The sequence below is a fragment of the Bacillus sp. B1(2022) genome, assembly GCF_040259625.1.
Taxonomy (GTDB): Bacteria; Bacillota; Bacilli; order Bacillales; family Bacillaceae; genus Bacillus; species Bacillus velezensis.
This window is the reverse complement of sequence record NZ_JANIFO010000003.1, coordinates 460480-507406: the sequence shown is the minus strand read 5'-3', so window position 1 is coordinate 507406 and position 46927 is coordinate 460480. Positions and strand designations below refer to the sequence as shown.

Here is a 46927-nt window from a genome sequence, read left to right as displayed (position 1 = left end):
AGCTTTCCTGAGATTAATAAATTGTTCTCTAATCTGATCGTATTCTTTTGCTCGCTTTTCAGCTGCTGAGATTAACGAGTCTGCTTCAAATACTTTCATATCCGTCTCCTTCCCACTCAATCTTATCTAAATTTTACCACATTAAATTACATGTAAGTAGAGCTTCTTCCTTTTGTTGAAGGTCTCTTTCTTAGGAGATTTGAACTTTAACAAAATCTTAAAATAGGCTTAATTAAGTTGATAAAAAATGGAAAAGGTGATACTATCCTCACGAAAGGAGGTATTAATTGTAAAATATATTATTTATTTACATCCCAGATACTCATAACAGGTTTAAACAGAAGAAAAAGGAGTGTAAAACCATTATGAAGTATGTGTCAAAGAGCATTTGGCTAGTTGTAGTAGCTCTCTCTTTATTATTCTCTTGCTATCCCCTCCACGATGCAAAGGCAACGACAAACAAAGAAATCACTGATAATAATGCAACTGGCATTGACCTTAACAAACGTATCTCAACAGTAAATGAAAAACCGCAAAACACCGATTCATCTAAAAGAGAATTAGCCGGATCAGAAAGTAAGCTGCAAAAAATCGCCAAGGAACAAGGAATGGATGTTGAAAGTTCATACCAAACTTATATAGCTTATGACAAAGATGGTAATCAGACATCATCTGGACAAGTCACCTCTGAAAACCAACGGAAAACTGTTGAGAAAAAAGCAAAAAGTATTATCTATTTCAGTCACACTTTTTTAGGTGGAAAAGTTAATAAAGTGATGCACGGAGTTGAAATTTCAAAAATAGTAGGAATTCCTCCTGCGTCAGCAGAAGTACATCAGGGTTTATGCAAGAGTGGCTATTATAACAAACAGTTTACTTGCCCCCATACTATTAGAAAGACCTTTGTAGGGACTCAAGTGAAAAAGGGATCGGAAGTTCATCAATTTATTAATGTAAACAAAACAACATTTTGGAAGTATACTGGCGGCGCAATTGCTACTTGGGCAGGGAAAAAACCAACTGTTAGAACGATATCCTGGACTGAAGGATTATACCTAACGAATATGAAGGGAATGTTTTTCCCCTCCAATTACACAGATAAGCAATCAGGATTAAATATATTAGCTCCATCTAATGCATTTATTAAATGGGTGCCTAGCGATAAAAGAGTAAAATGGGGAACTACAGAACGCAAAGCATATAGGAACTGGTATGATAAAAAATACGGCAAAAAAACTTGGGTAAAATTTGAGATTCATCATCAACTACCTAGAGAGTACGGTGGAGGAAATCAGACAAGCAATTTAATTCCTATCGATGTGAATTTTCACAGGAAAGAAGTAAATCCATGGTGGGCTTCTTATACAAAAAAGAAGTAAAATTGTAGATGAATGTAGATGAAGACTCCTATGCGGAGTCTTTTTATTCTGAAACCAGTTTATAATACTCTCGGATATTCGGATTCACTTCCCAATATTTCGTTCCATTAGAAGACACTAACATATCAAACCATATTTCAAAATTCGAATCTAAGTTAATCGCATCTTCAATATCATCAATTGAGTCTAGATATAGCATATAACCTAATCCATTTTTTGATTTGTTTGTGTCTATGACATATCTTCCATCAAAATGATATCCAATTAAAACGTATCCCTCTGGGAAATCTTGAACCTCATTATATTCAATGATCCCCTCTAAGCTAAGTATTTCAATCCCATCAAACATTTCCATCCCATTGTGCTGTAACAAAAACTCTTTATAGTCATTAGGGAAGGTAACACCTAGCTTCTGTTCTATATCGCTAATTTCTTGAGGACTAGCAGGATCTTTGAAATGAAAAGTAGCATCTTCCATGACATACCCTCCATGATGAAACATAGGGAATGTTCCGTATTTAGAAACAGCTTCCTTTATTCCATTAAGAGTCATTTGAATTAACTTCCCTTCTTCCATATAACTTTCCCTCCTCTAAGGTTTAGACCACTAAATTTTACCACACAACTTTATTTGAGTGTTTTAAAATGACAAAATCAAATTTACAATCTTTGGTTTTATATTTATAATTAGGAAGGTTTGTCCGATATAGAGACAGAACAAACAAATTTGGGGGAATTACAATGAAGAAATGGTTGTTAGGTATTGCCACTTTATCTCTAAGCTTTTCTTTGGCTGCGTGTGGGTCTGATTCTGCTTCTACAGATAAAACAGATTCAGATAAAGCTAAAACAACGCAGCAAGAAGAAAAGAATGCAAAAGAGACAAAGGCAGACACCCAAGCAAACTACAAAAGCAATAATGACAAGAATGAAAAAGCCGAAAATGCTTCAAAGAAGGATTCGTCGGATAAAAAGACATCTGAAAATAAGAAAAAGCTGGTCGATGTAACGCTTAACAGAACAGTTGACGGAGACACAATTAAAGTTAACTATAAAGGCGAAATCAAAACAGTTCGTTATTTGCTGGTTGACACTCCTGAAACTAAAAAGCCAAACTCTTGCGTACAACCATATGGTGAGGATGCTTCAGCAAGAAACAAACAGCTAGTCAACAACGGCAAGCTTCAACTGGAGTTTGATAAAGGAGATCGTACAGACAAGTATGGCAGAATGCTGGCTTACGTTTATGTGGATGGCAAATCAGTACAAGAAACACTGCTTAAAGAAGGATTAGCTCGAGTAGCTTATGTATATGAGCCAAACACGAAGTATTTAGACACGTATAAGAAAGATGAACAGGTTGCTAAAGATAAAGACTTGAAGATTTGGAGTAAGAATGGCTATGCAACTGATAAAGGATTTAATGGTTGCGCAACGAAACCGAAGAAATCAGTAAGTGTATCTAAGCCGGCTCAAAAGTCCGTTACAACACACCAATCCGAGACACATAAATCGAGCTCAAACAGTTCACATTCAAGTAGTTCAGCATCAAGCAGCTCTTCTAACTCTGTACAAGCCTCCCCTTCTGCTGGAGGAACAGAACACTTTGCAAACTGCACAGAGCTGAGAAAGAAATATCCGCATGGAGTACCAAGCACTCACCCTGCTTATACATCTAAGATGGATCGGGATAATGACAACTTTGCATGTGAGAAGAATTAATCCATTTTGAAGCCCTCTGAGGCTTCTTTTTTATTTGGGTATATTCTGTCTAAATAAAAAACCACAGAGCTCTGTGAGGGACTCTGTGGTCTATAGTGGCTGTTAAACCCCTATGATACATCAATTAGAATACTTTAAATTAGACTAATAAGCAAGTTGGTCTAAAATGTTTCGTTAAAATGAGCATTTTATTTAATGTTTGGATTGAGGGGCTAATAATTTTATTCTTGTATTGTTGTTAATATTCCATTATCGAAATATAGGTATCTGCTAATACCGTAAACCCATTGTTCATTTATTCCTGATGCTGTCGTTGTCTTATGAATAGACTTAGGCCTGCCCCAATCTTTAAGTTGGATAACTTCCTGCTTGGTCATGCCAATAGCAATTGTCTTCTCCTGATAATCTTCATCTAGAGTGTCTACGCCTTCTTCCCCGTTTTCCTGGTACTTCACTTCCCTTGTTTCAAGCATATGAGAATCAGGGTCATCATTTTGGTATTCTCTTACGATTAAAACGTTCTCTTCTGGATGATTTAATGGACTATATTTAACTTCATAACTGGACGTCTTATCGTCTTCATCACTCGGCAAAATAAAAATCTCATTAATAGAACATGTTTTATTCCTTCCACATTTAATTTCGTTTAAATGGGAATTCTCTTGCGCAACTTCCATCACCTTTCCAGCTAAAAGCAATTTTTCTTTGTCAGATAAAGCAGTAAATGCCGGTTTAGCTTTTAAAGATAAGTCAAATTGATTTTTAGTATCCTGTACTTTACGCAACCATACTGAATCAAAATGTTTATTTAATTTTTTGTTTTCTTTTACTTTAGTAGCAATAGCATCTAAATTAGTTGTATCTAGCCTGTTTATGTACATTGGGATTGTTATAGACAATGCTATTATTGCTATAGCCACAATCCCGAAAAAAATAATCATTTTCTTCTTTTTCATATGTTACAGCCCCTTATGACTACACTATACTTTATACGAGAATGTTTAAATCCATTTTGACCATGAAATTTTAAATTCGCCCTCACTCCATAATTCACCACAATTTCAATTATCTTATACTAAGAGCAGAAAATAAACACAAACTTATAGTATTTTTTGATGACGTTAACTTTCAATTGTCTGAAATTTTTGATTGTCCCCCGAAAAACTAAGTGCTAAAATGGGACATGTTAATTTAAGTAAGAAAGGTGGAGTAAAGATGGCCAGTTTCAGAAAAAGAGGAAGTACCTGGCAATACAGAATAAAGCATAAAGACCCCTTGACTCATGAACAAATTGAGGTTTCTAAAGGCGGATTTAAAACAAAAAAAGAAGCACAACTAGCAGCAAGACAGGAAGAACTGCGATTGAATAGCGATTTAGAAATCAATGGAGGTGACATTCTTTTAAAGCACTATCTTAAAGATTGGCTCGCTGAATATAAACAAGGGACTGTTAGGAAAAACACATATATCCTTCATGAACGCAATGTTAATACAAAGATATTGCCCTATTTTAAGGATATTAAGCTTAAAGATATCAAGCCTTTGAGATACCAAAAATTCATCAATCATTTAGCAGAACAAGGATATAGCAAGAGAACGATCGAGATCATTCACGGGACAATGTTTAATGCTTTATCCACTGCTGTAAAACCTTTAAAGAAACTCGAGGAGAACCCTTGTGAAGGAGTAACTATTCCAAAGATACCTAAGAAAAAAGAAAAACTGGCGTACATTAACTCAGACGACATCTCCTTCTTCCTCAAAATTGCAAGACAGGATAACTATCTTTACTACATTTTCTTTAAAACTCTACTTGAAACTGGAATGCGTAAGGGAGAAGCTGCTGCATTACAAAGAAAGGATATTGATTTAAAAAATAATTACATCCATATTAACAAATCTTTAGACTTTCAAGTTAAAGAAGGCGAGGAAAGATTTGGAGAAACGAAAACTTATGAATCCGAGAGAAGTATCAAAATAAGCAATTCTTTGGCGAGAGAATTAACAGCTCATATGAAATACTTAAATGATAATAGAATAGTTTTTAATGAAGTATATGAACATGAATTAGACCTTGTTTTTTGCAGAGAGGACGGCAAACCATTACCGAAGTCCACCCTCTTCAATGCGCTTAATCGGATTCTTAAAAAGGCTGGGCTTAATAAAATGCCTATACATGGTTTAAGACATACACACGCTGTTCTTCTTCTTGAATCTGGTGCAACAATGAAGTTTGTACAAGAAAGACTGGGGCATAAAAATATAACCATCACATCTGACGTGTATTCTCATATCTCAGAGAAACTTGAAAATTCGTCAGTTGATGGTTATGAAGAATATATGAACTCTCTCATGTCTTAAATTTTTTTAGTGTTTTCGGTGGTCAAATAGTGGTCAAGTTGGCCACCAATTCTTCAATTCTATCACATGACCAAAACCAAAAAATCCCCTGACACCAATAGTGCCAAGGGATTGAGAGATTAATACTGAGACATGTATTGTTCGCGCTCCCACGGATGAACCTGTGTGCGGAACATATCCCATTCGATTTCTTTTGCTTCGATGAAGTGTTCGAACAGGTGCTCACCGAGCGCCGCAACCATGACTTCGTTTGATTTGAATTCGTCGAGAGCTTCCGCCAGTGTCGCCGGAAGATCTACGATGCCGTTTTCCATGCGCTCTTCTTTGCTCATGACGTAGATGTTGCGGTCAATCGGAGCCGGTGCTTCAAGTTTGTTTTTGATTCCGTCAAGGCCTGCTGCAAGCAATACGCTTAACGCCAGGTACGGGTTTGCCGCCGGGTCTACGCTGCGGACTTCAACACGCGTGCTGATGCCGCGGGAAGCCGGGATACGGATCAGCGGGCTTCTGTTTTGCGCGCTCCATGCCACGTAGCAAGGTGCTTCATAGCCCGGAACAAGGCGTTTGTAAGAGTTCACTGTCGGGTTTGTGACAGCCGTAAAGCTTGTCGCGTGTTTTACGATACCGGCAATGAAATGTTTTGCTGTTTCACTCAGCTGAAGATCAGCGTCTTTATCAAAGAACGCGTTAACGCTATCTTTAAAGAGTGATAGGTTGCAGTGCATACCGGAACCGTTTACGCCGAACAGCGGTTTTGGCATGAATGTCGCATGCAGACCGTGTTTGCGGGCGATCGTTTTGACAACCAGTTTGAAAGTTTGGATGTCGTCACAAGAACGGATGGCACCGGCATATTTAAAATCGATTTCGTGCTGACCCGGAGCAACTTCATGGTGAGATGCTTCGATTTCAAAGCCCATTTCTTCAAGCTCAAGCACGATATCGCGGCGGCAGTTTTCTCCCAAGTCAGTCGGAGCCAGGTCGAAGTATCCGCCTTTATCGTTCAATTCAAGCGTCGGTTCGCCTTTTTCATCTAATTTAAACAGGAAGAATTCAGGCTCAGGTCCAAGATTGAAATCGCTGAAACCGAGTTCTTTCATTTCTTTCAGAATCCGTTTGAGGTTGTTACGCGGGTCACCTTCGAACGGCGTGCCGTCCGGATTGTAAATGTCACAGATGAAGCGTGCTACTTTACCTTTTTCAGCCGTCCATGGGAAGATTACAAATGTGTTCAGATCAGGATATAAGTACATATCAGACTCTTCGATACGGACGAAACCTTCGATGGAAGAACCGTCGAACATGCATTTATTATCAAGTGCTTTTTCAAGCTGGCTCACAGGAATTTCCACGTTTTTAATCGTTCCGAGAATGTCTGTGAATTGAAGGCGGATATACTTTACGTTTTCCTCATTTACTAATTTTACGATGTCTTCTCTTGTGTACTTTGCCATTTCGTAAAACTCCTCCTCTAAAAGGTAAATGTATATAGCAAAACAGTTGCTAACGGATTAATGAAAGAATCGGGACATGTCACCTTGGCGGAAAGTATTTCCCCGCTGGAAACGGCCTGCCTGCATCAGTTCGTTTTTCAGAAGCTTTCTGAGTTCGTCATCAGACAGATTGTGCTTCATCGGTTTGGCGGTTTTTTCGGATTTTTCTTCCGGTTCGGCAGATGCCTTATCCAGAATTTTTTTGATCCCCGCCATATTGACGCCTTGTTCAATCAGATTTTTGATTTCTAACAGTTTATCTACATCATGGAATGAAAATAATCGTCTATTTCCTTCGCTTCTCGCTGGAAATATCAATCCATTTTCCTCATAATATCGAATTTGCCGGGCAGAAAGTTCTGTTAACTGCATGACAATCCCAATTGGAAATAAAGGCATTGAGCGGCGAATGTTATCACTCATCTCAATTTCCTCCTTTTCTTATCTTAGTCTCATTATAGGTGATGTTATATTTTGTGTCAATACAATGTAAGGAATCTTAACATCAAATTCTTTGAAAATTGCAAACGGCCTAGATCAGCTCTTTTTCCATTAAAGCATTTACGGCGCTGCAAATCGCATTTTTCACGTGCGCGTAGGTTAATCCTCCTTGGACATACGCGACATAAGGCGGTCTGATAGGTCCATCTGCTGATAATTCAATGCTTGCCCCCTGTACGAAAGTGCCCGCTGCCATAATGACATCGTCTTCATAGCCCGGCATATAGCTCGGATAAGGCGTTACATGCGCATTAATCGGTGAAGCATATTGTATCGCCTGGCAAAAAGCGATCATCTTATCAGGGTCCTGAAACTCAACTGATTGAATCAGATCCGTTCTCGGCGCATTCCATGCAGGGTTTGACGTAAAGCCGAGCTTTTCAAGAAAACGGGCGGTAAATACCGCTCCCTTCAAGCTTTGCGCCACTACATGCGGAGCGAGAAAGAAACCTTGATACATTTCCTGCAGTGAATAGAGCGAAGCCCCGGCTTCACTTCCGATTCCCGGTGAGGTCATCCGGTAAGAGCAGGCCTCAATCCACTTGGCTTTCCCTACAAGATAGCCGCCCGTTTTAGCAAGGCCGCCGCCCGGGTTTTTGATCAGGGAGCCGGCCATAAGATCCGCTCCGACGTGGCAGGGTTCCCGCTCTTCTGCAAATTCTCCGTAGCAATTGTCCACAAAAACAATGACATCTTCTTTGATTTCCTTTACGAAACGAATCATCTCTTCAATTTCATTTATTCTGAAAGACGGACGATTCGCATATCCTTTTGAACGCTGGATGCCGATCACTTTTGTATTCGGCTGGATTGCAGCCCGGACCGCTTCAAAGTCCACTCTGCCTTCTGATGTTAAATCGACTGCATTGTATCCGATTTGAAATTCCTTAAGCGAGCCTGAATACTCCCCGCCTCTTACTCCGACGATTTCCTCGAGTGTATCGTAAGGCTTGCCTGTGATATAAAGCAATTCGTCCCCGGGTCTCAGCACACCGAAGAGCGCGATTGAAATCGCATGCGTTCCGGAAATGATTTGCGGCCGCACGAGTCCCGCCTCTCCTCCGAACACATCAGCATAGATCTTCTCCAGTGTATCTCGTCCGATATCATCATAACCGTATCCGGTTGAAGGCGTAAAATGCGTATCGCTTACTTTATGTTTTCTGTAGCTTTGCAGGACTCTCCATTCATTCCGTTCACTGATTTCTTCTATTCTTTTATGAACGGCGGAGATTTCCGCTTCTGTTTCTTCGGCGGTTTTTTGTAAAAGAGCGCCGTGGGTCAGTGTGTCAAACATGTTGTGTATACCTTCCTTACATGAATTTCTTCAGTTCTCCGAGTATGCTTTGTTCTTCCTGTACATAACCTGAGACTTCGTAGCGTTCATTTTCTTCATTAAAATAAAGGCTGTCGATCATGGTCTCTGATTTGATGCGTGACATCAATTTGCCTTCGGCGGCAGGCACATGAACTTCATACGGCGTCATCAGCTCCCGGCGCAAATAAGCTTCGATTTCCGCTTTTAGTTTTGCTTCATCCCCGGCGATTCTGGCGCTGATCATGATGTGGCCTTCTCCCGCTGTCGGGATGAAGTCAGGAAGTGTATCATCACGTTTGTTATAAGCGGTCAGCACCGGAATATCATCTGCCTCAAGCTCTTTTAACAGACCGAGGACCGTCTGTTCATGCCCGGCATAATCTTCATTAGATGAATCAATGACATGAATGATCAAGTCTGCTTCCTTCACTTCCTCAAGCGTTGAGCGGAAAGCGGCAATCAGCGTCGTCGGCAGATCCTGAATGAAGCCGACCGTATCAGACAAAAGGACACTGTAGCCGCTTGGGAGCGCCATCTTTCTCGTCATCGGATCAAGTGTTGCAAACAGCAGATCTTCTTCATAGCTGTCTGAGCTTGTTAATTGATTGAACCATGTTGATTTTCCGGCATTGGTATACCCGACGAGCGCAGCCTGAAGCACGCCGTTCTTTTTACGTCTCTCCCGATAACGGCTTCTGTGGCGGATAACCGTTGACAGCTGCACGTTAATTTCGTGTATGCGGTTTCTAATGTGGCGCCGGTCTGTTTCAAGCTTTGTCTCACCGGGCCCTCTCGTCCCGATTCCGCCGCCTTGTCTTGAGAGATTGATTCCTTGTCCGCTCAGACGCGGCAGCGCGTATTGAAGCTGGGCCAATTCGATCTGAAGCTTTCCTTCTCTCGTCTTCGCCCTTTTTGCGAAAATATCCAAAATAAGCTGCGTGCGGTCGATGATCTTCGCTTCAATTGCAGTGGCGAGTGATTTAAGCTGGCTCGGTGACAGTTCATCATTAAAAATGACCAGATCCGCTTCAAGCTCTTCACACAGCGCCTTCAGCTCGTCTACTTTCCCCTTGCCTATATATGTAGCGGCATCCGCTCTGTTCCGTTTTTGCGTAATCCGGGTCAGCACCGTTCCGTCAGCCGTTTTTGTCAATGAAGCAAGCTCTTCCATGGAATGTTCAAAGTGCTCATCTGTCATGTGCGGAAGCTGGCAGCCGACCAAAATGACCGTTTCTTTTTTTCCTTCCTGTTCGTTCAAATGGATGTTCCTTTCTGTGTCGTATTGGGCAGTAGTACTATCATACCAAACCCGCAGGGCGTATACCACACATCCGGCGGGTTTTAAAGAGAGAAATAAAAAAGAGACCCCTCAAACCGGCTGAGAGGTCTATTCGTGAGCTGCCGCCTCATCTTTTATAAGTAAATCCTGGCTCTTGATCGTCATTAAATCGTTTTTTAAGTATTGGTCTCCCATTAAAAGTCTCATGGCCTGAGCGCGGATTGATTTTTCAATCACGTTTCTGACAAAGCGCCCGTTGCTGAATTTAATGGGGCTTGTCGTGCTTTTCACTGTCATTAAGTAATCTTTTAACTTCCACTCGGCTTCCTGGCTTAATTGATACTCCCGCTCTGCTATCATGCGCTTTGCGATGTCCATCAGCTGAGTGACAGAGTAATCCGGAAAATCGATGCTGATAGGGAAACGCGATTGCAGGCCGGGATTTAATGACAGGAAATGTGTCATTTCTCTCGAGTACCCTGCCAGGATCAGAATAAATTCATGCTGTTTGTCTTCCATATGCTTGACAAGCGTATCAATCGCCTCTTTACCGAAATCCTTTTCTCCGCCTCTTGCAAGTGAGTATGCTTCATCAATGAATAAAATGCCCCCGAGCGATTTTTTAATCAGATCTCTCGTTTTTTGCGCCGTGTGTCCGATGTATTCACCGACCAGATCGGCACGTTCCGCTTCGATCAGATGTCCTTTGGAAAGCACGTTCATTTCGAAGAAAAGCTTGCCAATCAGTCTCGCGACGGTGGTTTTCCCGGTGCCGGGGTTCCCTTTGAACATCATATGAAGAGCTTGTTTTCCGACTTTAAGCCCTTGTTCGGCCCGTTTTTGGTTGACGAATATCCACGCGTAAATTTCTTTAATGTTGCGTTTCATTTCTTCCATACCCACTAATGTGTTCATTTCTTTTTCAATTTCTTTCAGAATGCTGTGCTTGGCTTCATTTTTTTGCAGGGCGGCCTGATATTCCGCCTCAGCTTCCGCATTTGTCAGCACTTGCTTTTGGCCATTAAGAATGATGTTAATTTGTCCGTTATTTTTATAGGTTACAGCGCGCTCCAACATGCTCACCTCTCTGTTCTCTCTTTATCTTACTCATGATGAAGCGGTTCCGTGACATCCGCCTATCATCATGAGACCCGTTTTCCTCTTTATCTGTCACTTTTTCCGTTCTCTTCGGGAATGATGTTGAATCCTGCGCTTTCCCGAGAAATATTTTTCATTTCTTATTGTATTCAGCAGAAACGGGAGGACAAACCATTTATTTTTATTTTCCGGGAAATGTTGGGTATATTTCTCATTTTTTTTATGAATGACAGCCGTACAAGCACTATTTGAATATCATCATATGCTGTAATGAGGTGATGGAGAATGGTTAAAATTTTTATAGACCCCGGTCATGGCGGAACTGATTCAGGTGCAACCGGAAACGGACTTCAGGAAAAAGCGGTCACGCTGGAGATCGCGCTGGCTTTGCGCACGATTCTGACGAATGAGTATGAAGGAGTTTCTGTCACGATGAGCAGGACAAGCGATAAGACGGTCAGCCTGACGGAAAGAACGGATGCCGCCAACAGCTGGGGCGCAGATTATTTTTTATCCATTCATATTAACTCAGGAGGCGGAACCGGATTCGAAAGCTATATTTACCCCGGTGTCGGAGCGCCGACCTCGACTTACCAATCAGCCGTCCACACGCAAGTGATTCAAGCATCAGGTTTTAATGACCGAGGAAAAAAAACAGCCAACTTCCATGTGCTGCGGGAGACAAGTATGCCGGCGATTTTGACGGAGAATGGTTTTGTTGATACGTCAGCTGATGCAAACAAACTGAAAACAGCCAGTTTTATTGAAAGCCTTGCAAGAGGACATGCCAAGGGCTTGGAGCAAGCTTTCGGTCTAAAAAAAAAGGCTGACTTATATAAAGTGCAAATCGGTGCATTCAAAGTGAAAGCAAATGCTGATGCGCTTGCCGCCGATGCGGTGTCTAAAGGTTTTGACGCGATTGTGCTTCCAAAAGGCGGCTTATTTAAAGTGCAGATCGGCGCATTCTCTTCCAGAGATTATGCTGATGCGTTGGCAGCGCGGGCCGAAAAAGCCGGATTTGATGCCTTCATTGTGCAAGACTAAATGAAAAAACCCCTGCTCTCCCTTTTTTGGGACGAACGGGGTTTTTTGTTATTGAAGTATATCGGCGACAAACTGAGACCAAGCTTCAAGACGCTGATACACATTTTCCTCTTTCAGTTCGCTCAGTTTCATCCAGCGCCCGGCGATTTGATCTTTTTCTTTCACTTCGACTTGTGCCGCAGACGCTAACTGGAGCGCAGAAAGGATGCCGATATGCACCTTCCCTACATCGTTTTCATCATCATTGATCAGGCCGAGTGTGACAATGTTTTGTTTGTCCTCCTCGCGAATGTACAGTTCTTCCGCCAGCTCCCGGTCGGTATTCTGTTTCAGCACTTCCGAAAATGAAGCCGCCCCTTCCATAGGGTTCATGTGTCCGCCGAAGCCGAGAGAAAGCTTATTATGGAGGCGCGATTCCCCTCCGCCCGCGAGCCGTTCATACACAAACACCTCATCATCGCGGCGGATGACGACATACGGAATCGGCTGTTTAAATCGCGGGTCCTCTTCCGCGTCGCCTCTTCTGATTTCAAAAAAATGCGCCTCAATTTGAGCCATAATGTTTACGATACGTTCATCCTCGCTGTTGACTCCCTGAAATGTCAGCATTTCGTTTTGAAAGACGTCACTCCGCGGTGCAGCCAAGATGATTTCATCCATTTTATTCATGCCCGTTCCTCCTGTCTTACCTCTCCATTCAAGCCAAAAGAGCAGATATTATATCTGCTCTTCATCTTGGCCAAAATAAAAATCTTCGTCCTTAATCGGTTCTACCGTCGCCTTTTTGTAGCCGTTCCCTTTCATGGAGAAGAAATCATGTGATTTTGTTTTGGTGTTTAATCCGTTTAATACGATCGGATTAATATCCTCTTCTTCAAAGTAAGGATCGAACCCTAAGTTCATCAAAGCTTTATTGGCGTTATAGCGGATGAATTTCTTTACATCGTGTGAGAGTCCGACTTGATCGTACAAGTCCTCTGTATATTCAAGCTCATTTTCATATAACTGATTCAGAAGGTCAATCGCAAATTCACGAAGCTCTGCTTTTTTCTCTTCTGTCTGTTTATTATAAATTTCCTGAGCAAGGAGACCGACATACACGCCGTGAATCGCTTCGTCACGAAGGATCAGGTTAATGATCTCACCGCTTTGCATCAGTTTTCCTTGTCCGTAGAAATATAACGGATAATAGAAACCGCTGTAGAAAAGGAAGCTTTCCAGATAGACGGAAGCAACCATCGCTTTGAACAGTGAAATTTCATCATCTTTTTGAATGGCTTTGTAAAGCCCGACAATCATTTGCGCTTTTTTCTGCAAATATTTATTCTGCTTTACCCATTCAAATACTTCGTTGATCGTTTCAGTCGGAGCAAGCGTCATAAAAATATTTGAATATGATTTTGCGTGCACCGCGTTTTCCATCATCGCCATGAAATTAAGAACCGCTTTTCGCTGATGGCCTTCGACGTGCTCGGCCACAATCGGCATGCCCGTGTTCCCCTGCTCTGTATCAAGCAGTGTCAGGCCGGCGAGCACCTTCATGTACGTATCCTGCTCATTTTTACCCAAATACTTCCAAGTGAGAAGATCGCCGTTTAATGCGATCTCTTCCGGAAGCCAAAACTGCTTTACGTTTTGGTTGTAAAACATTTGGGTGAAATCATCTTCATGCTTTGACCAGTTTGCTGCGTCATAAATTTTTGTCACTGTAAACTCTCCTTTAATCAAACGACACAAGAAAGACAGCTGTCCTGCCCGGTATCTTTCGTTCTTGCATAGTAAATGGTTTTGATGCCTCTATGGTGGGCATACAGATCAATACGGTTCAGATCACGAGTTGTCATCGTATCTTTCAAAAACAGGGTAAAGCTGATTCCCTGATCGATATGCTGCTGGATTGTCGCGATCATATCCACCACTTTGAACATGTCCATATCATAAGCTTCTTTGTAGAAGAACCAGTTATTAGACGCTAACCCCGGCATCGGGTAATACGTTTTTGAATTTCCGTATGTTCTTTCTTCGATCCGTTCCATGATCGGCATAACCGACGCCGTGCTGGATTGGACGTAGGAAATGGAACCTGTCGGTGCGATGCACAGTCTGTAGCTGTGGTACATGCCGTTTTCAGCGACAAACGCCTTCAGCTCTTTCCAGTCTTCGATTGTCGGAATGTGCATGCCTTCAAAGAGCGCAGCGATTTTTTCATATGCCGGTGAGAACTCTTTTTCGATATATTTATTGAAATATTCTCCCGTTGCATAAGTGGAGCCTTCATAATGCTCAAACGTTTCGCCTTTTTCTTTCGCAAGCTCAGCTGAACGCTGGATGGAATAAAAGTTCACCATCATAAAGAACGTATTCGCGAAATCTCGTGCTTCCGGGCTTTCATACGCGATGCCGTTTTGGGCCAGGTAGCCGTGAAGGTTCATGGCGCCTAAACCGATCGACTTCATCGCTTTGTTCGCGCGTCTGACTGCCGGCGCGTTGCGGATATCCGTCGTCTCAGATACATGAGTCAGGGAATCCGTCGCGAGTTTTACCGTGCGCTCAATCGATTTATGTTTCATGACATTCAAAATATTTAATGAACCAAGGTTGCAGGAAATGTCCAAGCCGATTTCGTCTTCTTCATCATAATCTGTGTAAGCCGAAACCTGTGACGCCTGAAGCACTTCAGAGCAAAGGTTCGAGAATTTCACTTTTGATACGTGGTTATTCGCGTGCTCTTTGTTTACGTTGTCCTGGAACATAATGTACGGATAACCTGACTCAGAACGGAGAACGGCAAGCTTTTCAAGCAATTTGCGCGCATTCACTTTTTCTTTTTTGACACGCGGGTTGTCAACAAGCTCCTCATACATCGCCGTCATGTCCATTTCGTCCATATGCTGGCCGTATTCTTTATAAATCGTATGCGGATAGAATACATAAGCCGCTTTATCCTCACGTGCAAGCTCAACGAACTTATCCGGAATGACGACACCGATAGAAAGCGTTTTGACGCGCACATCTTCATCCGCAGAAATCTTTTTCGTATCAAGAAAATCATTAATATCGCGGTGGAAAATATTTAAATACGCCGCGCCTGAGCCTTGTCTTTGGCCCATTTGGTCAGCGTAACGGAACGCATTATCAAGAAGCTTCATGACGCCTACAACGCCTTTTGTGGCGTTTTCAACATCTTTAATCGCTTCGCCTTTCGCGCGAAGCTTGGACAGATTAAGAGAAACCCCGCCGCCTAATTTAGACAGCTGCATGGAAATATCGATCGCCCGTGAAATATCGTTTAAGGAATCATTGACTTCGAGCAAGAAGCAGCTCACCAGTTCTCCGCGGCGTTTTCTGCCGGCATTCAAAAATGTCGGTGTACTCGGCTGATATTCCTGGTTGATCATCAGGTTTACATATTCTTTTGCTTTCTCAGTGTCGCCGTTTGCGAAGAACAGCGCGACGATTGAGATTCGGTCCTCATAACGCTCGAGGATTCTTTTCTTGTCATTCGTTTTCAAAGCATAGTCATTATAAAATTTAAACGCACTCATGAAGGAAGGAAAACGAAACTTCTTTGCGTAAGCTGTCTTAAACACTTCTTTAATGTCTTCAAAAGAGTAAAGGCTTAAGAATTCCTCTTCGTAGTATTGGTTTTCAATCAAATAATCCAGCTTCTCTTTTAAATCGTGAAAGTAAACTGTGTTTTGATTGATATAGTCAACAAAATAGCTATGTACAGCCTCTTTATCTTTATCAAACTGGAATTTTCCATCCTGTTGGATCATGATTTCGTTATTTAACTGGATCCATTTTGGCACTTGATTTTGTGACAACTCTTTCTACCTCCTGAGTAAACAATTCAACGTCTTTAGATGTGCCGCTGAGTTCAAATTTGTGCAAGATCGGCACCTGATATTGTCTTGAAATGGTATCGGCGCTTTTTGCAAAGTTATCGCCCCATACTTTGTTGCCGCTCGCAGCGACTCCTAATAAGAGATGGGCGTATTTTTCGAGAAATGATTGTGTTGATGCCGGTACCTGACCGAAGTTTGTCGTGTAGGTGACCAAAACAAACGGAGTGTCCACGTGGTCCGTTTCGTCCACCTTGCGGATCAGCTGAAAGTCTGTTTTATTCACAAAACGCTGAACATTCCCTGTCTTTGAATCAAATATGATTTGAACCATCCTTATCACGACCTATCAAAAATAATGAATCTCTTAACACTATATATAGTATACTAACCTCTCAGAAAAACACAACATATTGAGATCGATTTATAAAAAATTCATATTTTTGAAAGAGCGGACTTTGGCTCTGGCCCGTTTAACGCCCAAAAAAGAGAGCAGAACGAGAATCATCTCTCATCCTACTCAAGGTGTCATGTGTAAGCCGATGTCTATCATAACATGAAAAAAAACTGCTTAGTAGTCTAGACTTTTATTCTTATTTTTTGTAAGAATCACATTTTTTTTCGCTTTCAACGGTTTCTTCAATCTCCACATCAGCACCGATTTCTTTCAGTACGGCTTTCAGAGCGCTTGTGATGGAAGCCTCTCTGATCAGTTCTTTGCCGTCAACGATGATGCTGGTTCCATATTCATAGCAGGAATCATCTTCACAAGTTTCTTCCCAATGGTTGATTATCACCTTGTGTTTCAATCGTCTCACCCTCTGCATGATCAATGTCAGTACTTAGTGTAGCTTGTGCGGCCCGCTTTGTAAATTCGAACGCTTGTGAAATTTATTCAAGCTCATCCAGCGCCGCTTCTTTTTTCAGTTCGATTTTATTCGTTTTTTCATCATAGCGGTATATTTTTAAGTAACCGTCCTCGACGATGCCGAAACGATTATGTTCCAGCTGCACCATGCCTTCTGTCTGCGGTTCGGCATCCGATGAGCCGCCGTCATCATCCGTCACCACCGTCTCATGATTGCTGCAAGCTCCAAACAGCAAAAAAACAGCGATCCAAACGAGCGTAATCCTGATTCTTCTCAGTTCATTTTCACTTTCGAACACGATTTTCCGAACCCCCTTTTATGTTTCCGATATACAGCCTGCAATATACAGATGCGCATAGAAAAAGACCATTGTTCATGGTCTTTTTTCAAAAAGTCTATTCAAGCTCAAGCTGGACGTTTTTTTGCGGGGCGAACGTGGAGATGGCATGTTTATAAATAAGCTGCTGCTTCCCCTCCGTTTCGAGCAAAACGGTAAAGTTGTCAAAGCCTTTTACCTGGCCGCGAAGCTGGAAGCCGTTGAGTAAAAACACCGTGACGAACGTATTGTCTTTTCGGATTTGATTCAAAAACTGATCTTGAATATTAATCGGTTTCATGTTTCGTCCTCCTTGGTTCTCAATACAATACTGTTTCGATTAAATTTCCAGTTTTCCTGCTATGCACTTGAAAATTTCCTTTTTTTTCTGCTCAATATCAACAGGCGGGGTCATATCTGTCCATGAAACGGGCATTTTATTGCGAAACCAGGTCAGCTGGCGTTTCGCATATCGCCTAGAATTTTGTTTTAATTGTTCCACAGCCTGAGGGAGCGGCACTTTTCCATCAAGATATTCATACAGCTCTTTATAGCCGATCGCCTGAATCGATTGGCTGTCCCGTATATTCATATCATACAGCCGCTTTACTTCGTCAAGAAGGCCGGTTTCCAGCATCAGGTCAACGCGCTCGTTAATCCGGCCGTACAGCACTTCTCTGTCCATTGTAAGACCGATAAGAACAGCATTGTAAAGCAGCTCCTGTTTTTGGGTTTTAAGATGCTCTGACATTGTTTTTCCCGATACATGCAAGATTTCGAGCGCGCGGATGACTCTTCGCGTATTGTTTTGATGAATGGCTGCCGCCGCTTCCGGGTCGGCTGCCGCAAGCTTGGCATGAAGCGCTTCCGCCCCTTCTTCAGCCGCCAGTTTCTCCATGCGCTCCCGGAATACAGGGTCGCCGGAGTTTTCCGTGAACGTATAGTCATACAGCACGGACTGAATGTACAGACCCGTCCCTCCGACAATCATCGGCAGCTTTCCTCTATCGGCAATCTCGGTGATTTTTCCCCTTACCATTTTCTGATAATCCGCCGTTGAAAAAGTGTCGGACGGCTCCAAAATATCAATCAGGTGATGCGGCACGCCTTCTGTCTCTTCTTCGGTGACTTTGGCCGTTCCGATGTCCATCCCTTTATATACCTGCATGGAATCTCCGCTGATGATTTCCGCATTCAGCATTTTCGCGAGTCCGATGCTTAGTTTTGTTTTTCCGACTGCCGTCGGTCCGACGAGTATGACGACAGGCTGTTTTTTATTTTTCAATATGTATCACTCTCTTTTATAAATCTCCCCCTAATTATAGCATTCATTTCTTCAGGCACCTATCCATTTTGCCCTTTTTCCTGAGCGCTAAACGTCCGCTACCACCCGATCGGCTCGTTTCCGACAACCTCTCTCGTTTTTCCTTTGAGCGTATGGCGGTGCGTTTTCCGTCCTTCCTCCCGCGGATCGTAAACGACGCCGCCGTGCTGGATCTGAATCGGCTCATTGTAGGCGGCAAAGGTGGTCTCTGAAAGCTCATGGTAATGTGTTCCGTCAACCCTCGGGATGGCAGGGCCGGAAATGCCGTAATACCTATGAAAATGGCCGTTTTCAAACGAGGTGATGCCCGTATAGAAATGTGTATGCTTATCTGTATTGCTGCCGTTCTCCGGCTGCGAAAAGCCTTCAATCAAATGGTAATGCCCCTGCACTACATCCGTAACCGCCCGGTATGCGTGTGTGTGCGGAGGTTTTTTTGACCAATCGGACTGATACAGGCCCACAAAAGCTCACTCCTTTATTTTTTTGATAAACGCCCAATCAAAAATTGGTGGGCTGAATACTCTGTTATCATCTCAAATTTATTCTTGGAGGTACCTAAATTATGAATGAAGAATACACATACGAAGCAGATAGTGATATGAGACAGTTTGGACGGCCCGGATTTGGGTTCGGACGGCCGGGATTCGGATTCGGGCGTCCCGGATTCGGATTCGGCTTCGGGCGGCCGGGTTTTGGTTTTGGCCGGCCTTGGTTTGGCCGCCCTTGGTTTGGCGGGTTCGGACGGCCGTTTGGTTTTTACGGCGGACCGTTTGTCGGAGGGCTTGTCGGGGGGCTTGTCGGAAGCGCTTTGTTCAATCCGTATTTGTACGGAGGTTACGGCTACCCTTACTATCCGTATTACTACTAAGACAATCAAAAAGGGCTCCTTTCAGGGGCCTTTTTATATAGGCCTAATGTCTTGACTTGGCGGGCAAAGTTCGGATATTATTTTATTTTACTGCCTTAAACAAAAGGCATAAGGATTATGATGAGAGGGGGATTTGATATGATTCTGGGTTATATCTTCCTCACAATTGCTATTTTATCAGAGTCAATCGGCGCGGCCATGCTGAAGGTCTCCCGCGGATTTACGCGGTTTTTGCCGAGCGCGCTTGTAGTGGCAGGCTATTCATTGGCCTTTTATATGCTTTCACTGACACTGAATCTCATTCCGCTCAGCTTATCCTATGCAACATGGAGCGGAGCCGGAACGGTGCTCGCATCCATTATCGGAGCGAAATGGTTTCATGAAAAACTGGACAAGCAGGCCGTCATCGGACTCTTTTTCTTATTGGCCGGTGTCATTTTGATGAATTGGTAGAAAGGAGAGGCATGCTGATGAAAGGATTACTTTGCTTGGCATTAGCCATTGTATCAGAAGTGTTCGGGAGCACGATGCTGAAGCTGTCGGACGGTTTTACGCACCTGTGGCCCGCTCTCGGCGTAATTGCCGGAATCGGAGCCTCTTTTATGTTTTTGAGCTTCTCATTGAAAAGCCTTGATTTATCCGCCGCATACGCGACATGGTCAGGTGTCGGCACCGCTTTAACGGCAATTGTCGGCTTTTTTGTTTTTAAGGAGGCCATGACAGTCAAAATGATGATCGGGCTTGTTTTGGTCATCACGGGCGTCATCCTGCTGAACCGTTCCAAGTCTCAAAAAGCTAAAAAAAATCAAACGGCCCGGAGCTGACCGTTTGAACTCGTCAAGCGCGGGCAGCTTTTACTTCAACCTCAAGCTCCATCTCCACGTTTCCTTGGACCGCTCGTGAAATCATACATGAGGACTCTGCTTTATGCGCTAACTTCCTGGCGAGCGTAAAGTCCGTTTCGGCTGCATCCGGCTTTAATAATATAAACGGACGGTGAATGATTTTCTGGTACGTGAACACACCGTTCGTGACGTCTACAATTCCTTCAGATTCCATATGTAGATCTTCTTTATCCAGGCCGCTTCTTTCCATCATCGCCGCAAGCGTTATAATATAACAGGTAGCGGCCGCTCCAAGCAGCATTTCATCAGGATTTGTGCCTTCTCCGGGTCCGTCCATTTCCTTAGGAATGGACACAGCCGTTTCCAGCCGGCCGCTTTTAATATCGCCGACGTCATTGCGATTTCCGGGCCAATTTGCTTTTAAATAAAAGTGATGTTTTGCCAAGGGACAAACCTCCTTTTTTTCAGTTTACTCATCTTTCACTCGTTTGTCTTTTTTTAAGCTTACGAATACTCTTGATTGATCACTCTTTTTATCGTACGGACAAACCGGTAAAATTCCTCCGTTTTTGTGAATTCCCTTTCGCGGTAATCAAAATTATCAAAAAACGCTTCCCGCTGTTCTCTGCTGATCTCAAGCTGTATGCTCAGCCCGGTTTGCGCCTGGTTATTGATATTTTCGGTGTCAACCCCGGCCAGACCGGTTTTTGAGGTTGCCAATTCTGCAGAAAATCCGTTTCGTTCGAGAGCTCTCACCAATTTTTTCGCCCGCTTCCGGTCGCTTCCTCCGACAAGAGTATTTTTCTCGTCGCCTTTATAACCGTGAACTGCGATAACATAATGGTGCTGCTTAATGCTTTCGACTGCTGAAGGCTCATCGAACCTGGTGCTCGTAATATGAAGAGTCTGGTTATCATGCGTCTTTAATCCCTCAAACAGATAGGTTGAATAATCATCTCTGAAAGAGCGGACGATCTCGCTCACCCCGCCCTCAATTCTCCCTCCGTGCGGCGACATGATCAATACGGGGCTCCCCTTTCGCTTATTGTACGATATATGATAATCATCGGGGTCTTCATGTTCAGCCAAATCTTTAAAATCTGTGTATGTATCAGAAGAATTCGAGGGATCAGGGTCTGACGCATAATGAGCACATCTTATTAGTAAGACCATTGCTACGATAATGATGACATTAAGTAAAATTCTTTTCATCAGCTCTCCTTCTTTGCTCCTTTCTGAAAAATGACATGTTCATTATATGGATTTTTGTCAATAGGTCTTATCTTAACATTCTATTAACATTATCATCAGTGAAAAACTTCCCGGTTTCGAAAAATCAATGGATTGTCACGGTTCAAGCGCTCAAATGCCGGGCATCAGTGAAAAAAGGTTGAGAGAGGGCAAAAAAAAAGGGAGGAACGCCCGAATTTTCAGGGGCGGGAGATTCACGGCCGGAAACGGACGGCATCAAGAATACGCTTTTAAAAATGAATATCCGCCTCCCGAAGCAAATGCGCAGGACAGAATGGAGCCCGTCAAAAAAGTTCTCATCTGCCTTTTTGTACAGCAAAATGCCGTTACAGCCCGCTCATCCCCTTTTTTTATCATAATGGTCCGTTTTGAAATGGAACCGTCTTTTTTCATATATATAATATCAATCGGAAGCTGTTTTTCCAAGGAATGTCTCAATATTATGTTCATGTATATACCTCCTTCCGCCGGCTTCATTATAAACGAACAAACGTTCTGTTTCAACTCGATTTCTTCTCCTGAAAAAGCCGCAAGTAACCAGCGCTCCTGAAGGACAAACGAACTGACCGAACATACGGCCTGTTCATATGGTATAGAGAGAATCGCCAGAATGGGAGGAAAAGTATATATGTTTGGTTACTCAATGGTACAAATGGTGCGGTCAAATGCTCATAAGCTGGACTGGCCGCTCAGAGAAAACGTATTACAGTTATATAAACCTTTCAAATGGACACCTTGCTTTTTGCACAAGTTTTTCGAAAAAAAGGTGAAAAACAGAAAGAAAATGTCAGTCATCATTGAATTTGAAGAGGGCTGCCATGAATCCGGTTTTCACAGCACAGGACAGGTCTTATCAAAAGAAAAACGCTGCACCATAAAAAAGCAGTTTCAAACAATCAATTGCTGCAGCGCCGAAGTCACTCCGTCCGCCCTTCACATGCTTCTTTCGCAATGCCGGGATATCCGTAAAATCTATTTAAACCGTGAAGTAAAAGCGCTCCTTGATACGGCAGCTGAATCGTCTCATGCAAAAGAAGTGACACGTAACGGCACCGTATTAACAGGAAAAGGCGTAACCGTCGCCGTTATTGATACCGGAATCTATCAGCATCCCGATTTAGAAGGCAGAGTTATCGGATTTGCGGACTTTGTCAACCAAAAGACAGAACCGTATGATGACAACGGACACGGCACCCATTGCGCCGGTGATATCGCAAGCAGCGGCGCTTCATCTTCCGGTAAATATCAGGGGCCGGCGCCGGAAGCCGATCTGATCGGAGTCAAGGTATTAAACAAATCAGGATCAGGAACCTTGGCTGATATCATTGAAGGTGTGGAATGGTGCATACAATATAATAAAGAACACACAAAGAATCCGATCAGAATCATCAGCATGTCACTGGGCGGAGATGCGCTCAGATATGATAAAGAAACGGACGACCCGCTCGTCAAGGCCGTTGAAAAGGCATGGAATGAAGGAATCGTCGTCTGCGTCGCCGCGGGCAACTCCGGTCCGGAAGCTCAAACGATTTCAAGCCCCGGTGTCAGCGAGAAGGTCATCACGGTAGGCGCCTATGATGACAATGATACGGCCGGCAATGAGGACGATACGGTCGCTTCTTTCTCAAGCCGCGGCCCGACGGTGTACGGAAAAGAGAAGCCTGACATTCTTGCGCCCGGGGTCGATATCGTATCTCTCCGTTCTCCGCGTTCATACCTTGACAAATTACAAAAATCAAATCGTGTAGGGTCGTTGTATTTCAGTCTGTCGGGCACGTCCATGGCCACTCCGATCTGTGCGGGCATTGCTGCTTTAATCCTCCAGCAGAACCCGCAGCTTACGCCTGACGAAGTGAAAACACTGATCAAACAAAGTCCGGATCAATGGACAAATGAAGATCCGAACATTTACGGAGCGGGCGCAGTTAACGCTGAAAAAGCCGTGCCGAAAGAGTAACCTTTTTATCATGAAAAACGGGGTCGTCTAAACCTGCAGATGACCCCGTTTTTCAGGTGAACAGATGAAACATTTATAATGAAGGAACTCGGAATGCTTCCGAACCGGCTGTCAGAAAAAAAGATCAATGCAAGGCAGTGTATTTCTAAAAAAATAGGGAATAAGTATGGTGTAGATAAAAGGAGGAATCACAATGGCACTTACAAACACCGAATTGTCTGAATGGCTGCAAAAACAGATCGGACAAACGCTTGATATCAGAAAAGGAGAGCTGACAGACAGCCGAAACGAGATTTCTGATATGGACCAGATCATGCTTCACCTTGATGATGTTCTCGTCCGCCGGACAAACCATCCCGATGACTATGTAGCGGACGAAGAACTCGTCTTAAAAGGGCACGGCACAACCTATACGGAGGAAGGAAATGTCCCGCTTCCCCAAGATGCGTATGAAATCCCTCTGCTCGGCGACATCACCATCCAAAAGGAGCAAGACGGATTAAAGGTACATACAGATCGGGCCGTTTATACAATCGGGACCCGGAAAGAGCAATAAAAAGAAAAAACGCCCTGAATCAGCGGCGTTTTTTTATTGGTTTTTTTCTTCTGAATATCCGTGGAACATCGTGAATGCGCAAAGCATAATGCCTAAAATAATGATAATCGGGAGCCAGATCACGGCAAACTTATAATCCGGTTCAGCGAATGCACCGATGACCGCCCCAAAGCAATACAGCACCAAAGCAAGCGCGCGCAATACAGCATCTCTTGTAAACTGCTTCCGCTTGTCCGCTTTGTAAAACCTTGCGGTGAGATCTTCAAAAAAATTAGCGAGCGTTCCCGTTAATACGGTCGTGGAAATCCCCGCTACACCAAGTTTTCTCGCGGCTGTCGTCTGCATTCCCATTGCGAAGCTGAGCAGCATAATCAGCACATAAACAGAAATGGCATCTGCAAAAAAGCAGGAGAACAAAGCAAACAGCAGCAAAACAGCTCCTTCAATAGCTAAAGCGGCAGTTACCGCAGGAGGCCAGAAAGATTTCTTTTTATTGCCCACAAGCAGGGCCGCGGCAATAACGCCGGCAATAAATCCGATTAACGAGGTTAACGATTTGAGTACGGCAAGGTGCCACGAGTTGCCGATCGCCAGGCCGAACAGAACGATGTTCCCCGTCATATTGGCGGTAAAGATATGTCCCAGGCTTAAATAACCGATCACATCCACAATTCCCGCTGTTAAACAAAGAAGTAAAAGTGCAATATTTCGGTATGTAGTCACTGTCAATGTGATCCAATCCTTTCTCATGCTGATTCCAACATATAAGTTTACTCTTTGCCATTTCATATGTCCAGCCGGCGTGCCGCTTTTTCAGAGCATAAAAAAACTCCGGCGAACCGGAGAAGCTACTGAACGATAAATAATACTCTCGTGCCGTCGGAATATCCGCTCATTTGATTTCCAACCCATGAACCGGCCCCGCGGTTATCCGACGGGGTTACATATCTGACATCAGCCCCCGCCCCGCCTTCTGTGCAGACTGCCATGGGCCATTCATCACGGTCAAACCCGGGCTTTGTCGGAATTCCTTTCAATGATTCTTTCCTTCTATTCTCCGCTCCGCCCCGATCAATTGTACAAATCTCAGAATGACCTGCCGAAATGGCGTCTTTTATATGATTTCCCGTCTCCGGATATTTTGACAGCGGGAAATACAGCACCTGATCGTATCGGGATGCGGCACGAGCAGCACTGTCCGAATGGATACCGGCGCCCGTAAGGCCGAACTGAAGAGAGATCACCAAAAGCAGACTTGCCGCCCATTTCATAAACGCATTCATTCACATCCTCCTTAAGAAGTTGATATGAAGCGTAAATATGTATATTAGCCGGATTTAACACACATGATGAAATGGCAAAAAAAGTTTGCTGTTTTGTTGATAATCAACGAAAATGGCGGCTTTACGATTTGTCTATTGAACCGGCTTCTGTTTCCTTATATATTTTAGACATACTTATGAGCCGTTGTGATCAGTGTCTTCGGCAGATAAAAGGAGGAATGCCGTCCGGTCGGCAGGCACCGGCTGTTTGTTATGTCTTTTCAAAAACATGAAGGCGGGGAAATCCAGATGGAAAAAACAATGTTTCACCCACACTCACCCGAGTTTCACGAAAACCCTTTTGCGGTTTTAAGCAGATTCAGAGAGCAGGACCCCATACATAAATTCGAACTGCAGCGTTTCGGAGGCACCTTTCCGGCTTGGCTCATCACGCGTTATGATGATTGTATGGCGTTTTTAAAAGACGGCAGAATTACGAGAGATGTAAAACGGGTCATGCCGAAGGAACTGATCGCGAAGCTGAATGTCAGTGAAGATATCGATTTTGTCTCAGAGCATATGCTGGCAAAAGACCCTCCGGATCATTCACGTCTTCGCTCTTTGGTGCATCAGGGATTCACTCCCCGGATGATTGAGCAGCTTCGCACCGGGATAGAGCAGATCACAGAAGAGCTGCTCGATGAAATGGAAACAAAAGCAGACCCTGATATCATGAGAGATTTCGCCGCACCGCTTCCGTTTATCGTCATTTCCGAACTGCTCGGGATTCCGAAAGAGGACCGCGCCAAATTTCAAGTGTGGACAAACGCAATGGTCGACACGTCAGAAAGCGGACAAGATGCGACCAACCAGGCTCTCAAAGAATTTAAACAATATATGAAAACACTGATCGAAGAAAAAAGAAAACATCCGGGTGAAGACTTGACGAGCAAGCTTATTTACGCTGATGAGGACGGCCAAAAGCTGAGTGAATCAGAGCTGTATTCCATGCTGTTTTTGTTAGTCGTTGCCGGGCTTGAAACAACGGTTAACCTTCTCGGCTCCGGCACCCTGGCGCTTCTTCTGCACAAAGACCAGATGGAGAAGATAAAGCGGCAGCCCGAAAATATCCAGACGGCGGTCGAAGAGCTTTTGCGTTATACCTCTCCCGTCATCATGATGGCAAATCGATGGGCGATTGAAGATTTCACCTATAAAGATGTTTCCATTAAAAAAGGCGATATGATATTTATCGGCATCGGTTCAGCCAATCGGGACCCGGAATATTTCGATGATCCTGATACATTAAATATAGCGAGAACACCGAACCGTCATATCTCTTTTGGATTCGGCATTCATTTTTGTCTCGGGGCTCCGCTCGCCCGGATGGAAGCATCCATTGCCTTTACTGCGCTTTTAAAACGGTTTCCGAATATAGAGCTGAAAGGCGCGGCCGAGGATGTAACATGGAGAAAAAATGTGTTTTTGAGAGGGCTTGAAACATTGCCTGTCAGATTTTAATATCGCCCCCTGTTTATCGGGGGTTTTTTTAATGTCTTATAAACAGAAATCAATACAACAATGAAAATTTAGTACATAGTAAATTTAGTTCTATATAGATAAAAAAAGCGGCCGGATTGCTCCGGCCGTTCTCTATTACCGTTTTACCAACTCATTTGTTTCGTCCAGCTTTTTTCTGAAAGATTTAAGGAAATTTGCGCTTATCGTTCCTTTGTTTGCGTACAGTTTTTCGCAGAATGCCTTAATGGCGTTTTGCGGCTTCGGTTCCGACAGCATTGTGACATGATTGGAAGAGTGAACGTCCAGCAGGTGAAACTGTTTCATCTGGCGTTCCCATTCTTTCCAATACGCATCATGGTCTAACGGAATTTGTTCTTCCTCTGCCGTCAGATAACGTTCAAGATCTCCAAGGAACAAACCGCTTTTATTACGGAAGTAGTAGCATTGCAGCGCTTCCGGATGAGGCAGCGGCTTCATGTCATACTCTTCCATTCCGTAAGCGAGCTGCGTCTTCATCATTTGCTCCAGCTGCACCCGGATCGCTTCTTCGGATTTTGACAGACCGCGCTTTTTGGCAAGGTCGATCAATTCTTTCAATACTTCTTCTTCCTCAGCTTGGACGGTAATGTCTTCTCTGCTGATTAATGCCTCTTCAAGGTTTTCAGGCTTAAGATATGCTGTAAGCATCGTATTGATCGTTTGCAGCATGACTGACTTAACAGATGGTTTTCTTTCTTTCCATTTTTCACTGTACGGAGTGTCGATCATGACGGCGCTTTTTACCGTATGACCTTCCTCCTGCAAGAGGCGCGCGGTTTCATATGCAAGCATTCCGCCCAAGGAATATCCGCCGAGATCATAAGGGCCTTTCGGCTGTACCGCTTGGATGATTCTCTTATAAGAAGCGGCCGTCTCTTCGATTCCTTGCAGCGGCTCTTTCCCTGTCAAACCTCTTGCCTGGATGCCGTAAAAAGGTCGCTGACTCTTTTTGGCGAATGGCTGGTATGCTTCCACGCCTCCCGTTCCGCCGTGAAACCAAAAAACAGGACGGCCTTTTTCTCTATCATTCAGCTTGACGAGTTCGGGAAAATTCCGGCCCTTCTCCTGCGGTTGGTTCGTTTTTAACAGCATGCCGATCTCCTGAAGAGTGCTGCATTTCTGAAGAGCCTCCAGACTGATGCGGCTGTCTCCGTCCTCAAGTTTTTTCAGCAGCTGAATAGAGGAGATTGAATCGAAGCCGTATTCAGTCAGCGGCTTATTTTGATCAATTTCCGCTGCCTTCATCCCCAAAATGTCTGCCACAATGTCAGCCGCGCTCCCGCAGCGGATCTGAGGATTCTGTGAAACCGGTGCAAGGCTGATGTCTTCTGGCTTACCGCCGTTCCAATACTTATGGTTTTCAAAAGGATATGTCGGAAGCGGCACTCTTTGAACAGATTTGCCTTGGTGGAGTCTGTCCCACGGTATATCCGCACCTTTCACCCAGCAAAATGCAAGTTTTTCCAGATTGTTTTCAGCCAACAGCGTCTCCGTGACGACTGTACCGAGAGTCCCTTCCAGTAAAACGCCGATATCTCCTGATCCAGTCTGCTGACTGCCTGTAAAGAAGCTTTTCATTCCATTGCTTTCTTCGGAAAATGCTCTGTACTCTTTCAGTTTTTCCAGCAATTCATGTTGATTGCGGGCAACGAGTGCCAGGCGGCAGTTCATCGCCTCACGGCCGGTCTGAAGCGTATAAGCAATATCCCGCAATGACGGAGTATCTCCAGTTTGCACAAAATCAGCCAGCTGACTTGCGGCCGCCTTAAGACGCCCTTCGCTCTTAGCAGAAAGCACGATAAGCTGCGGTTCATGCACAGATTCTTTGTCTTTATGGCTCGGGCTGTACTGTTCCAAAACGACATGCGCATTCATGCCGCCGAAGCCATAGCTGTTAATTGCGGCCCGGCGCGGGATCGGTCTGCCCGTATGGTCGGTGAGCTGTGTCCATTCCTGATTGTCTTCGGTGAAACGGAAGCGGCTTTTCTGAATGGCCATTTGCTCATTTGCAGCTGTAAATCCGGGAATGCCCGGGATGGTATGATGCTTCATGGCCATCGCCACTTTTATAAGGGCGGCCAGTCCGGAAGCGAGTTCGCCGTGCCCGATGCAAGGTTTCACGGTGCTGATATAACAAGGCGCGATTTCCTCTTGATTTGCAGACTCGCCGTAACCCGCTTTGATTGCATTAAACTCCAGCGCATCTGCCATTTCGGAGGCAATGCCGTGCGCTTCAATATAAGTGACGGTTTGCGGATCAACATCGGTGTCTTCGTACGCTTTTTTCATCGCGGCCTTCATTCCCGCCGGATTCGGCGCGTGAAGCGACATGCCTTTACCGCCGTGAGACACTCCTGTTCCTTTAATGACCATGTGAATATGATCGCCGTCTTCAATTGCCGCCTCAAGCGGTTTGATGATGATAACGCCCGCCCCTTCGCTTCTGACAAAGCCATCGGCATCTTTTTGGAACGATTTCGCCCGGCCGTTTTTGCTTAAATACCCCATTGAATCAAAACCGATAAAGCCCTTCGGCGACTGCAGAATATTGGCTGCACCCACGACAGCCTGCTCACATTCTTTATGACGGATTGATTGAACCGCCCTGTGCAATGCCACCAGGGTTGACGTGCAGGCAGCCTCGTAATATTCACTCGGTCCTTGTAAATTCAAGGCATATGATATTCTGTTCGGAATGATGGACGGGATGGCTGTTCCATTGTTCGGATCGCTGTTGCCCGCGGCAACGAAAACGCCTGTCGGTCTGCTTGATAATGCCTTATTTGTCAGGCCCGCATCCTCCATTGCCTTCCATGTATGCATCAAAAGCAGAAATTGCTCCGGCCCCATTTGTGATGCCTCTTTAGGGGAAATTCCGAAAAAGAGCGGGTCAAATTCGCCGACACCGTCAATAAAACCGCCCCATCTGAGACTCGTGTCATTCTCATCACCGGCGTAACGGCGCCAGTCCCAGCGGTCCGCCGGAATTTCGGTAATACAGTGATCCCCGTTTACGATGTGCTCCCAAAAAGACTGGATATCCGGGGATTGCGGAAACTGAGCTGACATACCGATAATCGCGATTCCTTGCTTGATATCGGCGTTATCACAAGGCGTATGCTGTTTCTTCGGTAAAGTGCGCTCTTCTGTTTCCGTGACCCTGGCCTCTTCTGAATGCTTATGATCGGCAAGAAATTGAGAAAACTTGCTCTCATATGCTGACGCGAAGTGGCGGGTCAGCTCCTCCGCGGTCGGATACTCGAAAAACAATGTTGGATTCACATCGATGTCCGCCTCTTGGCCGATCTCTTTTGTCAGCCCGATCAGGCTCGCTGAATCAAGTCCCAATTCCATGATATTCGCGTCAGAACGAAGAGATGGCCCGGGTTCACCCATCATCTTGGCGAGCTTGCCAAGGACGTAGCTGCGGATATCATCTGTCAGACTGCCGGCAGAAATCGGTGCCCCCGCATTCTTAACAGCCGTTCGGGCCGGCTGATTCATCTGTTCGGTTTTCGGGCGGAACCGTTTCAGGGCATAGCCTTCAAAACGCATCACCACTTCCGATCGGCTGCTGATGACATCTGCGTTAATCAGAATCATTTCCCTCGTTTGTTTGGTCAGCTTGATGTGCAGCCAGCAATCGGTAAGATCTTCAGGGCTGCTGAAGGTGACGGAATTAATGCCGAACGGCAGATAGCTTTCCGCCTCCGTTTGGTCCAATAAAGAAAGTGAGGCCAAGTAAGCACTGTTGGCGATTAACGGATTTACGGCATAATGATGCGCTTGTTGTGAGTCGCTATTGTTCAGGTTCACTCTCGCTAAAACGGCATCAGAGCCTTGGTACAGGCGGGTGATCGTTTTAAATTCTTCTCCCCACACGACGGGTCCCGTTCCGTCTCCGTATAACTCATCTATCCGGCCCACTTCCCGGTAAGAGCGCTGAATGGCCGCCAGATTCGCGTGCTGCTTTTGAAACGGATAGGGGCTGCACTCGGCATACGCCGCTATGCTCCAATCAGGAGACGTGCGGCTGCGGTGCATTATGCTCAGTTCAAATCCATCCCCGTTTTGTTTCGATTCTGTTTTCATCTCGATACGATCGCCTTTTTTTACGGTAATGGGGCTGACGTAATTCAGTTTTTTAATTTGTCCTCCTTCCGCTTCAGGAAAAAGATCACAAAAATGATCGACTGCCAGACTGTTATATGTAGCGCCGACGAGTACCGGTTCTCCGCTGAATTGATGCCCTTTCACGTATGGGTCGTCATCACTGTATACCGCCTGAACGCCGGCAGCGTTTTCTGATTCACCGAATTGAAAAGAAGTCCCGTGGTCAAAAGCGTAGGCCGGCAGATGAACGGCGTGCTCTTGCTGCAACTGATCAAACGCGATATTCTCTCCTTTTTCCCATTGCCGCGCACGCCGGCCAATATCAGATTCAGAGAAATTGAGATTCCGCTGATCCATGCGGTAAGCGGCCAGCTTTTCCAGCAGTTCCTGAACGGAAGCAGCCGTAAATGCCGCCCGATACTCCGAATGATGCGTTCTTTTTTGCAACGCGGATGCGATGGCGGCCGGATGAAGAGGTGGCGTCTTTTCTAAAAAGGCCGCCAGTCTGTCAAGATAGGCTTCAAAACTCCATTTTGTTTTCGCTGACACAGGGAAAATATATTCCTCATCACCGTGACGGGCCTGATCGGAATTCGGGCTGATATATTCTTCTACGATGAGATTTGCATATGCCCCGCCTGCCCCGAAGGAATTAATCATGCTTCTCCGCGGTATGATGTCCCCCGTTTCGGCATCCCTCATACGCTCCCAATACTCGGTTTTTTCCTGCAGGTAAAAAGCCGTTTGTTCAAGGTTGATATTCGGATTTTGCGGTTTTGCGTTAATCGACGGGACTAATGTTTCCCGCTCCATTTGCAGCAGCACTTTCGCGAGCTGGGACATGCCGGAAGCCGCCTCTAAATGGCCGAGATTTGACTTGACGGATCCAAGCGCGCAAAAACGTTTTTTATCAGTATATTGCGCGAACGCATTTGTCAGGGCAATGACCTCAATCGGATCTCCCAATACAGAGCCGTTTGCCGCTGATTCAACATAACTGATTGTTTCCGGATTGATTCCGGCCTTGTCGATGGAAGCCGCCATGAGCTTCGCCTGCTGTTTCGGATCCGGAGCCGTGTACATCTGCCTTCCGCCGCTATGGCACAACGCGCTGCTTTTAATGACCCCGTAAATATGGTCTTTGTCGGCAAGCGCTTTGGAGAGCGGCTTCAAGAGCACCGCCCCGACTCCTTCTCCCGGCATCAGGCCCGTGCCGGTTCCGAAGCTTTTGCTTTCACTTCCCTGTTCAAGCAAATTCGCCCGTTCGAGCGCATCATATTTAGACGGTTCAAGCGTGAGATTGACCCCTCCGGCAATCGCCATGGAACAGCTGTTAAGCTTCAGGCTTTCACAGGCGAGATGAATGGCGCTCAGTGAGCTGGAGCATGCGGTCGTAACGCCCATGCTCGGGCCCGTTAGATTGAAAAAGTGGGAAATGCGGTTGGCGATATGCCAATCCCCTCCGTTAGAGCTGAGCGCAGCTTTTTCCAATGACGGGATATTCCAGAAATATTGATTGTACATACTGCCCATAAATACACCGATGCCGCTGTCTGATTCCTGCCATTCGTTTACTCTTTCTAACGAGTAACCGCCATTTTCAAATGTTTCCCATACGGTTTCTAAGCTTAGACGGAGCTCAGGCGTCATCTCCATCACATGGTCTTCCCGGATGTCAAACAAGTGATGGTCAAAAGCTTCAATATGCTGCAGAAATCCGCCGTACCGTGTTTTGCGTTCTTCTTTTCGTGTTTCTTTTGCCATTGTTTTCAGAAGACCGGATTTCCATCTGTTTTCCGGAGCTTCCGTGATACAGCTGTCTCCGGCTTTTAAATGCTCCCACAGCTCATCGAGGGTTTCAGACTCGGGATAGCGGCCGCTGATGCCGATAATGGCAATGTCGTCACGATCAGAACGATTAACGGCGACGGTTTCTGTTTCTGTTTCCGGCTTTGGCGCTTTTGGCTCTTTTTGTTCAGTGATAAACCGCCGCGTTTCCGTGACAAGCGGCACCGGTTCATTCATTGCAGGTTCCGGATGCTTTGTTTCAGGAGGCGCTTGTTCGGCTCCGAATGCCTGTTGCAGCTTATCCGGGTAAGTTTCCAGCAAATACTCGGCAAGTTCTTTCGTATTCGTGTGTTCAAATAAGACCGTTTTCGGCAGCTCGCCCGTCAATGTTTCCAGTTCGCGGATAAAATTCACCTGCAAAATGGAGTCGATGCCGTATTTTTCAAAGCTCGTCTCAGGCTGAATGCGCTCGGGAGCAAGCTTTATGGACTTGGCTAACGTTTCTTTTATGAATTGCACAGTCTGGTCTGTGACTGAGAAAGACGGTTCTGTGAAATCAGCCGGCTCTTTGGAAGCCGCAGTTTCTTCAACCGCCTGCGCGTCCGGCTGCTTTTGCCTGATGACGCCGTCGCTTTCTGCCGCCACGATCTGCTGGCCGAGGTGATGTGACGATTCCGCCATAAATGTAACGTACCGATATCCCTCGCTTTCCAGCGCAGACTGCCACGCTTCAGGATACAGCCCCGGGCATCCGGGAATGCGCAGTTTGGCGTCTTCATACAGCCACCAGCCTTCCAAAAGACCGAATGTCAGATGAGAATAAACCGAATGGCTGCTAATCTCATTTAATAGCAAAATCCCATTCTTTTTAAGCACCGCTTTGGCATTGCGAAGTGTCCGCCGAATATTTTTTGTCGCGTGAAGCACATTTGCCGCAATTACCGCGTCATATGCGCCCGCCTCTATACCCTGCAAAGCCGGGGGCTCTTCCACATTAAACCGCTTATAAGTCAAATACGGATTGTCGGGACCGTATTTTTTTTCAGCATGCATGAAAAAGGCCTTTGACAGATCGGTGTAGCAATATTCTTTCATATGATGTTTGTACTCTTTTAATCTTTTGAACACGGCCGCGCTCGTCCCGCCCGTCCCCGCTCCGATCTCTAATATCCGGATTTCCGCGTTCGGGTCTTCTTTCAGGCGTTCTTCAATGAAAGCCGTCAATGTGTCAGCGAGCACCTCATTAAAGTAGTCTGCCGTTTCATTGTTTTTATAGATTCCTTCCACCAATTCCATTGAGGAATCAGGAAACAGAATATCAGTGGCAGAAACTCTGCCGGATAAAATATCCGGCAAAGCTCTGAGAGCGGTCTCCACTAAGGTGATCATCGCCTGTTTGCTGCTGTCCTTGAGTAAAGGAGCTTTCTTTTCATCCCATTCTTGCCACAGAACGTCCGCACGCTCTATCGGACCCGTTAACACATACGTACTGCCTGACTGTTTCAAAAAGCCTTTTTGCACCAAGATGGAGATGCTTTCTTCCAGCCACCTGCCGTAAAACCCCTGCATGACAGGCTGCGTTTCGTTTTCCGTAAAAAATCCGACAGATTTCAGCTGGCCTGCCAATAGTTTGTAAAGAAGATCTTCAGTGTTTTGCAAAGCCGTCCCCTCCTTAACTCAATTGTTGTACATGTCTTGTTACTTTAGGCTGATAGCTTCGCAGTTTTTGCATCGCCGAGCCGTGATGTTCAGGGTATACTTCTATCATTTCTTCCGGTTTTTCCTCCGGCTCTTCCGCCTGTTTCATCATGACGAACTGATTCAACGGGCCGCCGAGCAATCGTTCAAGCGCCGCCATTGCTTCCGGCGCTTCAATTGATCCGACTCCCGCCTGTTTCATCCGTTCTTGATAGTCGGCAGATGATACGATTCCGACACTGCCCCAGTAGCTCCAATTCATCACTGCCGCCGAATACGGCCGAACTTGAGCCAAATGAGCGGCAAAGGCATCTTTGAAACTGCATCCGGCAGCATAATTGCTTTGTCCGGCCGCTCGTGCAAATGATTGAACAGATGAGAAGAACAAAGCAAAGTCCAGCGGCTCATTTCGGAACACGCGGGCCATATTCACGCTGACATTGACTTTCGCAGCGAGCACGCTTTTCAAACGGCTTTCCGGCATATTTGCCAGGCTCTGATCCTCTAAAACAATTGCGGAATGGATGATTCCGTTAATTTGCGGGTGCGTGCGTTTGATCGTTTCATACGCCCGTGTGAGCTCATTCGGATTTGCCGCGTCAGCTTCAATATAAATCGGCGCCGGGCCGAATTGGCTGAGTCTGTCGATTTTTTCCTGGATGGCGCTGTTATGTTTTCGTCTGCCGATCCAAACGACTCGCGCCTGATATGTTTTCACGGCATATTCGCTCCATGCCTCGCCGATGCCCCCCGCGCCGCCGATGACGACATAAACGCCGCCTTTTTGGTAGGCGGGCCGGCTTGACACCGGCTGCTGTACAGGAATAAGGCGCTGTTTGTACCAGTGATTGTTCCGGTACGCCCATGTATTGCCTTGCTCATCAAACGGCGCTGAGAACAGCTCCGCCTTTGAAACATCTTCCGGACATCCGGCATCAATCAGCCTTGTTTGCCAGTTCGGATACTCTTTTGCGAGCGAGCCGACCAAACCGTGAATGCCTGCATGAGCCGGATCAATAATGTCCGCCGGCTGTACGGACTGTGTTTTTATTGTGACTGAAGTCAAGCTGATTCGCTTGCCTCCATATCCTAAAGCAAGCATGGCCTTAATCACTCTGTACATCTGAATGACGCCCGCATCCTGAGCTTTTACCATGTCATCAGCGCTGTGAAAAGGAGCGATCCATACGATATGCCCGAAAGACCCTGTTGCTTTCAGTTCAGCCGCAACAGCCTCTATTTCATCCTCCGGGTTGATATGAAGCCGTTTCGCAGAAGGATGATGCAATTGAAAAGCCGCGCTTTCCTCATCCCCCGCGATAAAGACAACCTCTTCCGTCTTATATGCCGGGCTTTGATCACGGAATTCCGCGAGATCCCACACCGGAGCCAGAAGGTTTGCTCCATTTAATGATGTTTCCGGCGCGGGGCCTTCCATCATTCTGGAAGAAATCCCTTTAATTCTGACACAGACCCGGCCTGTCTCATCGCATAAGTCAATGTCCATACGCTGTATTTTTTCATCCGTTCCCCGGGAGCTGACATACGCCCACATGCTTGTCGTGCACGGGCTGAAAATGTCCAGTTCTTCAAGGGCGAACGGCAGTGACAGCTGGTTATCATCTGCGTGCAGCTTCAGACCGATTGTCGCTTGCAAAGCTGAATCAAGCATACACGGGTGAAGAACGTATTGATCTGCCGTTTCTTCGAGGAAGGAAGGCAGCCGGAGCTCAGCTAATGCTTGATTGCTTCCGATATGAATCTGCTGAATTCCTTGTTGTCCGGGACCGTAGTCAATGCCGATTTTGCTGAATAAGCTGTAACACTGTTCAGAAGTCAGTATACTGAGGCCGCATTGAGCTTTCAGTGCGCCTATATCACGGTGCGGAGCCTCCCCGGCGCTGAGAATGCCGGCAGCCCCCTGACAGTGTATCTGCCTGCCGCTTGCTTCTGTTTGTGAATCCGTGTAAACGTCATACACGATTTCACCGTTTTCCCTCGGGTTCAGGCTGATCTGCGCTTCAATCGGGCGGTTTCCCGCTTCGATCGGCCGAACCCAAACGATGTTTTTCAGGCGGGTGACAGAAGGACGTTCCTTTTGCCCTTTGACTGCCTGAGCAACCGCCGCCCTAGCCATTTCCAAGTAGGCAACGCCCGGCATAACCGGCTTGCCTTTAATAAGATGATCGGTGAAAATCGTCTCTTGTCCCGTAAATTCGGATCGGTACCGCTGCTCTGTTAAATCTGATACATTTTCGTGAAGCAGCGGGTGCAGCACCCGCGACGTCGGCACAGCTTGCGGTTTCTCTGCTTTCGGCCGGTTGTCCGTGATCCAGTACCGCTCTTTCGCAAACGGGTAAGCAGGAAGACTCATCCGTTGGGGCTTGATATCAGAATATAAGCCGTCCCATTTGATATCCGCGCCCTGCACCCATAATTCCGCAAGCTTGTCATTCTCTCGGCGGCTTATCAGCTCTTCGATATCCGCTTCGCCGTTTGCGCCTGCCAGAATGGATTTCAGGGAGGTTTTACCCGCTTTTCCTTTATAAATGCCCGCTATATCATAACGTCCTTTCGCACAGCTCTTTAGCTTGTCCCGCAGTTCTTCGGCCGAGGAAGCGATAATTGCCGCTCTTTCTTCCATGGCATCACGCCCCTGCTGAAGCGTGTAAGCAACATCGGCAAGATCCGCATCCGTAAAAGAAGCTTGCGCCAGCTGCTGCGCCTGTTCCTGCAGACGTTCTTCTTCTTTGGCCGACAGCACAAAGATTTGAGGGTGTGTGAAAACAGCTGTTTTTCTTTCTTCCTTCGGGATATATTCTTCAATGACGACATGGGCGTTTACGCCGCCGATGCCGAAAGAACTGATTCCCGCACGGCGCGGCAGAAGATTGCCGTTTTCGTCTTTCAATGCCGTCCATTCTCTTTTTTCCTGTACGATGTAAAACGGACTGTCTTTCAGCTTGATATACGGGTTGATGACCTCGCTGTGGAGGCTTTTTGCAAGTGTTTTATGCTTCATCTGCATCAGCACTTTGATCACACCCGCGACACCGGCTGCCAGTGACAGGTGGCCGATATTGGTTTTGGCCGATCCCAGACCGCAGTGACTCGCGTAAACGGCGGAATCGCCTGTTTTTTCGTACAGCTTTTGAAAGGCGGATTTCAGGCCGTTGATTTCGACCGGATCGCCAAGCTCCGTTCCGGTTCCGTGCGCTTCAATATAAGTGACTGTTCTCGGATCAATGCCTGCTTTGTCATAAGCCGTTCTGACGACTTCCGCCTGGGCTTTCGGATTCGGCGTCGTCAAGGAGTTCGCACGTCCGCCGTGATTGACCGCGCTGCCTTTAATGACACCGTAGATATGATCGCCCGCTTTTTCCGCTTCTGACAGCTTTTTCAAAAACAGAATTCCGGCACCTTCACTGACGGCAAATCCGTCCGCCCTGTCGGAGAATGTTTTACATTTCCCTTCTTTGCTCAGAGCGCCGGCTTTGTCATAAGCGATGTGGCCTTGCGGTGTGACGACGGTATTCACGCCGCCGGCGATCGCCATATCGCAGTTCCCGTTTTCAATGGCGCATACGGCGTGATGAATCGCGACCAGCGAGCTGGAACAAGCCGTGTCGATCGGTTCACTCGGCCCGTGCAGATTAAGCATATAGCTGACGCGGTTCGGCCCCGCTGACGGACTCATATTCGCGGCTGACGCACCGCCGATATCCAGGTCGGAAAACAGTGAGCCGTATCCGGTATTCCCCGTGCCGATATACAGGCCTGTTTTCGTGCCGGAAAGGCTTTTAGCGGAATATCCCGCATCTTCTATCGCCTTCCACGCATACATCATTAACAAGCGCTGCTGGGGATCCATCTGTTCGGCTTCCAGCGGTGAAATTCCGAAGAACAGCGGATCAAAATCCGCAACTCCGTCAATAAATCCGCCCCACTTTACATTTGTTTTGTTGGCTTCATTAAGCGGGTCACCGTAATACTCACGCCAGTCCCAGCGATCCGCCGGCACCTCTGTTATACAGTCTTTTCCTTCTTCTAAGTTGCGCCAATACTCATCAATATTTGCGGCCTTCGGAAACACTCCGCTCATGCCGACAATAGCGATCGGTTCCGGTTTATGTTCAGCCGCAGTCTGAACAGGCTGTACGGCAGTTTTTGCAAATCGTTTGTTCCCTGTCAGTCTGATGCCGCCATCATCAGTTACGCTGCTTTGTTTTTCTTCTTTCGGCTGTGTGCTGCCGGCAAATTGTGTTTGATAGTCTTCTGCTAAATGATGCGCCAAGGCTTGAATCGTCGCATATTCAAAAAATACGGTCGGTGTCAGATCAAGCTGATAAGTGTCATTCAGCTTGTTGGCGAATTCCGTCAGCGTAATGGAATCAAATCCGTATTGATTGAACTCCAATTCGATATCGATTTCTTCAATGTTTATTTTCAGAAGCCCGGAAACCTCCTTTGCCAGCAATTCCTGAAGTTTTGCCGTCAGGTCTTTCGGCGCAGGCGTTTCATCTGTTTTCTTAACCGGTGCAAAAGCTGCTGCAGGAGTCTTTTGAAGCAGCTTTTCCCGCATTACGGCGCCGTTTCCTTCCATGACGAGCACGCTTGTTTTCCCCATGCTCCATGCTTTGTAAAGAGCTTCTATTCCGGTCTCAGTGCGCATCGGCGTTACGCCGGTTCTTTTTTCGGTGAGCTTCGCCATTTCTTCATTGACTTGCATTCCGCCGTTTTTCCAAAGCGGCCAATTGACCGACAATGTGTGACCGTGGCGGTACATTGCGGTAACCAGTGCGTTGCGGTATGCCGCATAGCTGTCCATAAATGCGTTTGCCGCCGCATAATCCGCCTGTCCCACATTCCCGGTGACGCCGGAAATGGATGAGAAAACGATGAAAAAGTCCAGCGCTAAATGCTCGGTTGCTTCATCAAGGTTGACAAATCCGTCCGTTTTAGGAGCCAATACACTGTAAAACTCTTCGGTTGTTTTCTTTGCGATATATTGATCTTTCATCACACCCGCGCTATGAATGATGCCGTGAAGGCCGCCATATTCCGTCTCAATTGTTTTGACCAGGTCTGCCGCAGTTTGAGCGTTTGTTACGTCAGCCTGCTTGTATTCCGCTTTTGCTCCGAGTGATTCAAGCGATTGCAGCTGCATCCGCTGATTCTCGCTTAATGCGGAACGGCCTGTCAAAACCAGTGTCGGCTCTTTGACTTTGCGGGCGATTTCTTTCGCGAAAATAAAGCCTAAGCCCCCGGCTCCTCCGGTAATGAGATAAATGCCTCCGTCGTTCCACGGAATGCGTATTTTGCCGCCGGACACGGCCGTTTCTTTGACATCTGCGCTGTATCGGATGCCGTTTTCATATTTGATATGGCTGTCATCAGCCCGTGTTTTATTTTCTCTGATGATGTCTGTGATTCTGCCGTTTTCCGCCGGTTCTATTTCAATCAGCTGGGTTTTCAGTTTTTTATGTTCCAGGCCGGCTGTTTTTAACAAAGCTGAAATGCCTGAGAGCAGCTGATGCTTATCTGTTTTAGAGAGAACCGTCTGGATGAGGACGTCTCCATCCGTCTCTTCCTTCAGCAGTTTTTGCAGCGTCTCCAATATCCGTCCTGTATAATCACGGAAGCGCGCCGCCGCTTTCCCGTGCCGGGAGGTCATTTCAATACATTCAGCTCCCGCGGCTTCAACGGCTTGTTTCAATCCGGCGTCTGTGTCACAAAGCAACACGATATGCCGGGCAAAAACCGGTTCCGTTTGAACGGCGGTTTCATCGCTTCGGGTCCATACCGGCTCAAGCATGAGCGTTTCCGGAGCTTTTTCTTTTTTCTCAGGTTCTTTTTCAGCCGTTCTGAATGACAAACCTTTCAGCCTTACGCAAACCTTGCCGTTTTCATCACAAATATCAAGATCGCGTTTTTCAATCTGGCCGGCTTTGTGGTCTTCAGAAAGTCTGGCGTAAACCCACATCTCGGCAGCGCATGCGCTGAATACTTCAAGCTCCTGAACCGCAAACGGAAGCATCAGTTTTTCATCATTTGTTCCGGTTAATATGCTTGATGCCTGCAATGCAGAGTCCATTAAGCCCGGATGCATGACATACTCCTGTACCGTGTCCGCACAAGCCGCATCAAGTGACAGTCTGCCCAATACGAAATCATCACCTGTATAAATCGCTTTGACACCCCGGAAAGCCGGGCCGTAATCAAAACCGATTTTGCGGTACATATCGTACACTTCATCTGCAGAAAACGGTGTCTCGGCGGATTGTGATCTCAGCTTTTGGAGATCAATGACCGGAGCCTCGGCGTCAGGGCGGACTGATACTGCCCCTTGGCTGTAAACGGACGGCTGATCTGTTTCCCGGCCGCTGTAAATGTCGAATTGAACGTCATTTGCCGTTTCAGGAATGAGACGGATGTTGACATGAACCGGCTCGTCTTCAATGGTGATCGGCCGCACCCAAACCGTATTCTTAAGCTTGACGCTTCCTTGTCCGGCCGGAACTTCAGATGCCTGTTCCATTGCTGCGCGCGCCATTTCAAGATGTGCCACTCCCGGTAAAATCGGCACCCCTTTTACAACATGGTCCGCAAGGTAAAATTCTTTTCCTGTATAGATTGAACTGAACCGCTGTTCTGCAAGGTTTGAAGTATTTCTGTGCAGAAGCGGATGAAGCGCGTCTTGTTTTCCGGCAGATACAGTGCTTGTTTTTTCGTGTTTTCCGGTGCTTTTTGCCGCCCAATAGCGGTCTTTTGCAAAAGGATACGATGGCAGGCTCATGCGTTTAGGCGGCCGGTCTCCATACAGCTTCGCCCAATCGACGTTCAGCCCTTTGACCCATAATTCAAGCAGCTTCGCGTATTTGCCGCGTGCCATCCATTTTTCAACGGCTTCTTGAATTTCTTCATCTTCCGTCAGCATTTGCAGCGTGCCTTTGTCTATTCTTCCTCTGTACAAGTCCGCGTGCTTATCTCCAGTGATAAACTGTGACAGTTTTTCCTGCAGTTCTTCTGCAGATCCGGCAATAACCGCCAGACGTTCTTCCATGGCGTCCCTTCCGATTTGGAGGGTATATGCCATAGAAACGAGGGAGGATTGATCGTACCGTTTTTCAGTAAGCGCACGTTTCAGCTGTTTTGCCTGCTCTTTCAGGCGTTTTTCATTTTTGGCGGACAGAACGAAAAGACATGGGTCGATATGAAAATCATCTGCTTCCTCTCTGTCTTCTGGGATGTATTCTTCGATGACGACGTGGGCATTTACGCCTCCGATGCCGAATGAGCTGATGCCCGCGCGGCGAGGCTGTTCGTTTCCGCGTTCGTCCGTCTGCGTCTTCCATTCCATTGTCTCCCGCACCAGATAAAACGGGCTGTCTTCAAGCTGAATGTACGGATTTACCGTCTCACAGTGGAGACTTTTTACTAGTGTCCGATGCTTCATCTGCAGCAAAATTTTAATAATGCCCGCTGCTCCCGCGGCAAGGGATAAATGGCCGATATTCGTTTTGACCGACCCTAAGCCGCAATAGGCGGCCGCTTTCTCTTTTCCGTCTGCAAACGAGCTGAACGCTTGTTTCAGTCCGTTAACTTCAACGGGATCTCCCAGTTCTGTTCCGGTGCCGTGCGCTTCGATATAAGAGACTGTTTTCGGATCAATGCCCGCTTTTTTGTATGCGGCTTTAATGACTTCCGCCTGTTGTTTCGGGTTAGGCGTTGTTAAAGATGCCGCGCGGCCGCCGTGATTCACCGCGCTTCCTTTAATGACGCCGTAAATATGGTCCCCATCCGCCTCAGCGGCTTTCAGCTTTTTGAGGAAAAAGAGACCGGCTCCTTCACCATGGGCAAAACCGTCAGCCTGATCAGAGAACGTTTTGCATCTTCCTTCTTTACTCAGCGCGCCCGCTTTATCAAAGCTGATATACACATCCGGAAGAACAATCGTATTGATTCCTCCCGCCAAAGCCATGTCGCACGTTCCTTCTTCAATTGAAGAAACGGCATGGTGTATGGCAACGAGCGAGCTTGAGCAGGCGGTATCAATCGGTTCGCTCGGCCCGTGCAGATTGAGCGTATAGCTGACACGGTTCGGTCCGACAGACGGACTTGTATTCGCCGCGGATGACCCTTCAATCTCCGCATCGGCATTGGCTAAAAGAGAACCGTAGCCGGTATTTCCGGTCCCGATAAACACACCTGTTTTTGTGCCTGAGAGACTCTTTGACGCATACCCGGCATCTTCGATCGCTTTCCACGCGTACGTCAGCAAGAGGCGCTGCTGAGGGTCCATTTGCTCCGCTTCCCGGGGTGAAATCCCGAAAAATAATGGATCAAATTCAGCAATTCCGTCAATAAACCCGCCTTGGTTGACGTTTGTTTTATTGGCTTCTTTTGCGGGATCCCCGTAATAGTCCCGCCAGTCCCAGCGGTCTTTCGGAATCTCGGTCATGCAGTCTTTGCCTTCTTTCAGGTTCTGCCAGAAAGCTTCAATGTCTTCTGCCATCGGGAAAATCCCGCTGATGCCTACGATTGCGATCGGTTCCGGCCCTTGGCCCCGCTGCACTGTCTGCGGAAGTGTCTCAGGCAGAGTGCGGCGTCGCTTAACGGCCGGGCGCGTGATTTGAGTCTCTTTTACCGGTCTTGCCGATTGAACCGTTTTTGTATTTACCGCAAACCGTCCGGCAAATTCCTCTTCGTATTCACTGATTAAATGAACGGCAAATTCATGGATTGTCGGATGATCAAAGAAAATCGTCGGCGTTAACGTAAGCCGGTACGTTTTGTTTAACTGGTTCGTAAACTCAGTCATCGAGATGGAATCCAGCCCGTATTTTGTCATTTCTTCATGAGGATCAATTTTGTCAATGTTTACTTTTAACAGTGAGGCCGTCTGCTGTTTTAACAGATGCTTCACTTTTTCAAGCAGGCTGTCAGCATCAATGTCATGACGTACGCCGGTCTCTGCTTCCGGATGATCATTCTCTTTGCGGAACAGTTTTGCTTTCATGTGTTTCACATCTCCTTCAACAACCGTCATCCGGGCTGTCCCGCTCATCAAGCCTTGATATAAAGCCTTGATGCCGGCATCTGTGCCGAGCGGTGCGATTCCCGCCTCCTGCATCAGCATATCTTCCGTCTGCTTTCCTGCCTGCATTCCGCCTTCTTTCCATAACGGCCAGCTGACAGAAAGCGTCTTTCCGTATCTTTGTCCTGCGGCTTGTAAAGAACGGCGGTACTCGGCATACATCTCCATAAAGACATTTGCAGACGCATAATCAGCCTGGCCGACGCTTCCAAGCACACCTGATAAGGATGAAAAGACAATAAAGACATCTAATTTCTCCTGTTGTGACGCTTCATCAAGATACACAAGGCCCTTCACTTTCGGAGCGAGAACGTGTTGGTATTCCTCTGCCGTCTTCTTCACCATGTAGTTGTCTTTTATAATGCCGGCACTGTGAACAATCCCGTCCAGCCTGCCATGCCGTTTGCGGATATTGCGGATCAATCGGTATACTTCTGCTTCATCCGTGACATCGGTCTGCTCGTAGAAAACAGAAGCGCCGGCAGCACGTACTGTTTCCAGCATGTCTTTCTGCTTTTCTCTGAGAGCGGACCGGCCGGTTAGTATGATGACGGCGTCTTTTGTACAGTTTGCGATCTCTTTTGCAAAGATCAGACCTAAACCTCCCGCACCTCCTGTAATGAGATAAACACCTTCGTCTTTCCACGGAATGTCCGGCTCCGCTTGAGAAATATCCATCTCTTCCCAATCAGCGGCAAAGCGCTTGCCGTTTTCATATTTCACATGGACGCTTTCGGCATGCATACGGTTTTCGGACGCTTTTTCCGCTATGCCTTCAGCACTTTCTTTCTCCTCGGCTTCGATCATTTGACAAATCAGCTTGGAATGTTCAAGGCATGCGGTTTTGAAGAGGCCGGTAATGCCTGAGAACACCCGCTGTAAGCCTGCTGACCGCGTAACAGCCTGAAAAAGAACGCGGCCCTTCGGCTTGCTTTTCATTATGGTTTTGATATGGTCAAACAGCTGGCCCGCATAAGAATGATACCGCTCTGCAATAGATGCGGGACGATCGTCCAAGATAATGACGCTTGCATGTTCAAGCTTTGCTTCCACGGCCTGTTTTACGGCTTCATCGTACTCACAAAGGAAAATAATATGCTCTTCATACGAAGGCTCGTGATCGGCCGGTTCCGGCTGCTCTTTCCAGACCGGTTCAGCGAGCAATGTGTCCGTACGGCTGACAGGATCGCCTGCACCCGCGTTTTCTTCCATGATCCGTGTTGAGAAACCTCTCATCCGCACACAAAGCCCGCCGTTATTGTCATATAAATCAATATCGGCTTTTTGGATAGGATCGCCGGCTTTATTGTTCGCACTGAACGTGACGTGCACCCACATATCATCAGCGCACGGATTCAGAACGTCCAGCTCCTCTAAAGCAAACGGCAATGCGGCTTTGAATGGTTCCCCGCTTTCTGCAAGCAGCGCTCTCGTCACGTTTTGCAAATATTCGGCGGCCTGAAGCGCACCGTCCATCATACTCGGATGAAGGATATAATCAGCTTTTGTATGAGAGACGGATTCAGGAAGCTTCAATTTAGCAAGCAGCCGGTCTTCGCCTTTGTATACAAGCTGCACCCCTTTGTAACCCGGCCCGTAATCAGCACCGATCATTCCTTTGTAAAACGCTTGAGATTCGATTGTTCCCTGTGTGCACCGGCGCTTCAGCTGCTCAATATCCGCCGCTTCCTCCGGTTCCTTCCGGATGATTTCAGCGATGCCCTGATTATAAAGAGGAGCTTCTTCACCGATAGAATCGTTATCCCCGTACATTCTGTATTGAATCTGTCCGTCCTCTTCTTCATAAAGTCCGATATGGACACGGACAGCCTCCTGATCGGCTATCACCGGACGGACCCATACAATATTCTTTAAGCGCAGGCCCAGAGATTCCTCTGTTGCCCCGCCGATGCTTTTCTCCGCCGCGGCCCGTGCCATCTCAAGGGTAACGGCAGCCGGCACGATCGCCATTCCTTTAATGATATGCTCGGCAATAAAATACTCTTTTCCCGTGAATTCCGAACTGAACCGCTGCTCCTGCAAGACGGATGTATTCTGATGTACCAGCGGATGCAAAAGCTTGGTATCCGTTTGCTTCACGGTTTCTTCCGGCCAGAAGCGCTCCTCTGCGAACGGGTAGGTCGGCGCACTGATTCTTTGCGGCGCGGAATCCGGATACAATAAGCCCCAATCGACACGCGCTCCTTCAAGCCAGAGCGCCGCGAGTGCTTTCAGCTTTTCATCCCGTGTCTGACATGCCGCAAGCTCTTCCATCTCCTGAGCTGACACTTCTCTGCTTCTCACTTTTTCGCCCCGTAAGATGTTTTGGTCATTGCCGTTGATGAAATCCTGCAGCTGACGCTTCAAATCGTGACGATCATGACTGATAAAAACGGCTCTCTCTTCCATCGCTTCACGTCCGGTCTGATACGTAAATGCCAGATCATGCAAGGAAACATCGTTTTCGGCTTCATCCAGAAAGCCGGATAAACAGGATGCATAGGCAGTAAGACGCTGCTTATTTCTCGCTGACAGCGGAACGATATAAGGCGGCTGTCCGTCATTTGATCCGCTGATCGTTTTGTTTTCATACTGTTCAAAAATGGCGTGTGCGTTTGTTCCTCCGAGTCCGAATGAGCTTAACGCTGCGCGGTGCGGCGTCTCTCTCTCCGGCAGCGGTTTTCTCTTATCCGCCACATAAAACGGCGAACCGCTGAATTTGATATTCGGATTCGGTGACGTGTAATTAATGGTAGGCGCCAGCTCCCGATGATATAAACTCATGGCGACTTTGATGCACCCGGCCAGACCTGCTGCTGTATCCAAATGTCCGATATTCGTTTTTACGGAGCCGATCCCGCAATACTGCTCCCGGTCCGTGTAACGTTTATACACTTGCTGCAGCGCGGACATTTCAATCGGATCACCCAATGTCGTTCCAGTGCCGTGCGCTTCGATATAGGAAATCGTCTCCGGGTGAATATTCGTGCTGTCTAAAACATGCTGGATGACGTCAGTCTGACCTTTTACACTCGGTGCGTAAAAACCGACTTTATCCGCTCCGTCATTGTTCAGACCGATGCCTCTGAGCATGGCGTATATGTGATCTCCGTCCTGAACGGCTTGTGACGCCTTTTTCAGCAGAATGACGGCCGCTCCTTCTCCGCCCGCCATACCGTCGGCTGAAGCGTCAAATGCTTTGACATGCCCGTCGCTTGAAAAATTCAATCCGTTTTGGTGCACATAGCCGATGCCGGTCGCTGCATGCAGAGTTGCTCCGCCGACGAGCGCGTATTCCGATTCTCCGCTCGTTATGCTTTTGTAGGCTGAATAAAGACCGACTAATGATGATGAGCAATTGGAATGAACGAAATAGCTTG

At 46.5% G+C, this 46927-nt stretch carries 34 protein-coding genes (1 of these 34 cut by a window edge); 10 read left to right on the top strand and 24 right to left on the bottom strand.

Translation table 11 applies throughout. The annotated features are described in order from the left end of the window. Positions 1-99: hypothetical protein (locus NQS30_RS21405; protein ID WP_483298759.1), on the bottom strand; the 99-nt coding region annotated here is incomplete at its 3' end. A gap of 266 nt (positions 100-365) precedes the next feature. Here NQS30_RS21405 and NQS30_RS08350 point away from each other — a divergent pair. Then, positions 366-1379, top strand: coding sequence for a hypothetical protein (locus tag NQS30_RS08350; protein ID WP_232603451.1), 1014 nt, complete (start codon positions 366-368; stop codon positions 1377-1379). Positions 1380-1422: 43 nt separating this feature from the next. Here the strand turns inward: NQS30_RS08350 and NQS30_RS08345 are convergent, their stop codons facing one another. Beyond that, on the bottom strand, positions 1423-1857 hold the full coding sequence (locus NQS30_RS08345; protein ID WP_076982859.1) for an SMI1/KNR4 family protein: 435 nt from the start codon (positions 1855-1857) through the stop codon (positions 1423-1425). 263 nt (positions 1858-2120) lie between these two features. Here NQS30_RS08345 and NQS30_RS08340 point away from each other — a divergent pair, with 263 nt between their 5' ends. Then, positions 2121-3101, top strand: coding sequence for a thermonuclease family protein (locus tag NQS30_RS08340; RefSeq protein ID WP_218791647.1), 981 nt, complete (start codon positions 2121-2123; stop codon positions 3099-3101). A 221-nt stretch (positions 3102-3322) separates the two neighbouring features. On the opposite strand, the gene NQS30_RS08335 is transcribed toward NQS30_RS08340, so the two are convergent. Continuing rightward, entirely contained in the window at positions 3323-4057 is a 735-nt protein-coding gene (locus tag NQS30_RS08335) for a hypothetical protein (RefSeq protein ID WP_218791646.1), read from the bottom strand. A gap of 259 nt (positions 4058-4316) precedes the next feature. Between NQS30_RS08335 and NQS30_RS08330 the strand changes: the two genes are divergently transcribed. Further along, positions 4317-5462: a site-specific integrase gene (locus tag NQS30_RS08330; RefSeq protein WP_218791645.1), complete on the top strand. Its 1146-nt coding sequence runs from the start codon at positions 4317-4319 to the stop codon at positions 5460-5462. A 119-nt stretch (positions 5463-5581) separates the two neighbouring features. Here the strand turns inward: NQS30_RS08330 and glnA are convergent, their stop codons facing one another. From glnA to spoVK, 5 genes are all read right to left on the bottom strand, one after another. Further along, the gene (gene glnA, locus NQS30_RS08325) at positions 5582-6916 is read right to left on the bottom strand and encodes a type I glutamate--ammonia ligase (RefSeq protein WP_007410365.1); all 1335 of its coding nucleotides are present in this window, start codon (positions 6914-6916) and stop codon (positions 5582-5584) included. A 57-nt stretch (positions 6917-6973) separates the two neighbouring features. After that, positions 6974-7378, bottom strand: coding sequence for a MerR family transcriptional regulator (locus tag NQS30_RS08320; protein ID WP_218791644.1), 405 nt, complete (start codon positions 7376-7378; stop codon positions 6974-6976). A gap of 109 nt (positions 7379-7487) precedes the next feature. Further along, entirely contained in the window at positions 7488-8753 is a 1266-nt protein-coding gene (locus tag NQS30_RS08315) for a methionine gamma-lyase family protein (protein ID WP_012117612.1), read from the bottom strand. A gap of 16 nt (positions 8754-8769) precedes the next feature. Next, positions 8770-10032, bottom strand: coding sequence for a GTPase HflX (gene hflX, locus NQS30_RS08310; RefSeq protein ID WP_007410368.1), 1263 nt, complete (start codon positions 10030-10032; stop codon positions 8770-8772). A gap of 129 nt (positions 10033-10161) precedes the next feature. Further along, entirely contained in the window at positions 10162-11130 is a 969-nt protein-coding gene (spoVK, locus tag NQS30_RS08305; protein ID WP_015417523.1) for a stage V sporulation protein K, read from the bottom strand. Between the two features lie 306 nt (positions 11131-11436). Here spoVK and NQS30_RS08300 point away from each other — a divergent pair, with 306 nt between their 5' ends. Continuing rightward, complete coding sequence (locus NQS30_RS08300; protein WP_059366958.1) at positions 11437-12195, top strand: N-acetylmuramoyl-L-alanine amidase; 759 nt, start codon at positions 11437-11439, stop codon at positions 12193-12195. Positions 12196-12243: 48 nt separating this feature from the next. Here the strand turns inward: NQS30_RS08300 and NQS30_RS08295 are convergent, their stop codons facing one another. The 9 genes from NQS30_RS08295 to NQS30_RS08255 all read right to left on the bottom strand — a co-directional run bounded on the left by NQS30_RS08295 (position 12244) and on the right by NQS30_RS08255 (position 19013). Next, positions 12244-12864 (bottom strand): hypothetical protein, encoded by a 621-nt coding sequence (locus tag NQS30_RS08295; RefSeq protein WP_012117609.1) that lies wholly within the window; start codon positions 12862-12864, stop codon positions 12244-12246. A gap of 48 nt (positions 12865-12912) precedes the next feature. Beyond that, positions 12913-13902 (bottom strand): class 1b ribonucleoside-diphosphate reductase subunit beta, encoded by a 990-nt coding sequence (nrdF, locus tag NQS30_RS08290; RefSeq protein WP_012117608.1) that lies wholly within the window; start codon positions 13900-13902, stop codon positions 12913-12915. 17 nt (positions 13903-13919) lie between these two features. After that, on the bottom strand, positions 13920-16022 hold the full coding sequence (gene nrdE / locus NQS30_RS08285) for a class 1b ribonucleoside-diphosphate reductase subunit alpha (protein WP_007611605.1): 2103 nt from the start codon (positions 16020-16022) through the stop codon (positions 13920-13922). Next, the gene (gene nrdI, locus NQS30_RS08280; protein WP_003154061.1) at positions 15982-16374 is read right to left on the bottom strand and encodes a class Ib ribonucleoside-diphosphate reductase assembly flavoprotein NrdI; all 393 of its coding nucleotides are present in this window, start codon (positions 16372-16374) and stop codon (positions 15982-15984) included. Before nrdI ends, nrdE begins: the two co-directional genes overlap by 41 nt. Positions 16375-16633: 259 nt before the next feature. Next, a complete protein-coding gene (locus tag NQS30_RS08275; RefSeq protein ID WP_003154062.1) occupies positions 16634-16849 on the bottom strand; it encodes a hypothetical protein in 216 nt (71 codons plus the stop codon). An 82-nt stretch (positions 16850-16931) separates the two neighbouring features. Next, positions 16932-17207, bottom strand: coding sequence for a YmzC family protein (locus NQS30_RS08270; RefSeq protein ID WP_032871539.1), 276 nt, complete (start codon positions 17205-17207; stop codon positions 16932-16934). Between the two features lie 97 nt (positions 17208-17304). Next, on the bottom strand, positions 17305-17526 hold the full coding sequence (gene hfq, locus NQS30_RS08265) for an RNA chaperone Hfq (RefSeq protein WP_003154064.1): 222 nt from the start codon (positions 17524-17526) through the stop codon (positions 17305-17307). A 39-nt stretch (positions 17527-17565) separates the two neighbouring features. Continuing rightward, a complete protein-coding gene (gene miaA, locus NQS30_RS08260; RefSeq protein ID WP_218791643.1) occupies positions 17566-18510 on the bottom strand; it encodes a tRNA (adenosine(37)-N6)-dimethylallyltransferase MiaA in 945 nt (314 codons plus the stop codon). A gap of 98 nt (positions 18511-18608) precedes the next feature. Continuing rightward, positions 18609-19013 carry a YmaF family protein gene (locus NQS30_RS08255; RefSeq protein ID WP_015239899.1) on the bottom strand — a complete coding sequence of 135 codons (405 nt, stop codon included), beginning with the start codon at positions 19011-19013 and terminating at the stop codon, positions 18609-18611. A gap of 101 nt (positions 19014-19114) precedes the next feature. Between NQS30_RS08255 and NQS30_RS08250 the strand changes: the two genes are divergently transcribed. From NQS30_RS08250 to erbB, 3 genes are all read left to right on the top strand, one after another. Further along, on the top strand, positions 19115-19420 hold the full coding sequence (locus NQS30_RS08250; RefSeq protein ID WP_015239898.1) for a hypothetical protein: 306 nt from the start codon (positions 19115-19117) through the stop codon (positions 19418-19420). Positions 19421-19558: 138 nt separating this feature from the next. Beyond that, the gene (erbA, locus tag NQS30_RS08245; protein WP_007410378.1) at positions 19559-19873 is read left to right on the top strand and encodes an SMR family multidrug efflux transporter EbrA; all 315 of its coding nucleotides are present in this window, start codon (positions 19559-19561) and stop codon (positions 19871-19873) included. 17 nt (positions 19874-19890) lie between these two features. Next, complete coding sequence (gene erbB, locus NQS30_RS08240; RefSeq protein WP_007410379.1) at positions 19891-20244, top strand: SMR family multidrug efflux transporter EbrB; 354 nt, start codon at positions 19891-19893, stop codon at positions 20242-20244. 13 nt (positions 20245-20257) lie between these two features. Here the strand turns inward: erbB and NQS30_RS08235 are convergent, their stop codons facing one another. The 3 genes from NQS30_RS08235 to NQS30_RS08225 form a co-directional block, all read right to left on the bottom strand. Beyond that, on the bottom strand, positions 20258-20710 hold the full coding sequence (locus NQS30_RS08235; RefSeq protein WP_012117605.1) for an OsmC family protein: 453 nt from the start codon (positions 20708-20710) through the stop codon (positions 20258-20260). A gap of 59 nt (positions 20711-20769) precedes the next feature. Beyond that, positions 20770-21477 carry a poly-gamma-glutamate hydrolase family protein gene (locus NQS30_RS08230; protein ID WP_007410381.1) on the bottom strand — a complete coding sequence of 236 codons (708 nt, stop codon included), beginning with the start codon at positions 21475-21477 and terminating at the stop codon, positions 20770-20772. Positions 21478-21732: 255 nt separating this feature from the next. Continuing rightward, positions 21733-21966 carry a hypothetical protein gene (locus NQS30_RS08225; RefSeq protein ID WP_015239897.1) on the bottom strand — a complete coding sequence of 78 codons (234 nt, stop codon included), beginning with the start codon at positions 21964-21966 and terminating at the stop codon, positions 21733-21735. Positions 21967-22144: 178 nt separating this feature from the next. On the opposite strand from NQS30_RS08225, the gene NQS30_RS08220 reads away from it, so the two are divergent. After that, a complete protein-coding gene (locus NQS30_RS08220) occupies positions 22145-23473 on the top strand; it encodes a serine protease AprX (RefSeq protein ID WP_124693027.1) in 1329 nt (442 codons plus the stop codon). A 193-nt stretch (positions 23474-23666) separates the two neighbouring features. Continuing rightward, positions 23667-24029, top strand: a complete 363-nt coding sequence (ymzB, locus tag NQS30_RS08215; RefSeq protein ID WP_007410383.1) for a protein YmzB — start codon at positions 23667-23669, stop codon at positions 24027-24029. 33 nt (positions 24030-24062) lie between these two features. Here the strand turns inward: ymzB and NQS30_RS08210 are convergent, their stop codons facing one another. Together NQS30_RS08210 and NQS30_RS08205 are read right to left on the bottom strand one after the other, a co-directional pair. Beyond that, a complete protein-coding gene (locus NQS30_RS08210; protein ID WP_003154084.1) occupies positions 24063-24818 on the bottom strand; it encodes a YoaK family protein in 756 nt (251 codons plus the stop codon). 59 nt (positions 24819-24877) lie between these two features. Beyond that, the gene (locus NQS30_RS08205) at positions 24878-25312 is read right to left on the bottom strand and encodes a NucA/NucB deoxyribonuclease domain-containing protein (RefSeq protein ID WP_015417516.1); all 435 of its coding nucleotides are present in this window, start codon (positions 25310-25312) and stop codon (positions 24878-24880) included. A gap of 288 nt (positions 25313-25600) precedes the next feature. On the opposite strand from NQS30_RS08205, the gene NQS30_RS08200 reads away from it, so the two are divergent. Beyond that, complete coding sequence (locus NQS30_RS08200; RefSeq protein ID WP_124693028.1) at positions 25601-26812, top strand: cytochrome P450 family protein; 1212 nt, start codon at positions 25601-25603, stop codon at positions 26810-26812. Positions 26813-26947: 135 nt separating this feature from the next. On the opposite strand, the gene NQS30_RS08195 is transcribed toward NQS30_RS08200, so the two are convergent. Together NQS30_RS08195 and NQS30_RS08190 are read right to left on the bottom strand one after the other, a co-directional pair. Continuing rightward, a complete protein-coding gene (locus NQS30_RS08195) occupies positions 26948-34411 on the bottom strand; it encodes a beta-ketoacyl synthase N-terminal-like domain-containing protein (RefSeq protein ID WP_218791642.1) in 7464 nt (2487 codons plus the stop codon). A gap of 13 nt (positions 34412-34424) precedes the next feature. After that, positions 34425-46927 carry the 3' portion of a non-ribosomal peptide synthetase gene (locus tag NQS30_RS08190; protein WP_218791641.1) on the bottom strand. Its footprint extends 3799 nt past the window's final position, so 12503 of the gene's 16302 nt are visible here — the last part of the coding sequence; the start codon falls outside the window, past its right edge; the stop codon is at positions 34425-34427.

Coding starts and splice junctions, on each gene's coding strand:
- glnA (WP_007410365.1), bottom strand. CDS start 6,916: ATGGCAAAGTACACAAGAGAAGACATCGTAAAATTAGTAAATGAGGAA.
- NQS30_RS08350 (WP_232603451.1), top strand. CDS start 366: ATGAAGTATGTGTCAAAGAGCATTTGGCTAGTTGTAGTAGCTCTCTCT.
- NQS30_RS08200 (WP_124693028.1), top strand. CDS start 25,601: ATGGAAAAAACAATGTTTCACCCACACTCACCCGAGTTTCACGAAAAC.
- ymzB (WP_007410383.1), top strand. CDS start 23,667: ATGGCACTTACAAACACCGAATTGTCTGAATGGCTGCAAAAACAGATC.
- NQS30_RS08225 (WP_015239897.1), bottom strand. CDS start 21,966: ATGAACATAATATTGAGACATTCCTTGGAAAAACAGCTTCCGATTGAT.
- NQS30_RS08205 (WP_015417516.1), bottom strand. CDS start 25,312: ATGAATGCGTTTATGAAATGGGCGGCAAGTCTGCTTTTGGTGATCTCT.
- hfq (WP_003154064.1), bottom strand. CDS start 17,526: ATGAAACCGATTAATATTCAAGATCAGTTTTTGAATCAAATCCGAAAA.
- nrdI (WP_003154061.1), bottom strand. CDS start 16,374: ATGGTTCAAATCATATTTGATTCAAAGACAGGGAATGTTCAGCGTTTT.
- NQS30_RS08300 (WP_059366958.1), top strand. CDS start 11,437: ATGGTTAAAATTTTTATAGACCCCGGTCATGGCGGAACTGATTCAGGT.
- NQS30_RS08315 (WP_012117612.1), bottom strand. CDS start 8,753: ATGTTTGACACACTGACCCACGGCGCTCTTTTACAAAAAACCGCCGAA.
- NQS30_RS08345 (WP_076982859.1), bottom strand. CDS start 1,857: ATGGAAGATGCTACTTTTCATTTCAAAGATCCTGCTAGTCCTCAAGAA.
- NQS30_RS08320 (WP_218791644.1), bottom strand. CDS start 7,378: ATGAGTGATAACATTCGCCGCTCAATGCCTTTATTTCCAATTGGGATT.
- NQS30_RS08295 (WP_012117609.1), bottom strand. CDS start 12,864: ATGAATAAAATGGATGAAATCATCTTGGCTGCACCGCGGAGTGACGTC.
- NQS30_RS08340 (WP_218791647.1), top strand. CDS start 2,121: ATGAAGAAATGGTTGTTAGGTATTGCCACTTTATCTCTAAGCTTTTCT.
- erbB (WP_007410379.1), top strand. CDS start 19,891: ATGAAAGGATTACTTTGCTTGGCATTAGCCATTGTATCAGAAGTGTTC.
- NQS30_RS08330 (WP_218791645.1), top strand. CDS start 4,317: ATGGCCAGTTTCAGAAAAAGAGGAAGTACCTGGCAATACAGAATAAAG.
- NQS30_RS08230 (WP_007410381.1), bottom strand. CDS start 21,477: ATGAAAAGAATTTTACTTAATGTCATCATTATCGTAGCAATGGTCTTA.
- erbA (WP_007410378.1), top strand. CDS start 19,559: ATGATTCTGGGTTATATCTTCCTCACAATTGCTATTTTATCAGAGTCA.
- NQS30_RS08335 (WP_218791646.1), bottom strand. CDS start 4,057: ATGAAAAAGAAGAAAATGATTATTTTTTTCGGGATTGTGGCTATAGCA.
- spoVK (WP_015417523.1), bottom strand. CDS start 11,130: ATGTTGGAGCGCGCTGTAACCTATAAAAATAACGGACAAATTAACATC.
- NQS30_RS08220 (WP_124693027.1), top strand. CDS start 22,145: ATGTTTGGTTACTCAATGGTACAAATGGTGCGGTCAAATGCTCATAAG.
- NQS30_RS08210 (WP_003154084.1), bottom strand. CDS start 24,818: ATGAAATGGCAAAGAGTAAACTTATATGTTGGAATCAGCATGAGAAAG.
- NQS30_RS08250 (WP_015239898.1), top strand. CDS start 19,115: ATGAATGAAGAATACACATACGAAGCAGATAGTGATATGAGACAGTTT.